The following is a 53,192-nucleotide window of genomic DNA, read 5'->3' as shown; positions in this document are numbered from 1 at the left end:
GCGGCCGTCGACGCCGCCAACGGCAAGGTGCTGTGGACGTGGCACACCATGGAGGACGCCAAGCCGCTGGGTCGCGCCAACAGCCAGGGCGCCGCCGCCTACGGCCCCTCGGGCGCGCCCGTGTGGTCGAGCCCGGCGGTGGACGTGAAACGCGGCGTCGTCTTCGCCTCCACGGGCGAGAACACCTCGCCGCCGGCGACCAAGACCTCGGACGCCATCGTCTCCATCGACCTGAAGAGCGGCCGCCAGAACTGGGTCTTCCAGGCGCTGGAGAACGACGTCTGGAACATGTCCTGCCCGGCCGGGCTGGACAGCGCACGGCCGCCCGGCCCCAACTGCTACTTCGCCAAGGAAGGCAGCGTCCTGCAGGACCACGACTTCGGCGCGGGGCCGGTGGTGTTTCGCGGCAAGGGCGGCAAGGACGTGATCCTCGGGGGCCAGAAGTCCGGCGATGTCTGGGCGCTCGATCCGGCCACCGGCAAGGTCCTGTGGCGCCAGCAGTTCGGCAAGGGCACGGCGCTCGGCGGCGTCCACTGGGGCATCGCCACCGACGGGGTGCGGGTGTTCGCGCCGATCAGCGACCCCAGCGTGCCCAAAGACCGCTCCGCGGCCGGGATGCACGCGGTCGATGTGAAGAGCGGCAAGGTCGCGTGGCAGTGGCGGGCCGAGCCCGACTGCACGGGGGAGCGGGCGAAGATCGCCATCTGCGGCAACCGCTACGGCCTCTCGGCCGCCCCGCTGGTGATCGACGGGGCGGTGGTGGCGGGGTCGCTGGACGGCAGGCTCTGGGTGTTCGACGCCGCCACCGGCAAGGTGCTGGCGAAGCACGACACCATCGTCGCGGCCTACAAGCCGGTGAACGGCGTGCCGGCCCAGGGCGGCTCCATCGACGCGGCGGGCGTGTTCGCCGGCGGCGGGCTGCTGTTCGTGAACTCGGGCTACGGCTCGTTCGGCCAGGCGCCCGGCAACCTGCTGGTGGCCTACCGGCCGAAACGCTGAAGCCTCAGCCGGCGCCGCGCTCGGAGAGGGGCGTGACGCCGGCGGTCAGCGCGAGGCGAACGGCGGCCGAGACGCTGCGGACGCCCAGCTTCTCCATCATCTTGCCGCGGTAGATTTCCACGGTGCGGACGCTGAGGTCCAGCTCGTAGGCGATCAGCTTCGACGGCAGGCCGGCCAGCAGGCCTTGCAGCACCTCCCGCTCGCGCGCCGACAGCGAGGCCACGCGGCCCAGGGCCTCGGCCCGGCGGGCGGACTCCTCGGAGGCGGCCTCCAGCTTCTGGAAGGCGTCGCCCAACACGGCCAGCAGGGCCTCGGCGTCGAAGGGCTTCTGGAGGAACTCGAAGGCGCCGTGCTTCATGGTCTCCACCGCCAGGCGCACTTCGTTGGCGGCGGTGAGCACGATCACCGGCCAGTCCAGGCCGCGGGCGGCGAAGGCCTGCTGCACTTCGAGGCCGCTCAGGCCCGGCATATGCATGTCCAGCAGGACGCACCCGGGTCGCTCCGGGTCCAGGCGGTCGAGGAAGGCCTCGCCGCTCGCGTGGGCCTCCACGGTGCAGCCTGCGGCGGCAAGGGTGGCTTCGATGGCCTCGCGAAGGAGCTCGTCGTCGTCGACAACATGGACCCGCCGCACGCCCGATACTCCAGCTCCGCACGCTTACTGCGGCAACTCTGCCGGGAAAGCGGGGGCCGCGCTACCGTCCTGACGGGTTTGTGAGCCGGACCCAGCGGAAGCCGTCCTCGCCGTCCGCCTGGCGGCTGCGCCAGGCGTAGGGGACCTCGTCCCAGCGGCGGACCTGGCCCGATAGGTTGTCGAGCACGAAGTCGCCGGCGCCGGTGGCGACCACCAGGACGGCGTGGTCCTCGCCCTGGGGCGTGGTGGCGATGGCTATGGCGAGCGCCCGGCGCGGCACGCCGGCGGCGATGAGGGCGCGCCGCTTCTCGAGCACGTAGTCCTCGCAGTCGCCGGCCGGGGCGCGACTCTCCGCGAGCGGCGCGGCCCAGAAGTCGGGGACGCCGTAGCTGACCGCGTCGAGCTGCGGGCGCAGCGCGCGGTTCACGTCGGCGTTCACCTGCACCAGCTTGCGCCAGAGCCCCGGGCCGAGCGCCGGCGGCGGGACCGCGTCGGCGGGCTGGGCGGCGGGCTCGGCGGCCGCGCCGGTCCTGCGAAACAGCACCGCGGTCCAGGCGGTCTTGGCGGCGACGGCGGCAGCCAGCACCTGCGCCGGGTCGTCGCCGCAGTCGCCGGGCCGACGCTCGCAGAAGGCGATGTAGGTGGCGGGCGTGGCGACCGCGGTCCCGAGGCTCATGCGCGAGGCCGCGTGGGCGGGGACAGCGAGCAGTGGCAGGAGGAGGACGGCCGCGAGCGCGCGGAACAGGAGGGACATCGCCGGGGCTCCGTGAGAGGAGCCGGCGAATTAGATGTGCCCGGGCGCGGACTTAATTCCGCAGAACTATCATCGTAGTTCTACGTACAGGCGCGCCTATCTTGCTAAGTGGGTGCTTAGGCGGGGAAGAAAATGCCCCGCCGGCCTCAAGCCGCGCCCGTGACGTCTTCCCAGAAGCGCTTGGCCTTGCCTAGGAAGCTGGCCTGCTTCGGGTGCTGCTGCTCGGAGCAGGCGCCGGCGAACTCGCGCAGCAGCTCCTTCTGGCGCGCGCTGAGCTTGACGGGGGTCTCCACGAACAGCTCCACCACCAGGTCCCCGCGCTCGCGCGTGCTCAGCGCCGGCATGCCGCGCCCCGTCAACCGCCCCGAACGGGCCCTCGTGGCGCGGGCGAACTGGCGCTGCTGCTCGTTGTGGCGCGCGCTGTGGTTGCGGGGGGTCACCACGACCAGCACCCCCACCCGGCCCCCGCGCTCGAGCGCCTGCAGCGACGGCATGCCGCGCCCCTTCACCCGCACGGTACGGCCCGTCTGGGCGCCTTCCGGCACCTTGACGATCAGCTTGCACTCGCCGTCGCAGGCCTCCCCGCCGAGCAGGCAGGGCGCTTCGATCTCGCCGCCCAGCGCCGCCACGGCCATGGACACGGGCACGGTGCAGAGCAGGTCCAGGCCGTCGCGCTCGAAGAGCTCGTGGGGCCGGACCGAGAGGAAGATGTAGAGGTCGCCGCGCGGCCCGCCGCGGGCGCCGGAGTCCCCTTCGCCGGCCAGGCGGATGCGCGCGCCGTCGTCCACGCCGGCCGGGATCCGCACCGCGAGCGTACGCTCGCGGCGCACCTGGCCCTGGCCGCGGCAGTCCGAGCAGGGGTCGAGGATGAGCTTGCCCGAGCCGCCGCAACGGGGGCAGGCGCGCTCGATGGAGAAGAAGCCCTGGGTGGCCCGCACCCGACCCGCGCCGCCGCAGGCGTTGCAGGTGGTGGGGCTGGTGCCCGGCTTGGCGCCCGAACCCTCGCAGGTCTCGCAGGTCATGGCGGCGGGGACGGTGATCTCGATCTCGGCGCCGGCGTAGGCCTGCTCGAGGGTGATCTCGAGGTCGTAGCGCAGGTCCTGGCCCCGGGCCGGGCCGCGGCTCTGCTGGCCGCCGCGCCCGCGACCGCCGAACATGTCGCCGAAGACGTCCCCGAACACCTCGTTGAAGATGTCGTGCACGTCGTGGAACTGCGCTCCGCCCGGGCCGCCGCCCGCGCCGTTCACGCCGGCGTGGCCGAAGCGGTCGTAGGCCGCCCGCTTCTGCGGATCGGACAGCACCGAATAGGCTTCGTTCAGCTCCTTGAACCGGGCCGCGGCTTCCTCGCACCCGCCGTTGCGGTCGGGGTGATGCTCCATGGCGAGCTTGCGGAAGGCGGACTTCAGGGCCGCCGCGTCGCAGCCGCGCTCGACGCCCAGGATCTCGTAATAGTCCCGCATCAGAGGCTCAGGCGCTCAATCGTCAAACTGTTGAATTTCAGGTGGGATGACCCCCGCCCGACTGCAAGGCTCGATACCGAGCGGGCGGGGGTCCCTAGTCGTGCTGCAGAAGCGGCGGCGACGTCCCCAATGACGAACCCTTCGCATCCGAGGCTCAGGGCCGCCATGGGGCGCGTTGTCACGCCGACTTCTTCTGGTCGTCGACTTCCTCGAACTCGGCGTCGACAACGTCGTCGCCGGATGCGTCCGAGGTCTGCTGCTGCGGGCCACCGGCGTCGCCGGTGTCCTGCTGGGCCTTGTACATGGCCTCGCCCAGCTTCATCGAAGCCTGGATCAGGGCCTGGGTCTTGGCCGCGATGTCCTCGGCGTCGTCGCCCTCCAGGGAGGACTTCAGCTCGTCGAGGGCCGTCTGGATGGCGGCGCGGTCGGCTTCGCCCACCTTGTCGCCGTGGTCCTTCAGGGCCTTCTCGGCGCTGTGCACCGCCGAGTCGCCCTGGTTCTTGGCGTCCACCACCGCCTTACGCTTCTCGTCGGCGGCGCGGTTGGCCTCGGCTTCCTTGACCATCGCGTCGATATCGGAGTCCGAGAGACCGCCGTTGGCCTGGATCCGGATCGACTGCTCCTTCGAGGTCGCCTTGTCCCGGGCCGACACGTTGACGATGCCGTTGGCGTCGATGTCGAAGGTGACCTCGATCTGCGGCACGCCGCGCGGCGCCGGCGGGATGCCCACCAGGTCGAACTGGCCCAGCATCTTGTTGTCCGCCGCCATCGGGCGCTCGCCCTGGAAGACCCGGATCGTCACGGCCGACTGGTTGTCGTCCGCGGTCGAGAAGGTCTGGGACCGCTTGGTCGGGATGGTGGTGTTGCGCTCGATCAGCGGGGTGAACACGCCGCCCAGGGTCTCGATGCCCAGGGTCAGCGGGGTCACGTCCAGCAGCAGCACGTCCTTGACGTCGCCCTGCAGCACGCCCGCCTGGACCGCGGCGCCCAGCGCCACGACCTCGTCGGGGTTCACGCCCTTGTGCGGCTCGCGGCCGAAGAACTCCTTCACCGCCTCGACGACCTTGGGCATGCGGCTCATGCCGCCGACCAGGATCACCTCGTCGATGTCGCTCTTCTTCAGGCCGGCGTCCTTGAGCGCCTGCTCGCAGGGGCCGATGGTCCGCTGGATCAGGTCCTCGACGAGGGCCTCGAGCTTGGCGCGAGACAGCTTGATGTTCAGGTGCAGCGGACCCGACGCGTTCATCGAGATGAAGGGCAGGTTCACCTCGTATTGGGTGACGCTGCTCAGCTCCTTCTTGGCCTTTTCGGCCTCTTCCTTCAGGCGCTGGAGGGCGAGCTTGTCCTTGCGGAGGTCGACGCCCTGCTCCTTCTTGAACTCGTCGGCCAGGTAGTCGACGATCCGCAGGTCGAAGTCCTCGCCGCCCAGGAAGGTGTCGCCGTTGGTGGACTTCACCTCGAACACGCCGTCGCCGATCTCCAGGATCGAGACGTCGAAGGTGCCGCCGCCGAGGTCGTAGACGGCGATCTTCTTGCCGTCGTTCTTCTCGAGGCCGTAGGCCAGCGCGGCCGCCGTCGGCTCGTTGATGATCCGCAGGACTTCGAGGCCCGCGATCTTGCCGGCGTCCTTGGTCGCCTGGCGCTGAGCGTCGTTGAAGTAGGCCGGGACGGTGATGACCGCCTTCTCGACCTTCTCACCGAGGTGCTGCTCGGCGGCTTCCTTCATCTTCTGCAGGATGAAGGCGGAGATCTGCTGCGGAGAATAGTCCTTGCCGTGGGCGCGCACCCAGGCGTCGCCCGTCGGGCCCTTCACGATCTCGTAGGGCACCATGCCCTTGTCCTTCTCGACCGTGGGGTCGTTGAAGGGGCGGCCGATCAGCCGCTTGATCGCGAACAGGGTGTTGGCCGGGTTCGTCACCGCCTGGCGCTTGGCCGGCTGGCCGACGAGCCGCTCGCCGTCCTCGAGGAAGGCCACCACCGAGGGGGTGGTCCGCGCGCCTTCGGCGTTCTCGATCACTTTCGGCGTCTTGCCGTCCATGATGGCGACGCACGAGTTCGTGGTGCCGAGGTCGATGCCGATGATCTTGCTCATTGAGAGTCTTGCTCGCTCCTAGTTGGCGGACGCCGCGGGTTGGCCTTCGAAAGAAGCGCCTCGTTTGCGACGCCCCCGGTCGATCAATCTCCGCGAGGTTTCCCAAAGCGGAACCCTCGCGTCGCCAGCCGATATGGGGAAAATCGCAAAGCCTGCAAGGGCGAATGTCCCTAATCCAGACAAGGACATGGCCTCACCCCCGCCGCCACGCGGCGTTCACGTTTGCATATAGCTCGGCCGGGAGCGGGGTGCGCGCGCCGCGCGAGGCCAGGAAGGCGTGCTGGACCACCATGGCCTGCTGCTCGATGTTCAGCCGGGCGAAGTCGGACAGGCCCGCCGCCTCGTAGGCGTAACTGGCCTCGCTGTCGCCGGCGCGCAGCTTGGCCAGCAGCAGCGTCACCCCGTTCTGCGCCTGCCAGACGTGGGTCAGCTCGTGGACGAACACGCCCTGGGCGGCCAGGCTCGCCTGGGCGAAGTCCATCGGCAGGTCTCGGGCCGGCCAGGCGATCAGCGAGGGGCCGGCGACGAAGGCCCGGTTCCACAGCGGGATGGCCCAGATCCGCACCCGGGCGGCGTCGAGGCCCGCGCCGAACATCTCGGCCGCCAGCGCCCGTTCCCCGGGCGTCAAGCTTCGGAAGCTGAGCGGTCTTGCGGCCATGAGCGCTCAACGCTTGTCGAGCCCATCGGGGGCGCCGCAGGATCGCCGCCGTCCAGGAACCGCCAGGAGGCTCATATGGTCACCCTCACCCGTCCCGACGGCACCCGGCCCGAGGACCTCCGCCTGTCGCGGCGCGGCCTGACCCTGGCCCTCACCGGGGGCTACGCGGTCGCGGCCTGGTCCGCGGGCGCCCAGCCGGTGCAGACCGACGAGCAGGGCCTGGTGACCGGCATGGTGGAACTGTCGGCCGCAGACCGGAAGGTGCCTGCCTACGTGGCCCGGCCGGCCGCCCGTGGCCGGCATCCCACGGTGATCCTGGTCTCTGAGATCTTCGGCCTGCACGAGTACATCCGAGACACCGCACGGCGGCTGGCGAAGGCCGGCTATGTGACGGTCGCGCCCGACTTCTTCGTCCGCTGGGGCGATCCTGCGCCCATGACCGACTTTCCCGCGATCCTGAAGATCGTCGCCAACGCCACCGACGGCTACGTCACCGCCGACCTGCGCGCGGCCGTCGCCTACCTGAAGGCCCAGCCCTACGCCGACGTCCGCCGGCTGGGGATCACCGGCTTCTGCTGGGGCGGCAACATCGTCTGGGAGGCCTGCGCGCGTCTGCCCGAGCTGAAGGCCGGCGTCGCCTGGTACGGCCGTCTGGCCGGCGGGCATGCGGCAAACGACACCGCCGGCAAGACACCCATCGAGCTGGCGGCCGAGCTGAAGGCCCCGGTGCTCGGGCTCTATGCGGAAAAGGACAGCGGCATCCCACTGGCCGACGTGGAGCGGATGAAGGCGGCGTTGAAGGCGGCCGGCAAGACCGGCAGCGACATCGTGGTCTACCCGGGCGCGCAGCACGGCTTCCACGCCGATTACCGGCCGAGCTACGACGCCGCGGCGGCCCGCGACGGCTGGGCGAAGATGCTGGCCTTCTTCAAGTCGAACGGGGTCTAGCCCCGACGGGTCAGAACGGCGGGTCTTCGGCCGGCGGGGGCGGCGGAGGGTTGGCCAGCAGGTCGCCGACGCGATCCGGCGGCGGGACCGGGCCGGGGGTGGCCGGGTCGAGCTTGGGCGCGGCGGCCTGCTCGGCGGCGAGCCGGGCGGCGGCCGCGGCCTCCTCGCGGGCCTTCTTCTCGGCCTCGAGCTTGGCCAGCTCCTCCGGGGTCGGCTCGGGCGGCGGCGGCGGGCCCTCGATGCGCTCCTGGCTCAGCGGCGTCGCCTCCACCGCCTGCACGGCGGTCGCCTGCCCGTCCGAGCGCTCGCCCGGCAGCCGGCCACGCGACGGCGCCGTGGCGACGCCGAGGCCGAAGGATCCGAGCGCGATCAGGCCGATGATGGCGGCGACGGCCCGCAGCACGGGACGGGGCATGGTCCAGTTCATGGCCGCGGACCCTAATCCGCCGCGCGGGCCGGCGGAAGCGCCATCGCGCCGCAACCCGCTCAGGGTAAACGCCCATTAACCCCCGTGGGGCCAAAGATGCCGCTCGATCCACGGAGATAGAGGAACGGCATGGCGCGGGCGGCGCGTAAGACGGGCATGGAGCTCTTCTGGCACATCGCCGGGCTCGCCTGGTCGCATCCCTCCACCGCGCGGCTGCGCGGGGGCCTGATCGCGGCGGCCGGCGTGGCCGCGGCGGTCGCCTTCGCCACCTACAACGCCGCCGACCCGAGCCTGAACGCGGCGGGCCCCGGCGCGCCGAAGAACGCCCTCGGCGGGGTCGGCGCGGTGATCGCCGACATCGGGATCCAGTCGCTGGGCCTCGCCTGTGCGCTGGCGGCGCTGCTGATGGTGGTGCTTGGCCTCTCCCGCGTCACCGCCGCAGAGCCGGACCAGACCCGCGGCCACATCCGGCTGCGCGCCGCCGTGGGCGCCCTGGGCGTCCTGACCCTCGCGGGCGCCCTGGCGCTGCCCGCCCCGCCGGCGGCCTGGCCCCTGGCCAAGGGCCTGGGCGGCTTCTGGGGCGACGGCCTGCTGCACGGCCTGTCTGGCCTGATCGCCTGGGCGCACGTGCCGCTCGCCGAGCCGATCGCCGGCCTGCTGCTGGGGCTGGGCGCGGTCGTGGCCCTGGGCTACGGCGTCGGCCTCTCCCGTCGCGACCTGCGTGGCGCCGGCGAGTGGCTCCACGCCGCCCTGCAGCCGCAGCCGAAGATCCAGCTCAAGGTCGCCAAGCCCGAAAAGGCGGAGAAGGCTCCCAAGGCCGCCAAACCGCCGAAGCGCGAGAAGCTCCGCGACGTGGGCATACCGGCCGCCGCCCTCGATCCGGCCCCCGCCGCGGCCGCCATCCCCGGCCGCGACGACTTCGACGACGAGGACGGGGACGAGGCGCTGCCCTCCCCCGCGCCGCAGCTCAAGGTGCGCGCGCCCAAGCCGGCGCCGAAGGAGAGCGTCCGCGAGCAGCGCGAGGCGCAGGCGACCTTCGACTTCGTCCAGCCGGGCGGTTTCCGCCTGCCCGAACTCTCCATGCTGGCCAAGCCCAAGCCGCGCGCCGCCCAGTTCGACGAGGGCGCGCTCCGCCAGAACGCCCAGCTCCTGGAGAACGTGCTGGCCGAGTTCGGCGTCCGCGGCAGCGTGGACCAGATCCGTCCGGGCCCGGTCGTCACCCTCTACGAACTGGTGCCGGCCGCCGGGGTGAAGTCGGCCCGGGTCGTGGCGCTGGCCGACGACATCGCCCGGTCGATGAGCGTGGCCGCCTGCCGCGTGTCGGTGGTGCCGGGCCGCAACGCCATCGGCATCGAGCTGCCCAACTCCAAGCGCGAGACCGTCTACCTGCGCGACCTGCTGGCCGCGCCGGAGTACGAGCGGGGCGGCCAGACCCTGCCCATGGCGCTGGGCGAGACGATCGGCGGCGAGCCCTACATCGCCGACCTCGCCAAGATGCCCCACCTGCTGATCGCCGGCACCACCGGCTCGGGCAAGTCGGTGGGCGTCAACGCCATGATCCTGTCGATCCTCTACAAGCTGCCGCCCGAGCAGTGCCGCATGATCATGATCGACCCGAAGATGCTGGAGCTCAGCGTCTATGACGGTATCCCGCACCTGCTCGCCCCGGTGGTCACCGAGCCGAAGAAGGCGATCGTGGCGCTGAAGTGGGCAGTCCGCGAGATGGAGGACCGCTATCGCCGGATGTCGAAGATCGGCGTCCGAAACGTCGCCTCCTACAACGAACGCGCCAAGGAGGCCCTGGCCAAGGGCGAGCACTTCGAGCGCACCGTCCAGACCGGCTTCGACGAGGCCGGCCGGCCCATGTACGAGAGCGAGAAGATCCTCCCCGAGCCGATGCCCTATCTGGTGGTCATCATCGACGAGGTGGCGGACCTGATGATGGTGGCCGGCAAGGACATCGAAGGCGCCGTCCAGCGCCTGGCGCAGATGGCCCGCGCCGCCGGCATCCACGTGATCATGGCCACCCAGCGCCCGTCGGTGGACGTCATCACCGGCACCATCAAGGCCAACTTCCCGACCCGCATCAGCTTCCAGGTCACGTCCAAGATCGACAGCCGCACCATCCTGGGCGAGCAGGGCGCCGAGCAGCTCCTGGGCCAGGGCGACCAGCTCTACATGGCCGGCGGCGGCCGCATCACCCGCCTGCACGGTCCGTTCGTCTCCGACGGCGAGGTGGAGGCCGTGGCCAAGTTCCTGCGCGAGCAGGGCCAGCCGCAGTACCTGGAGGAGGTCACCGCCGGCGGCGAGGAGGACGGCGACGAGGGCCCGAACCTCGGCTTCGGCGGCGACACGGGCGACGCCAACGACCTCTACGACCGGGCCGTGGCCATCGTCACCCGCGACGGCAAGGCGTCCACGTCCTACGTCCAGCGCCGCCTGCAGATCGGCTACAACCGCGCCGCCTCGCTCATCGAGCGGATGGAGCAGGAAGGCGTCGTCGGCCCCGCCAACCACGCCGGCAAGCGCGAGATTCTGGTCTCCGCGCCGCCCTGAGCCTCCGGCGGCCGGGCCTCAACCCTTCCGCCGACCGCCGGGCTTGTGGCCCTTGGTCATCGGGTCGGGCTTCTTCGGCAGCGGGCGGGCGCCTTCGCTGGCGTAGCGCTCCTGGCTGGAGCCCAGGCCCATGCGGCCGGGCCGCTGCTCCTGGATCGCGCTCTCGCCGCGCCGGATGCGCTCGATGGCGTCGCGCAGGAGGCCGGCGGTCTCGAAGTCCTCTTCCGCCACCGCCTGGGCCATCCGCGCCTCGAGATCCTCGATCATGCCCATGGGAACGGCCTTCCAAGCTTGGGCGTTGCCGCCCGACATGTTCGCGCCCTAATGACGCCCCGCGTCCGGGTTAGCCATATCCCATGCCGGAGCCCAAGATGAGCCTCACCCGCCGTTCGTTCGCCCTGGCGCTCGCCGCGAGCCCGTTCGCCGGCGCGGCGTCCGCCCAGGCCCTGCCGCCCGCCGACAAGGCGTTGGTCGACCGCGCCGTGGCCTATCTGGAATCCCTGACCGAGGCGAAGGCGCGTTTCGTGCAGACCGACGCCCGTGGCGCGCGCTCCACCGGCACGGTGTTCCTGAAGCGCCCGGGCAAGGCCCGCTTCGCGTACGACCCGCCCTCCGGCCTGCTGGTGGTCTCCGACGGCGGCAACGTGGCGGTGCAGGACAGCCGCCTGAAGACCTTCGACCGCTATCCGCTGCAGACGACGCCGCTGTCGCTGTTCCTGGCGCGCAACATCCGACTCGACCGCGGCGTCAGCGTCAGCCGCGTCTCGCGCATGGCCGGCGGGTTCTCGATCACCGCCCGCGACGCCAGCAAGAAGACCGCCGGTCAGATCACCCTCACCTTCTCCGACGCACCCCTGGCGCTGATCGGCTGGACGGTGACGGACGCCCAGGGCCGCGCCACCCGCGTCCAGCTCCAGGGCTTGCAGCGGGCCTCGGGCCTCGGCTCGGACCTGTTCATCCTGCGCAACCCCTACCGCGCCCGGGCGTGACCGGCGGGCCACACCCAAGCGTTAACATATGAGCGGTTGATTTTTCTCTGAGGCGTGGCCATAATGCCACTACGTCGGATGCGCGTCGCGCGCGTCCCGTACCGTGCCGGACCCTATCCCCTCCCGGCGGCGGCATGAGAGACCACTTCCAACGCCCGGGCCGTCTCCAGCGCCCGGGCGTTTCTTTTGCCGCGTTGGCCAGCCGGGGCGCCGCGGTCTATGGAGCGGCGATGCGCCTTCGGATCTGCACCTGGAACGTCAACTCCGTGCGCCTGCGCCACGAGCAGGTCGCCCGCTTCGTGCGCGAGCACCAGCCGGACGTGCTGTGCCTGCAGGAGATCAAGTGCCGCGAGGGCGAGTTCCCGCGCGAGGCCTTCGCCGAGATGGGCCTGCCGCACCTGAAGATCGCCGGCCAGAAGGGCTGGCACGGGGTCGCCATCGCCTCGCGGCTGCCGCTGGAGGCCGCGCCGCCGCTGGAGGTCTGCCGCGAGGGCCACGCCCGCTGCGTCGGCGGCACGGTGGCGGGCGTGGAGATCCACAATTTCTACATCCCCGCCGGCGGCGACGTGCCCGACCGCGCGCTGAACCCCAAGTTCGACCACAAGCTCGACTTCTACGAGAAGCTGACCGCCGAGCTGTCCAAGCGCGACCCCAAAGCGCCTCTGGCGATCGTCGGCGACCTGAACGTCGCGCCGGGCGAGTTCGACGTCTGGAACCACAAGTACATGTCGAAGATCGTCAGCCACACCCCGGTCGAGGTGGAAGCCTTCGGCAAGCTGAAGGCGTCGCTCAACTTCATCGACCTGCCGCGCGAGACGACGCCGGAGCCGGAGAAGATGGCGTCCTGGTGGAGCTATCGCGCCGCGGATTTCCGGGCGTCCAACCGCGGCCTGCGGCTGGACCACATCCTGGTGAGCCCCGGCCTGCGCGAGGCCGCCTTCCGGCTGGGGTCGGCCGCGAGCCGCGTGCACGACGACGTGCGCGCCTGGGAGCGCCCCAGCGACCACGCCCCGGTGACGGCCGACCTGGTGCTCTAGGCCCCTACGGCGCGAGCTTGTAGCCGCCGGCCTCGGTGAGCAGCAGCTTGGCGTTGGCCGGGTCCGGCTCGATCTTCTGGCGCAGCCGGTAGACGTGGGTCTCCAGCGTGTGGGTGGTGACGCCCGCGTTGTAGCCCCACACCTCGGCCAGCAGCTCCTCACGCGACACCGGCTTCTCGCCGGCCCGGTAGAGGTACTTCAGGATGTTGGTCTCCTTCTCGGTGAGCCGGATCTTCTTCTGGCTCTCGTCGATCAGGAGCTTGGCGGCCGGGCGGAACTCGTACCCGCCGAGGCGGAACACCGCGCCCTCGGAATGTTCGGCGCTGCGCAACTGGGCGCGGATACGGGCCAGCAGCACGGCGAACTTGTAGGGCTTGGTGACGTAGTCGTTGGCGCCGGCGTCGAGGCCCATGACGGTGTCCTCGTCGGCGGCTGCGGCGGTCAGCATGATCACCGGAGCGGCGACGCCCTGGGTGCGCATCTGGCGGCAGGCCTCGCGGCCGTCCATGTCGGGCAGGTCGACGTCCAGCAGGATCAGGTCGGGCCGCTTGTCGCCCGCCAGCCGCACGCCGTCGCCGGCGGTGTCGGCTTCGATGGTGATGAAGTCTTCGGCCTGGAGCTGTTCGGCGACCGCGCCGCGCAGGTCCGCGTCATCGTCGACGATGAGGAGGGTCTTGCGTTGAGGCATGGGCAAGACCATGCACCGTAAAACGGGGCGGGGGCAAAAACATTTGGGAGCCGACGTGATCTTCATCGCCACCCCGGACGGGTTCCTCGACCTGGGCGACGGACGACGCGTGCGCTGCGCGCTCGGCCGGTCCGGGGTGACCCCGGCCGCCGACAAGCGCGAGGGCGACGGCTTCTCCCCGGCGGGCGTCTGGCCGATCCGGCGCGTGCTCTACCGGCCTGACAAGGGCCCGGCGCCCGACACCGCCCTGCCCGCGGCCCCGATCCGCCCCGAGGACGGCTGGTGCGACGCCCCGGGCGACCCGGCCTACAACCGCCCGGTGACCTTCCCCTACCCGGCCAGCGCCGAGCGCATGTGGCGCGCGGAGGACGACGTCTACGACCTGGTGGTGGTGCTGGGGCACAACGACGACCCCGTCGTCGCCGGGATGGGCTCATGCATCTTCATGCACCTGCGCCGGCCGGGCTACCTGCCCACCGAGGGCTGCGTGGCCGTGGCCCCCGAGGACATGGCCGCGTTCCTGAAGGCGGCGAACCCCGGCGACGCCGTGGAGATCCGCCTCTAGGCGCTCCGCGCGCCGAACACCGCCGAGCCCACCCGCACAGAGGTGGCGCCGAAACGGATCGCCGTCTCGAAGTCGTCGCTCATGCCCATGGAGAGCCTCGACAGTCCGTTGCGGGCGGCGATCTTGCGCAGCAGGGCGAAGTGCGGCCCGGGTGGCTCGTCGGCCGGCGGGATGCACATCAGGCCTTCCACCGCGAGCCCGTAGGTCTCCCGGCAGACGGCGAGGAAGGCGTCGGCCTCGGCGGGCGCGATACCGGCCTTCTGCGGCTCCTCGCCGGTGTTCACCTGCACGTAGAGGCGCGGGCTGCGCCCCTGCTTTTGGGTCTCCTCTGCGAGCACCCGGGCGAGCTTCTCACGGTCCACCGTCTCGATCACGTCGAAGAAGGCGACGGCCTCCTTCGCCTTGTTGGTCTGCAGCGGCCCGATCAGATGGAGCTCCAGCCCCTGCGCCTTGCCCTCCCAGCGGGTCACGGCCTCCTGCACCCGGTTCTCGCCGAACACCCGCTGGCCGGCGGCCAGCACCGGCGCCACCGCCTCCCAGGGCTGCTGCTTGGAGACCGCCACCAGGGTGACGTCCGCGGGCGCGCGGCCACAGGCTTGCGCCGCGGCGGCGATCCGGGCCACCACGTCCAGGTACGACTGCGCGGGATCGGAAGGGGAAGCGGCCATTTCGGAGGGGTTCTGGACCTTGCGGCGGACTGCGGCGCTCTTAGGCCGTCGCGCGGCCGGGCGAAAGGCCCTGCCCCCGCTGCTGTTCTTCACCGACCCGGTGCGCACCCCCGACCCCGAGGCGGTGGCCGCCGCCCTACCGGCGGGCTCCGCCGTCGTCCTCAGGACCTTCGGGGCGCCGGACGCCGAGGCCCAGGCGCACCGGCTGCTGGCGATCGCGCGGGCCCGGCGCCTGAAGCTGCTGATCGGCGCCGACGCGGCGCTCGCCGCTCGGGTCGGCGCGCACGGCGTCCACCTGCCCCAGCGCCTGGCGTTCCGCGCCCGGCCGCTGAAGGCCGCCGACCCGCGCTGGACGGTGACGGCGGCGGCGCATTCGCTCCGGGCGGCGCGGGCGGCCTTGGCTTCCGGAGCGGACGCGGCGGTGGTCTCGGTGGCCTTCGCCAGCAACAGCCCTTCGGCCGGGCGCGCGATCGGGCCCGTGCGGCTGGCGCGCCTCGCTCGGGACGCGGGCGGGCCGGTCTACGCGCTGGGGGGGATCAACGACGCCACGGCGCGGCGCCTGGCCGATGCCGGCCTCGTGGGCCTCGCGGCCGTGGAAGGCCTCGCCGGCCTTAGAACTTGAAGTTGGTCTCGAGCCGCACGCGCGGCTGGCCGGTGGTGGCGTCCGGCTTCTTCGGGCCGGGCGCGAGCTGCTCTTCGCCCAGCGCCACGGCCCCGCCGACCCGCAGCGACGGCGTGATGCGGTAGTAGGCGCCGGCTTCCACGTCGTTCAGCGTCGACGGGCGGGCGGTGGGCTGCTCGAGATTCAGGGTTATGCCCCAGCGGCCCTTGCGGGCATCCCACTTCATGGTCTGGCCGGCGTTGGGCTGGATCGGCGAAGCGGCTTCCTGGCGGACGGTGAAATCCACCTTCTTCTCGGCGGCATGAGCCGCGCCCGCGCCCGCGCCGAGAAGCGCGGTCGTGGCGATCACCCCCATGATCCGACGAGCCGTCATACCCAACATATAGCCCCTGAGCCCCTCGTCCGCAGCCCCGGGTGGCGCCGCCGACGGTCGAGCCGATTAAAGAACCGCTTACGTTGGGGTCAATCTCAAGAGTGTGACAGAAGGTCCCTCCGGGTACGAATCCTTCGACTCGTGTGTCTGCGGGGCCACGCGATTTCGGTTTGGCGCCGCATTGGGCATTGTTATAGAGGGCGCGGCGCGGGGGCGGCGCCGTAGCGCTTTCCACGCGCACGGGATTCAATTGGAGCGGATGCATATGCCGTTTGTGCGCGGTTCTTGGGTGCGTGGCGTCTCGGCGGGCGTTCTGGCGCTGAGCCTGGTGGGGCTCTCCGCCTGCGGCACGCCGCGGATCTTCGGCCGCGGCCAGGAAGCCCAGGCCGCCCAGGCGCAGACGGGCATCGGGGTGAACGGCTACCTGTGGCGCGCCACCCTGGACACGCTCTCGTTCATGCCGCTGGCCTCGGCCGACCCGTACGGCGGCGTGATCATCACCGACTGGTACACCAACCCGGAAAAGCCGGACGAGCGGTTCAAGGCCACCGTCTACATCCTGGACGCGCGCCTGCGCGCCGACGGCCTGAACGTCGCCATCTTCAAGCAGAACCGCGACGCCGGCGGGAACTGGGTCGACGCGCCGCCGGCCACCCAGACCGAGACGGATATCGAGAACGCCATCCTGACCCGCGCGCGGCAGCTTCGGCTTTCGAATATCCGGGGCTGATCCCCGAACTCGAGAGTCGGCGGCGCGCGACGTGATCGGCCGTTGACCGGACCTCCACATCCAGTCCAAAGGCCCGCCTGTCATGGCCCGTTACAATCCCAAGGAAACCGAGCCCAAATGGCGTAAGGCCTGGGCCGACGCGGACTCGTTCCGCGCCGTCGTCGATCGTTCGAAGCCCAAGTACTACGTGCTGGAGATGTTCCCGTACCCGTCGGGACGCCTGCACATGGGTCACGTGCGCAACTACTCGCTGGGCGACGTCATCGCGCGGTTCAAGCGCGCCCGGGGCTTCTCCGTGCTGCATCCGATGGGCTGGGACGCCTTCGGCCTGCCGGCCGAGAACGCGGCGATGGAGCGCGGCGTCGATCCGAGGGGCTGGACTTACGACAACATCGCCCGGATGCGGGACGAGCTGAAGCAGCTCGGCCTCAGCATCGACTGGTCGCGCGAGTTCGCCACCTGCGACGTGGAATACTATGGCCAGCAGCAGGCCTGGTTCCTGGAGCTGTTCAAGCGCGGGCTGGTGTATCGCCGCGAAGCCACGGTGAACTGGGACCCGGTCGACCAGACCGTCCTCGCCAATGAGCAGGTCGTGGACGGCCGCGGCTGGCGCTCGGGCGCGGTGGTCGAGAAGCGCAAGCTGAACCAGTGGTTCCTGCGCATCACCGACTATGCCGACCAGTTGACCGACGACCTGGCGACCCTGGACCGCTGGCCCGAGAAGGTCCGGGTCATGCAGGAGAACTGGATCGGCCGGTCCAAGGGCCTGCGCATGACCTGGCGCTGGGCCAAGGGGCCGGAGGCCGGCTTCGAGGACGGGGTCGAGGTCTACACGACCCGGCCCGACACGCTCTACGGCGCCTCCTTCGTGGGCATCGCCCCCGACCACCCGCTGGCCGAGCAAATCGCCGCGAAGAGCGCCGAGGCGCGCGCCTTCGTCGAGGAGTGCAAGAAGGGCGGCGCGTCCCAGGCCGAGATCGACACCGCCGAGAAGAAGGGTTTCGACACCGGGCTGACGGTGAAGCACCCGTTCGACCCGAGCTGGGAGCTGCCGGTCTGGATCGCGAACTTCATCCTCATGGACTACGGCACGGGCGCGATCTTCGGCTGCCCGGCCCACGACCAGCGCGACCTGGACTTCGCCCGCAAGTACCGCCTGCCTGTGCGCGCCGTGGTGCTGCCGCCCAACGAGGACCCCGCCGCCTTCACCGCCCACATGGCCGATGAGGCGACCGAGGCGTACACGGGCCCCGGCGTGATCTTCAACTCGCAGTTCCTGGACGGACTCGACGTCGAGGCGGCCAAGTCCGCCGCCATCGACCGGATCGAGGCCCAGGGCGACGGCGAGGGGGCCACCGTGTTCCGCCTGCGCGACTGGGGCGTGGCCCGCCAGCGCGGCTGGGGCTGCCCGATCCCCGTGGTCCACTGCGAACAGCACGGCGTGGTCGCCGTCCCGCGCGACCAACTGCCGGTGGCCCTTCCGGCCGACCTGGAGTTCGGCAAGCCCGGCAACGCGCTCGACCGGCACCCCACCTGGAAGCACACCACGTGCCCGCAGTGCGGCGGCCCGGCGCTGCGCGAGACCGACACGCTGGACACGTTCGTCGACAGCTCCTGGTACTTCGCGCGCTTCGCCAACCCCGACGCGGCCGAGCCCATCGACAAGGACGCCTGCGACTACTGGCTGCCCGTCGACCAGTACATCGGCGGCATCGAACACGCGGTCCTGCACCTGCTCTACGCCCGCTTCGTCACCAAGGCGCTGGCCGACGAGGGCATGCTGAGTGTCCGCGAACCGTTCGCCGGCCTGTTCACCCAGGGCATGGTCACCCACGAGACCTACCGCCGTCAGAACGGCGAATGGGTCGAACCCGGGGACGTGGAGCTGGAGGCCGAGGGGAACACCCGCCGCGCCCGCATGGTGTCCACCGGTGAGCCACTGGTGATCGGCGACGTCGAGAAGATGTCGAAGTCCAAGCGCAACACCGTGGCGCCGGAAGAGATCTTCGACGTCTACGGCGTCGACGCCGCCCGGCTGTTCGTGCTGTCCGACAGCCCGCCCGAGCGGGACACCCAGTGGTCCACGTCCGGCGTCCAGGGCGCCTGGCGGTTCGTCAACCGGGTGTGGGACGAGTTCGACAGCCAGCCGGCGGTCCCGGCCGGCGCGCAGATCGCCGGCGACGCCGCCGCCGAGGCCCTGCGCGTCGCCACCCACAAGCTGGTGAAGCAGGTGACCGAGGCGATCGACACCTTCCGCTTCAACTCCGGCATCGCCAGGCTCTACGAGTTCCTGAACCTGCTGAAGGCCAACCCCGCCAAGGACGCCACGCCGGCCCTGCTGGCGGCCCGCCAGGAGGCGCTGTCCGCCTTCGCCCGGCTGATCGGCCCCTTCACGCCGCACCTGGCGGAGGAGTGCTGGACCCGCATCGGCGGCCAGGGAATGGTCGTCGAGGCCGAGTGGCCGACCTTCGACCCGGCGCTGACCGAGGACGCCGTGAAGGTCCTGCCGGTGCAGGTCAACGGCAAACGCCGGGGCGAGATCTCGGCCCCGGCCGGCGCCGAACCGGCCGAGGTGGAGAAGATCGTGCTTGACGATCCCGAGATCGCACGGCGCCTTGAGGGTCTGACGATCCGCAAGGTCATCGTGGTGAAGGACCGCATCGTCAACATCGTGGCCGCCTGATGCGCAAAGCCCTGAGCCTCGCCCTGATCCTCGCCGCCGGCGCCCTCTCCGGGTGCGCCGGGTTCCAGCCGCTCTACGGCGAGCCCGCCGTGGTCTCGAACCTGGCCGCCATCGAGGTGGTCGCGCCGGAGGGCCGGACGGGGTACCTGATCCGCCAGCACCTCGACGACGCCTTCGCCAAGAGCCACACGGCCACGCCGGTCTACCGGATGGACCTGGCGCTGAACGAGTCGCGCTACCCGCGCGGCGTGCGGATCGACAACGTCGCCACCCGCTACGAGTACGTGCTGACCGCCAACTACGCCCTGGTCAGCGTCGCTTCGGGCGTGGCGGAGAAGGCCGGCAGCGTGCGGGTCGAGCTCACCTACGACTCGGCCGACCAGCCCTACGCGTCCATCGCCGCCCAGCAGGACGCCCAGGACCGCGCCGCCGAGGAGGCCGCCCGCCGGATCCAGCTCGAGCTCGCCGTTTGGCTGGCCAACGGGGGCCGGTCGTAGGGGATCGGCCGTGATCCTCTCCAAGCGTCCCGATATCGAACGGTTCCTGAAGCAGCCCGATGCCGGCGTCCGGGCCGCGGTGATCTATGGCCGCGACATCGGCGTGGTGCGCGACCGCGGCCACCAGCTCGCCCGCAAGGTCGCCGACAATCCCGACGACCCGTTCGACGTGGCCCAGCTCACCGACGGCGACCTCGACGCCGACGCCGGCCGGCTGGAGGGCGAACTCGCCGCCCAGTCGCTGATGGGCGGCCGCCGGCTCGTGCGCCTTCGGCTGACCACCGACAAGGCCGGTCCGGACAAGCTTGCGGCGGAGGCGCTGGCCCGCCACGCGGCCGGCGAGCTCAATCCCGACGCCTTCTTGATCGTCGAGGCCGGTAACCTCGACCGCAACTCGGCGCTGCGGAAGGCCGCGGAGAAGGCGAACGGCGCGGTCGTCATCCCCTGCTACGAGGACGAGCCCGGCGACGTGGCCCGGCTGGTGCGCGAGACGCTCGCCCGGGACAACGTCAGCCTCAACCCCGACGCGCTCTCACTGTTCGTGGCGCGCCTGCCGAAGGAGCGAGGCGTCGCCCGGGCGGAGATCGAGCGCCTGGCTCTCTACCTCGGCCCCGGCAGCGGCGCGACCGCCACCCCGGCCGACCTGGAAGCCTTCCTGGGCGTGGAGCCCGAGGCCTCCTTGTTCGACGCCGCGGCGGACGCCTTCGGGGGACGCCTAGCCGAGGCCCAGGCCGGCCTGCGCCGGGCCGCGCAGGAGGGCGAGGCGGGCCCGGCCGCCGTGCGCGCCATTGGCCAGTACCTCGGCCGCCTGCGCCGCGCCCTCACCCTGCACAAGTCGGGCGCCGGCCTGCAGGAGGCTGCGAAGGCGTCCGGGGTGTTCTGGAAGCAGGAGCGGGAGTTCCTGCGGCAGGCTCGGAGCTGGACCCTGGACGAGCTTGATCGGCTCCAGCCCGAGGTCCTCGCCGCCGACAGGGCCTGCAAGACCGCCGGCTCCCCCGACCAGCTCATCGCCCAGCGCCTGGCGCTGACGATCGCCGGCCGCGCCCGGCGGCTCGGGCTGTGACCGCGTCCGTTCCTCCGCGCCGAGGGACGTGGCCGCATGGCCGGAGCGGGCCCGCCCAGACGGCGGCGCTGACCCCCTCAACCGCGTCGCGGGAGCTCCCGGAAGGGGAGCGGACCTAAATCCGCGTCAGCCGGCGGCAGACTTCGTCGAGCTGCTCGAGGGTCGCATAGCGGATGCGGATTTCGCCGGCGCCTCCGCGGTCCGAAATGTCGACGCTCATGCCGAGCACGTCCTCGAGGTCGGCCTCCAGGGCCGCGGTGTCGGTGTCCTTCGCCGGCTTGCGGGGACCTGACGCCTTCTTCGGCCCGGCCGCCTTGGCGCGCACCAGGGCCTCGGCGTCGCGCACCGAGAGGCCGCGGGAGACGATCTGCTCGGCGACGGCCTCCTGATCGTCGGAGGCAAGGATCGCCCGGGCGTGGCCGGCGGTCAGCCGGCCGTGCAGGACGTGGTCCTGGACGTTGGCGGGGAGCTGCAGCAGACGAAGCGTGTTGGCCACGTGGCTGCGGCTCTTGCCCACGGCGTTGGCCGCCTGCTCCTGGGTGTAGCCCATGCGGCCCATCAGGCTCTCGTAGGCCTTGGCCTCTTCCATCGCGTTGAGGTCCTCGCGCTGGACGTTTTCGACGATGGCGATCTCGTAGGCGACGTTGTCGTCGAGGGTGCGGATCAGGGCCGGGATCGTCCCGACGCCGGCCCGCTGCGACGCACGCCAGCGGCGTTCGCCGGCGACGATCTCGAACTCGCCGGGCTTGCTGGGCGAAGGCCGCACCAGGATCGGCTGCAGCACGCCCGAGGCGCGGATCGAGGTCTCCAGCTCGGCGAGCTCGGCCTCGGAGAAGTGCTGCCGGGGCTGGCTCGGGTTGCGGTGGATCAGCTCGATCGGGATCTCGCGCACGCCATTGGCGGCCGCTGGCGCGCCGGCGCCCGGCGCGGACCCCTCGCCGGTCAGCACCGCCTCGTCGGCCTCGCCCAGCAGCGCCGACAGGCCGCGCCCCAGCCCCCTGCGGTTTTCCGCCATGGTTCTCTTCCTCAAGCCGCCTTGGCGCGGCGTTCGCGTTCGCGCAGCACCACTTCGCGCGCGAGCTTCAGATAGGCCTGGCTGCCCGCGCACTTCAGATCATACACCAGCGCCGGCTTGCCGAAGGACGGCGCCTCGGAGACCCGCACGTTGCGCGGGATCACCGTCTGGTAGACCGCCTCTCCGAAGTGGCCGCGGACGTCGCTGGCCACCTGCTCCGACAGGCTGTTGCGCCGGTCGTACATGGTCAGCACGACGCCCTGGATCTCGAGGTTCGGGTTCAGGCTGCCCCGCACCAGGTCGACGGTCCGCATGAGCTGGGTCAGGCCCTCGAGCGCGAAGAACTCGCACTGCAGCGGCACCAGCACCGCGTCGGCCGCGGCCATGGCGTTCACCGTCAGCAGGTTCAGCGACGGCGGGCAGTCGATCAGCACATAGGTGTAGTCGCCGGACTGGCGGAGCGGATGCAGCGCGTCGCGCAGCTTGAACGAGCGCCGCGACTGCTGGCCGAGCTCCAGCTCCACCCCGGAGAGGTCCGGATCGGCGGGCACGAGGTCGAGCCCCGGCAGCGCGGTGCGCACCACGGCGTCGGCCACCGCCCGCTCGCCCATCAGCACGTCGTAGAGGGTGGTCTTCCGCTGCGCCCGGCCCACGCCCAGGCCGGTGGAGGCGTTGCCCTGCGGATCGGAGTCGATCAGCAGCACCTTCTCGCCGACGGCCGCGAGCGCGGTGCCGAGGTTGATGGCGGTGGTGGTCTTGCCCACGCCGCCCTTCTGATTGGCGATGACCAGCACGCGCAGGGGACGTTCGGCATTACCGGGCACGACCGAGCCTCCTCACCCGCACGATGCGGCCTCTCTCGTCACTGCGAGACGGCACGATGTCCGCCTCGAACTTCCAAGACCTTGTAGCTTCCTCAAGCTCAGACGCAACATCTTGTCCCTTGAGGAACAGGCCCGTGGCGCCGCCCTGCAGGTAGGGCCGGGCGTACCCGAGCAGGCGCGCAAGCGGCGCGCAAGCCCGGGCGGTGACGACATCCACAGCAAGCTTCAGGTTTTCCGCACGGTCGTTATGGACGGTGGCCGGGAGGGAAAGCTCGTCGACCACCTGCTGCAGGAACCGGCAGCGCTTGGCCATGCTCTCCACCAGGTGGACGTGGAACCCGTCCCGCCCCTTCCCCAGGATCGCGAGCACCAGGCCCGGGAAGCCGGCGCCGGCGCCGAGGTCGGCCCAGGCCTTCGCCTCAGGAGCGAGCTGCAGCAACTGGGCGGAGTCCCAGGCGTGGCGGTTCCAGAACTCCGGGAGGGTCTTCGGGCCCACAAGATTCATCACCGCGTTGCCGGCCGACAGCACCTCGAGGAATCGGGCGAGATCCCTGACCTGCTCCGGCGTCGCGCCGCTGGCCGCGGCGAAGCTGTCGGCGTCGGTGACGGTCACGGCGGGCGTGGGCTCAGGCCGCGCGGCGACGGACATGGGCGAGCAGGGCCGTGAGGGCGCCGGGGGTGACGCCTTCGATCCGGGCGGCCTGGCCGAGCGTCAGCGGGCGCACGGTCGCCAGCTTCTCGCGCACCTCGTTGGAGAGGCCGCCGACGGCCGTGTAGTCGAGGTCGGCCGGCAGCCGCAGGTCCTCGTCGCGGCGGAAGGCGGCGGCGTCTGCGGCCTGCCGATCCAGGTAGCCGGCGTAGGAGGCGTCGATCTCGATCTGCTCACGGACCTGCACGGACCAGTCGCGGAGCTCCGGCCAGATGCGCGCCAGGTCATCGAAGCCGATGGACGGGTAGGCCAGCAGTTGCACGAGGTCGCGGCGCTGGCCGTCGGCCTTCACCGGCAACCCCGCCTTCTGAGCTTCCGCCGGTGTGAGCCGGAGCTCGGCGGCGCGGGCTCGGGAAGCGGCGAGCGCGTCGCGCTTGGCGATCCAGGCCTCGGCCCGCGCCGTTCCGACGACGCCGAGGGCCATGCCCTTGTCGGTCAGGCGCTGGTCGGCGTTGTCGGCGCGAAGCGTCAGGCGGAACTCGGCCCGGCTGGTGAACATGCGATAGGGCTCGGTGACCCCGCGGGTGACCAGGTCGTCGATCAGCACGCCGATGTAGGCCTCGTCTCGGGCGAACTGCGCGGGTTCCTGGCCCGAGGCGGCGCGCGCGGCGTTCAGCCCGGCCACCAGCCCCTGGGCGCCGGCCTCTTCGTAGCCGGTCGTGCCGTTGATCTGACCGGCCAGGTAGAGGCCCGGCAGCGCCTTGACCTCGAGAGTCGGGTACAGCTCGCGCGGATCCACGTAGTCGTATTCGATGGCGTAGCCGTAGCGACGGACCTTTACGTTCTCCAGGCCCGGGATGGTCCGAAGGAACAGGTCCTGGGTCTCCTCGGACACCGAGGTGGAGATGCCATTCGGATAGACGGTGTCGTCGTCCAGGCCCTCGGGCTCGAGGAAGATCTGGTGGCTCGTCTTGTCGGCGAAGCGGACCACCTTGTCCTCGATGGACGGGCAGTAGCGGGGACCGCGGCCCGTGAGCTTGCCCCCGTACACGGCGGACTCGCCGAGGCGCTCGGCGATGATCCGGTGGGTCTCTTCCGTCGTGTAGGTGATGCCGCAGGCGATCTGCGGGACCTCGATCCGATCGGTCAGGAAGGAGAACGGCACGGGCTCGTCGTCGGCCTGCTGCATCTCGAGGCGATCCCAGGCGATGGTCGAGCCGTCGAGGCGGGCGGGCGTGCCGGTCTTCAGCCGGCCCATCCGCAGCCCGAGCGAATACAGCCGGTCCGACAGCCCGATGGCCGGCTGGTCGCCAACCCGGCCCGCGGGGATGCGTTCGTCGCCGCGGTGGATCACGCCCTTGAGGAAGGTGCCGGTGGTCAGCACCACCCGCCCGGCGCGGTAGACGGTCCCGTCGGCGCCCACGGCCCCGGCCACCCGGCCGTCCTCGACCAGCAGGTCCTCGACCGCCTCGGCGCGGAGCTGCAGGTTCGGCGTCGCGGCGAGCTCGGCCTGCATGGCCTCGCGGTAGAGGCGCCGGTCGATCTGCGAGCGGGGGCCGCGGACGGCGGCGCCCTTGGAGCGGTTCAGCATCCGGAACTGGATGCCGGCCTTGTCGGCCAGCCGCCCCATCAGGCCGTCGAGGGCGTCGATCTCGCGGACCAGGTGACCCTTGCCGAGGCCGCCGATGGCCGGGTTGCAGCTCATCTCGCCGATGGTCTCGAGCTTGTGGGTGAGCAGCAGGGTGCGCGCGCCGACGCGGGCGGCCGCGGCGGCCGCCTCGCATCCGGCGTGTCCGCCGCCGATGATGATCACGTCCCAGGTCAAGGTCGGCTCATGTCTTCGAAGCACACACGCCCCCGGAGTGTGCCGGGGGCGAGGGTCCTCATATAGCGCATGAGGGAGGCCGGTGCGAGGCGCCCTCCCTGCGCCGCAGGGTCGCCGCTGTTTCACGTGAAACACTTGCCGCGCTAAGCAGCCGCTACTTGCCGATGCAGAAGGTCGAGAAGATCTTCCCGAGCACCGCCTCGGGATCGATGCGGCCGGTGATGCGATCCAGCGCCCGCGCAGCGAGACGCACGTCCTCGGCCGCCAGTTCCAGCGCCTCGTCCTCGGCCAGCGCCTGGCGCAGGCGGTCGGCCGCCTCGCTGAGCAGTTCCTGGTGCCGAAGTCGCGTGGCGGCCGGCGGCTCCCCGCCGGACAGGGCGTCCACCACCCGCTCGCCGAGCGTCTGCAGCAGCCAGGTCAGGTCACTGTCGCCCTTGGCGGTGATCTCCGCCGCGGACAGGCCGAGCCGCTTGGCCTGCTGGGCGGCCCAGGCGCCCGCCGCGCCGCCCGCCTTGTCCCGCTTGGTGATCAGGCAGAGGTCGCCCGGCCGCAGCTCCATCGGCGCCCCGGGGGTCTCGTCCGAGGCGCCGTCCACCAGCCATAGACGCAGGTCCGCGCCGGCCGCCCAGGCCCGCGCCCGCCGCACGCCCTCGGCCTCGATCTCGTCGCCGGTCTCCCGCAGCCCGGCGGTGTCGGCGAGCAGCGCCTTATAGCCGGCCAGCACCATCGGCACCTCGATGATGTCCCGGGTGGTGCCCGGTGTGGCGGTGACGATCGCGGCGTCGCGGCCGGCCAGGGCGTTCAGCAGGGTGCTCTTGCCGGCGTTCGGCGCACCTATCAGGGCGATGCGGAACCCCTCGCGCACGCGCTCACCGCGCTCGGCGTCGGCCGCGGCGGCGTCGAGTTCGTCGATCAGCCGGACGAGGATCGGCTTGGCGCGCGCGGCGACGTCGGCCGGCACCTCCTCGTCCGGGAAGTCCACCGCCGCCTCGAACATGGCCAGGGCGTCTGTGAGGCCCTCGCGCCATCTGGCCTGGGCGTTGGAGAGCCGCCCCGAAAGCTGCTCGAGCGCCTGGCGACGCTGCTGCTCGGTCTCCGCGTCGATCAGGTCGGCGACCCCCTCCGCCTGGGCGAGGTCCAGATGACCGTTCTCGAACGCACGGCGGGTGAACTCGCCAGGCTCCGCGAGCCGCAGCCCGAGCGCCGCGAGCGCGTGCACAACGGCGTTGACCACCGCCGTTCCGCCGTGGACGTGGAACTCGGCGCAGTCCTCGCCCGTGTAGCTCCGCGGCCCCGGGAACCAGAGCACAAGCGCCTGGTCGAGCACCACGCCGGCGGCGTCGCGCAGGCGGCGCAGGGTGGCGCGACGGGGCTGGGGCACCTCCCCCGCCAGCGTCTTCACGGCGATGTCGGCGCGCGGGCCGGAGACCCGCACCACCGCGACCGCCGCCCGGCCGGCCGCCGTGGCCGGGGCGAAGATCGTGTCGTTCATCCCTTGGGCGGGGTCCCGCCCATGCCGGCTTCCATCAGCTTCCGGAACTGCTCCTGGGCGCCCGCGCCGAACGCCATCCAGTTCTTCATGAACTCCTCGGGCGACAGCAGGTTGATGTTGGCTTCGATCCGCTTGCCCATCTCCTCCACGAGCTTGTCGTTGAGCGCGGTCACGTCCGGCAGGCCCATGAAGCGCCGCGCCTCCTCCGGCGTGCAGTCCACCTCGATCGTCATCTTCATCGGCTAAGCGCCTTCTCGTCTGCGGGCGAAAGTTATGGCCCTGCGACAGGGCGCCGCGCTAGTAGCCGATCCACAAGGGCCCGTGAAAATGAGGAGAGCCGCCATGGGTGAGCGCATCACCATCACCACCGACGACGGATCGTTCGACGCCTACCTCGCCAAGCCCGCCACCACGCCCGCCGCGGCCGTCGTGGTGATCCAGGAGATCTTCGGCGTGAACCAGGTGATGCGCGACATCACCGACGGCCTCGCCGGCCAGGGCTACCTGGCGATCTGCCCCGACCTGTTCTGGCGGATCGAGCCCGGCATCGACATCACCGACCAGTCCGAGGCCGAATGGAAGCGCGCCTTCGAGCTGTTCAACGCCTTCGACGTGGACGCCGGCGTGCAGGACATCCAGGCGACCATCGACGCGGTGCGGCAGCGGCCGGACTGCACGGGCAAGGTCGGCGCCGTCGGCTTCTGCCTGGGGGGCCTGCTCGCCTTCCTCACCGCCACCCGCACGGACGCCGACGCGTCGGTCGCCTACTATGGCGTGGGGATCGAGAACCGAACGGCCGAGGCCGACAAGCTGACCCGCCCGGTGCTGCTGCACATCGCCGAGGAGGACCAGTTCGTGCCGAAGGAGGCCCAGGCAGCCATCCGGCAGGCGCTCGGCGCCCACCCGCTGGTGACGATCCACAGCTATCCGGGCCGCGACCACGCCTTCGCGCGGATGGGCGGCGCGCACTACGATGAGGCCGACGCCCGCGCGGCCGGCGAGCGCAGCCTCGCCTTCTTCAAGCAGAACCTGGGCTGACGGCGATGCGCGCGATCCGTTTCGAGGAGACCGGCGGGCCGGAGGTGCTCCAGCTCGTCGAGGTGGAGACCCCCGCCCCCGGCCCGGGCCAGATCCTGGTCCGGCACGAGGCCATCGGCGTCAACTTCATCGACACCTACCATCGGTCGGGCCTCTACCCGGTGAAGCTGCCGGCGGGCCTGGGCGGCGAAGGCGCCGGCGTGGTCGAGGCGGTCGGCGAAGGGGTGACCCGCTTCCGGTCCGGCGATCTGGCCGCCTACGCCGGCGGGGTGATGGGCGCCTATGCCGACTACGCCCTGGTGGCTGCGGATCGGGCCGTGAAGCCGCCGGCGGGGATCGACGCCCGCCTCGCGGCGGCGGCCCTGCTGAAGGGCATGACGGCCGAGTTCCTGGTCCGCCGCTGCGCGCCGCTGAAGGCGGGCCAGCCGGTGCTCATCCATGCGGCTGCGGGCGGCGTCGGGCAGATCCTCGTCCAGTGGGCGAAGGCGATCGGCGCGGAGGTGATCGCCACGGTGGGTTCGGAAGACAAGGCGGCCCGCGCCCGGGCGCTCGGGGCCGACCATGTCATCCTCTACCGCGACCAGGACGTGGCCGCCGAGGTGAAGCGGATCACCGGCGGCGCGGGCGTGCCGGTCGCCTATGACTCGGTGGGCCGATCGACGTTCGAAGGGACGCTGGCCAGCCTCGCGCGGCGGGGGATCTTCGTCAGCTTCGGCAACGCGTCGGGCCCCGCCCCGCCGGTGGACCCGATCCGGCTGATGCGCGGCGGGTCGCTGTTCTTCACCCGGCCGACCCTGTTCGACTATGTGGCGACCACCGAGGAGCTGGACGATAGCGCCGCGGCTCTCTTCGCGCTGATGGCCGACGGCCGTATCAAGGTGGAGGTCGGCCAGACGTTCCCGCTGGCGGAAGCCCGCCGCGCCCATGAGGCGCTCGAGGCTCGGGAGACGGTCGGCGCGAGCCTGCTGATCCCTTAGGCAGCGGCTAACCCGCCCCGCTTCGTGGCCACGGGCCGCAGCCGGGCCTGTGCTGACTCCCTCCGCCCCTTCGGGCCACCTCCCCCGGTGGGGGAGGAACGGGGTGGGGAGCGGCCGCGCAAAGGGGCTAAGGGGTCGCGACCGGGTTCTGAGCCGACCCATCTGCGGGCATACGCCGAGCGGCCGCGCACAACGCGTCAGACGCGGTAGTGTTTCACGTGAAACACTGCTTTTTGGGCTTTACTGAAAAGATTGAGAAAACCGGGCCTACCTGAGGTCCGCCCGGCCCTACCGCAAGCATTACCGAGCGCGTCTCTTCCTGCGGAAGCTGTCATTCGGTCGCAGGGCGCGGAAGCGGCTGCGCAGGAGCGCCGGTAGGCGCATACCGGCGGACCACGGTCGAAAGCGCTGAGCAACCTCCCCTCCCCTCGGAAGAAGCCCGCCGGAAGGCTGCAAGCCTAAGCTTGTTTCACGTGAAACGGCGTTCGGCGGAAATACAGTAATGGCCAAGAAAAAGCCGGCGGCGCTCTTTCGGGCGCCGCCGGCTGCTGTCGGCTGACTTGCGGCCGGCCCTAGGTGTTCATGGACTGGAAGAAGTCCTCGTTGTTCTTCGACTGCCGGAGCTTGTCGAGCAGGAACTCGATCGCGTCCTGGGCGCCCATGGGATTGAGGATCCGCCGCAGGATGTAGGTCTTCTGCAGGTGCTCCTTCGGCGTGATCAGCTCTTCCTTGCGGGTGCCGGACTTGAGCACGTCGATGGCCGGGAAGATCCGCTTGTCGGCGACCTTGCGGTCCAGGACCAGTTCGGAGTTACCCGTGCCCTTGAACTCTTCGAAGATGACTTCATCCATCCGGCTGCCGGTGTCGATCAGAGCCGTGGCGATGATCGTCAGCGAGCCGCCCTCCTCGATGTTCCGCGCGGCGCCGAAGAAGCGCTTCGGGCGCTGCAGGGCGTTGGCGTCCACACCGCCGGTCAGCACCTTGCCCGAGGACGGGACGACGGTGTTGTAGGCGCGGCCGAGACGGGTGACCGAGTCCAGCAGGATCACCACGTCGCGCTTGTGCTCGACCAGGCGCTTGGCCTTCTCGATGACCATCTCGGCCACCTGCACGTGCCGCGTCGCCGGCTCGTCGAAGGTCGAAGAGATCACCTCACCCTTCACCGTACGCTGCATGTCGGTGACTTCCTCGGGCCGCTCGTCGATCAGCAGCACGATCAGATAGCACTCGGGGTGGTTCTTCTCGATCGACTTGGCGATGTTCTGCAGCATCACCGTCTTGCCGACCCGCGGCGGGGCGACGATCAGGCAGCGCTGGCCCTTGCCGAGCGGGGCGACGATGTCGATCACCCGACCCGAGCGGTCCTTCAGGGTGGGATCGTCGATCTCCATCCGCAGGCGTTCGTCCGGATAGAGCGGCGTCAGGTTGTCGAACAGCACCTTGTGCCGCACGTTCTCCGGCGGCTCGAAGTTGATCTGGTCGACCTTCACCAGGGCGAAATAGCGCTCGCCCTCGCGGGGCGCGCGGATGCCGCCGTCGACCGAGTCGCCGGTCCGCAGGCCGAACTTCCGGATCTGGGAGGGGCTGACGTAAATGTCGTCGGGGCCCGGCAGGTAGTTGGCCTCGGGGCTGCGCAGGAAGCCGAAGCCGTCCTGCACGACTTCCAGGGTGCCCGAACCTGAGATCTCCACGCCTTCCTCGGCGAGGGTCTTCAGGATGCCGAACATCATGTCCTGCTTGCGCATGGAGTTCGCGTTCTCGATCTCCAGCGTCTCGGCGAGCGCCAGGAGGTCGGCGGGCGACTTGTCCTTCAGCTCCTGCAGGCTCATGCGGGTGAGGCCCATCGCGGCGATCGCCTGGGCGACCTCGGAGGGCTCGTCGGCGTCGGCCTCGCCGACCGCCTCGACCACAGCCTCCTCGGCCACCGCGTCGGCGGCGGGCGTCTCCATGACGTCGTCGGTGGGGATGTTGGTTTCGTCTTGCATCGGTCTACTCGTGTGCGCCGCGGCCGGACGGACTCCGGGCGCGGTCTTGAGGTCTTGTGGAGGCGCGGGGTCCGCGCCGATGTCGTTTCGTCTCGGGAGCCGTCCCGGGCGTTGTCGCTCGCGGGCCGGAAATAAGGCGGGGCGCGCCGGGTTGGCCGACGCGTGGGTTCAGCGGAACCACGGTTGGGGGTGGAGGTCAAGCGTGGCCGGGGCGCAACCCGGTTGCTCCCTCCCGCGCGAGCGGTCGACAACGTCGACTGAGGGGGCCGAATCGCCGTCCAGGGGCGCCCCCCGTCGGCCCTCCGGGCCACCTGCCCCGAAGGGAGGGGACGAAGAGCGCCAGGCCCTCAGATAATCTATCGCGAGCCGAATTCCAGGGTCACCGCCAGGACGGCGACGATGGCGAGCAGGAACGGGATCTCGTTGGTGGCCCGCCAGAACTTCGCGCTCTTCGACCGCTCGCCACGCGCGAACTTCTTCAGGGCGCCGGCAAGGAAGCCGTGCCAGCCGGAGAGGACGATGACGGCGGCGAGCTTCACCAGGACCCAAGGCTGAAGCAGGAAGCCCCAGCCGCGGCCGGCCGCGAACACGTGGAAAGCGATCAGGCTGAGGCCCAGGACCCAGGCGATGATCATGGCCGGATTGATGATGATCTTCAGGAGCTTGCGCTCCCAGACCTGGAAGTGGGCGTCGAACTCGGTGCCGGGGGGCGCCGTCTCGGTATGGTAGGCGTAGAGCCTCGGCAGGTAGAGCATCCCCGCCATCCAGGCGATGACCGCGATGATGTGCAGTCCCCGCAGCAGATCGTACCCGCTCATGCCGTCCCCCTCTCCCCGCCGCGGCAGGCGCAGCCGCTGAACCCGGCCGGGCACAGCCAGCCGCCCTCCGGCGCCACGGTCCCCTTCCCTAGCGCCTCACGCACCGCCCTGGCGAGGGTCTCGATGTAGCCGCCGCGCACGCCCGGCGTCGGCGCGCGCAGGTAGGGCAGCGCCAGCACCTCGCGGGCGAGCTGGTGGTATTCATGGTCGAGCTCGACCAGGGTCTCGACGTGCTCGGAGACGAAGGCGATGGGCGAGATCAGCACCCCCTTGCGCTCGGCGCCGGCGCGGCGGACCTCGTCGTCGGTGGACGGGCCCAGCCACTTCAGCGGCCCGACGCGACTCTGGTAGCAGACGGTCCAGTCCGGCAGCTCCGGCAGGCGGGCGGCGACCGCGGCGGCGGTGGCCCGCACCTGGGCCTCGTAGGGATCGCCGGCGTCGACCACCTTCTGCGGCAGCCCGTGGGCCGAGAACAGCAGGCGCACGTTCGGCGGCCGGCCCGCCCCTTCCCAGGTCTCCCGGATCGCCTCCGCATGGGCCTCGATCAGGCCGGGCGCGTTCGGATAGCAGCAGACCGTGTGGGTGCGGCCCGAGCCCTGGTAGGCGCGCCGCCAGTCCTTCAGCGAGCTCGCCGTGGTGGTGGTGGAGTACTGCGGATAGAGCGGCAGGAGCACCACCTGGTCGGGCGCGAAGGCGGCCACCTGCTTCGCCGTCTGGTGGGCGAACGGCTTCCAGTAGCGCATGGCGATGAAGCAGCGGGCGTCCACGCCCTCGGACTGAAGCTTCGCCTCGAGCGCGCGGGCCTGGGCCTCGGTTTCCGGCAGCAGCGGCGAGCGGCCGCCCATGATCGCGTAGTTGGCCTGGGCGGTCTTCTCCCGCCGGCGGGAGATCAGGCTGGCCAGCGGATAGCGGGCCACCGCCGGCAGGCCGATGATCGCCGGATCCCGGAACAGGTTGAACAGGAACGGCCGGACGGCGTCGGGCCCGTCCGGGCCGCCGAGGTTGAAGAGGACGACGGCCGTTTTCATCGGGCGTTCCTCCCCCCGCGGGGGTGGTGCCGCGAAGCGCCGGCGGGGTAGCGACCGAGAGCGTGACGACCGCTCACGCGTCCACCTTCTTCCCCGTCACGCGCTCCACCACGCGGGCGATGTGCGGGACCGGGGTGTCCGGCAGGATGCCGTGGCCGAGGTTGAAGATCCACGGACCCTGCCCCCACTGGGCGAGGAGCTGCTCCACCCGGGCGTCCAGCGCCGGCCCGCCTTCCCGCAGCAGCAGGTTGTCGAGCGCGCCCTGGATGGTCTTGCCCTGGGCCTGGAGGGTGCGCCCGAGCTGGGCGGTGGCCTGGGTGTCGAGGGCGACGCCCTCCACCGGCACGGCCTCGGCGTAGGTGTAGACCTGGGCGCCGGCCCCGCGCGGGAAACCGATGAACGGCGCGGTGACGCCGGCCGCCCTCACCTTCTCCACGATGGCGGCGTGCGGCCGGATGACGATCCGCTCGAACAGGTCCTCGGAGAGACCCTCCGCCCAGCTCTCGAACAGCTTCAGCGCCTGGGCGCCCGAATGGGCCTGCATGACCAGGTAGCGGGCGGTGGACTCCACCAGCACGTCCAGCAGGGCGTCGAGCTTGTCCGGATTGGCGTAGGCGAAGGCCCGCGCCGCCTCGCGGTTCGAGCCCTTCCCCTCGATCATGTAGGTGGCCACCGTCCAGGGCCCGCCGGCGAAGCCGATCAGCGCCCGCTCCGGCTCGAGCTCGGCGCGCACGCGCTGCAGGGTCTCGCCGATGTCGGCCAGCCGGCCCGTGGAGGCCTCCACCTGGTCGGCCAGGGCGGCGATCTCCGGCAAGGGCCCGAGCCTCGGCCCCTCGCCGGCCTCGAACCACACCTCCTGGCCGAGCGCCCGGGGGATCAGCAGGATGTCGGCGAAGACGATGGCCGCATCCAGCGGGAAGCGGCGCATGGGCTGGAGCGTCGCCTCGGCCGCCATCTCCGGATCATGGCAGAAGGCGATGAAGTCCTTCGCCCGCTGGCGGAGCTCCCGGTACTCGGGCAGCGAACGGCCGGCCTGGCGCATGAACCAGATGGGCGGACGCTCGAGGGTCTCGCCGGCGAGGGCGCGAAGCAGCCGGGGCGTTTCGGGGAAGCTCATGATCGCCTTGAACCCGAAAGGCCCGGTCGGCTCAAGCCCGGCTGCTCGCCCGTGAGGCCCGGCTTCCCTCCTTCAATCCTTAAGAGAAAGAAAATGGATTGGGGAAGAAGGCGATAGGGCCTGTCGAGGACGTGGATAACCCGGCGGCGCCTGCGACGTCCCGCAGCTTTTCCCCAGGCCGTACCCAGGCCCCGGTGGACGGCGCACAGGGGTGTGGATAGCGGGGACGCCGTCGAAAGCCCCCTGAAGTCATTAAACTTTCATTAAGGAACGTGGGGAGTAGGGCCGGGATGACCGCCGGTCATACCCGCCCTTGGGATGTCCGGGTGGTTTTTCAGGCCGGGACGGCGGTCCTGTTGGTTAAGAGGGCGTAAACGGCCCGATCCATACAGCCGATCCACCGCCACCCGCCGGCGAGGCCCGATCCACGCGATCTATCCCCATCGGCGCTCCCGTCCGCTAAGACGGGATCCACAGATTTCGTCCCCAAGTGCATTTTGACGCAGGGCCTCCCTTGCCGAACACCCAACCCCGGCTCGCCACCTACTTCCACGTCCATCTCGTCTCGGACTCCACGGGCGAGACGCTGAACGCCATGGCCCGCGCGGTCTGCGCCCGCTTCGACAACGTCCTGCCGATCGAGCACATCTATGCGCTGGTCCGCTCGCAGCGGCAGCTCGACCGGGCGCTCGGCGACATCGAGGAGGCGCCCGGCATCGTTCTCCACACCATCGTGGACCCGAACCTGCGCGAGGCGCTGGAGGAAGGCTGCCGAAGGCTCGACATGCCCTGCATCGCCGCGCTCGACCCGCTGGTCAGCGCGCTCAGCCGCTATCTGGGCGCCTCGACCACCAGCCGGGTGGGCGCGCACCTGCGGCTGGACAACGACTACTTCAACCGCATGGACGCGCTGAACTACGCCATCGGCCACGACGACGGGCAGGGCGGGCAGGACCTCGACCAGGCGGACGTGGTGCTGGTGGGGGTGTCGCGGACCTCGAAGACGCCCACCTGCATCTATCTCGCCCACCGCGGCATCCGGGCGGCCAACGTGCCGCTGGTGCCCGGCCGGCCGCTGCCCGAGCGGCTGTTCCAGCTCCGGAACGCCCTGGTGGTCGGCCTGACCATCGCGCCGGACCGGCTGATCTCGATCCGCCGCAACCGCCTGCTCAGCCTGAACGAGAACCGGGAGAGCACCTATATCGACACCGACACCGTGCGCGACGAGATCGTCCAGGCGCGGCGGCTGTACGAGAAGATGGGCTGGCCGGTGATCGACGTGACCCGCCGCTCGGTGGAGGAGACGGCCGCGGCGGTGCTGAACCTGCTGCACGGCGGCCACGGTCAGGTGGAGGTCCTGGGCTGATGGCCGAGCTGATCCTGGCCTCGAAGAGCGCCGCCCGCCGGGCGGTCCTGGAAGGCGCGGGCGTGCCGTTCGAGAGCGCGGTGGCCGGCGTCGACGAGGACGCGGTGAAGGCTTCGCTGCTGGCCGAGGGCGCAACCCCGCGCGACATCGCCGACGCGCTGGCCGAGCTGAAGGCCATACGCATCTCCCGCGCCCGGCCTCAGTTCGTGGTCGGCGCCGACCAGACCCTGGAGTTCGAGGGCCGGCTCTACGACAAGGCCGAGAACCTGGAGGAGGCGCGCGCCCGGCTGCAGGCGCTGCGCGGCAAGCCGCACAGGCTGCACTCGGCGGTGGTGGTGGCCAAGGACGGCGCGCCGATCTGGCGCGAGGTGGTGACCGCCACCCTGACCATGCGCGACTTCTCCGACGCCTTCCTCGACGACTATCTGCGGATCGAGGGCGAGGAGGCGCTGGGCTCGGTGGGCTGCTACCGGCTGGAGGGGCCCGGCGCCCAACTGTTCTCGCGGATCGAGGGCGACTATTTCGCCATCCTCGGCCTGCCGCTGCTGGGACTCCTCGACCTGCTGCGCCGCCACGGAGTGCTCCCCGCGTGATCACCGGTCGAACCGTCGTCGCGGGGGTGGCCGGCAACCCCGTCGCCCACTCGCTCAGCCCGCTGATCCATAATGCCTGGCTGCAGGCGGCCGGGATCGACGGGATCTACGTGCCGTTCGCGCCCGAGGCGGACCGGTTCGACCGGTTCGTGGACGGCCTGCGCGGAGGGGCGATCCGCGGGCTCAACGTCACCATCCCGTTCAAGGAGGTGGCGCTGTCGGTGGCCGACGAGGTGAGCGTGCGCGCCCGAGGGGCCGCGGCGGCCAACCTGCTGGTGTTCGACGCCGATGGGCGGGTGACGGCGGACAACACCGACGGCATCGGCCTGCTGGCCGCCTTCCGGGTCCAGGCGCCGGGCTTCGACCCCACCGCCGCGCCCGTGGCGATCCTGGGGGCGGGCGGCGCGGCGCGCGGCGCGGCCTCGGCCCTGCTGCTGGCCGGCTGCCCGGAGGTGCGGATCGTCAACCGGACGCTTGCCCGGGCCGAAGCCGTGGCCGGCGCCCTGCACGGGCAGGTGTTCGCCTATCCGATCGGCGCGGCGGGCGAGGCCTTCGCTGGCGTGGGCGCGGTGATCAACGCCACCTCGGCGGGGCTGTCGGGGCAGGGCGAGCTCGAGGCCCCGCTGGAGGCGACCCCGGAGACCGCGGTGGTCATGGACATGGTCTACAAGCCGCTGGAGACCCCGTTCCTGGCGCAGGGGCGGAAGCTCGGCCGGCGTACGGTGGACGGGCTGGAGATGCTGATCCGCCAGGCGATCCCGTCGTTCGAGACCTTCTTCGGCCGCACGCCGCCCGGCGAGGTGGACGTCCGCGCGCTGGCGCTGAAGACGCTGGAGGGCTGAGCCATGCTGCTGATCGGCCTGACCGGATCCATCGGCATGGGCAAGTCGACCACGGCGGCGATGTTCCGCGAGGCCGGAATCCCGGTCTACGACGCCGACGCGGCCGTGCACGACCTCTACGACCAGGGCGGGGCGGCGGTCGGGCCGGTGGGCGAAGCCTTCCCCGGCGTGGTCAAGGACGGCCGGATCGACCGCGAGGCCCTGCGCCAGCGGGTGCTCGGCCAGCCCGAGGCGCTGCAGCGGCTGAACGCCATCGTCCATCCGCTGGTCGGCCGGGATCGGATCGGCTTTTTCGAGCGGGCCCGGGCCGAGGGCGCCGACATGGTCGTGCTGGACATCCCCCTGCTGTTCGAGACCGGCGGCCACGCCAACGTCGACGCGGTGGTGGTGGTCAGCGCGCCGGCCGAGATGCAGCGCGAGCGGGTGCTGGCCAGGCCCGGCATGACGCCCGAGCGCCTCGACGCCATCCTCGCCCAGCAGATGCACGACGCCGAAAAGCGGGCCCGCGCCCACTTCGTGGTGGACACCGGCCGCGGCCTCGACGCCGCCCGCGAGCAGGTGGCCGAGATCATCGATGTGATGCGCGATCCACAACGAAGGCCGTCCCGCGACGCATCGCCGGGTTGAGCGCGGCGGGCGACGCAGGGCATTAGAGGGCCATGGCGCGCGAGATCGTCCTCGACACCGAAACCACGGGCTTCGATCCGCTGACCGGCGACCGGCTGGTGGAAATCGCCTGCCTGGAGATCGAGGACTTCATCCCGACCGGGCGCAGCTTCCACCGCTATATCGACCCCTGCCGCGACATGCCGGAAGAGGCCGAGAAGGTGCACGGCCTGTCCGCCGCCTTCCTGCGCGGCAAGCCGCGTTTCGAGCATCCCGAGGTGGTCGAGGAGTTCCTGGACTTCGTGGGCGACGCGCCGATCGTCGCCCACAACGCCGGCTTCGACCGCAACTTCGTGAACTACGAGCTGCAGCTCTGCCAGCGGGCGCACATCCACGAACACCGCTGGGTGGACACGCTCGCGCTCGCCAAGCAGCGCTTCCCGGGCATGCACAACTCGCTCGACGCGCTCTGCAAGCGCTTCAAGATCTCGCTCAGCGAGCGCGAGAAGCACGGGGCGCTGATCGACGCCAAGCTGCTGGCGGCGGTGTACCTGGAGCTGAAGGGCGGCCGCGAGCGCCGGCTCGAGCTGACCAGCGCCGCCATGGTCACGGCGGTCGCCGCGGCCAAGCAGAACGACTACGGCCAGCGGCCCCGCCCGCTCGCCCCGCGCTCCACCGACGCCGAGCGCGAGATCCACGCCAGCTTCATCCGCGACGTGGTGAAGTCCGACGAGCTCTGGAAGAAGTTCGGGATCTGAAAACCCCTCGCGCCCCCATCGGGGGAGCTCCCGCGGTGCGGGTGAGGGGGTCAGAACCACCGTCTGGGCGGACCCCCGCCGGCCCTTGGGGCCACCTCCCCCGGGCAGGGGAGGGACCAGAGTGCGTTACGCGTGGCCGACCTGCTGGTCGCCCTGCGCCTTGCGGGCGGCGTAGACGCCTGCGAAGTCGATCGGGTCGAGCAGGAAGGGCGGGTAGCCGCCTTCCGAGGTGACGTCGGCGATGATCCGCCGGGCGAACGGGAACAGGAAGCGCGGGCACTCGATGAGCAGCACCGGCTCCAGCTCCTCGGCCGGCACGCCGGCGATCTGGAACACGCCGCCGTAGAGCAGCTCGACCACGAACAGCGGGCCGTCCTCGCGGGTGGCGCGGGCGGAGAGCTTCAGGTCCACCTCGAACAGACCGTCCTCGCGGCCGCGGGCGTTCATCTCGACACCGAGATCGATCTGCGGCTGGGCCGCGCCGCCGCGCAGGGTCTCAGGCGCGCGCGGGTTCTCGAACGAGAAGTCGCGGACGAACTGGGCGAGGATGCGGATGCCCGGGCCTTCGGGAGCCTGCTCGGGCGCGCCTGCGCCGGCGTCGATATCGGTCATGGTTTCGGCGTAAATCCGTGGTGGGACGCGGACGGGTGTCGCGTCATTCGGGCCGAGCGGCTATCACGCGCCCTGCGGGGATGCAACGGCGCCCCTGACGGGGGCGTTCCCTCGTCCTATATTGACCGGTGAAGCCCGACCGGAACGACAGAAGGCCGCCTTGCAAGTCCTCGAGCTCATCATCTTCGCGGGTCTCGCCGCCATCGTGCTCTACCAGCTCTACTCGGTGCTGGGCCGGCGCGTCGGCCGCCAGCCGGAGGACAACGCCCAGGCCGACGCCGCCCGTCCGGCGGTCCGGGCCCCCGAACGGCCGGTCGAGCCCGTCGAGGACGGCGTCGCGCTGACCGGCCTTGCCGCCGTGAAGGCCAAGGATCCGAGCTTCGACGTCGCCCGCTTCCTGAACGGGGCGAAGGGCGCCTACGAGATGACGGTGAAGGCCTTCGCCGCCGGCGACCGCGCCACCCTGCGCAACCTTCTCGCCCCGCAGGTGATGGCGAGCTTCGACACGGCCATCGCCGCCCGCGAAGCCGAGGGCCGCACCGAGACGGTGGAGTTCCTGCACGCGCCCCGCGCCGACCTGGAGAAGGCCGACGTGGTGGGCGGCAGCGACCTGGCGCGGCTCACCGTCCGCTTCCTGGCCGAGTTCCGGAGCCGCACCAAGGGCCCTGAGGGCGAGGCGGTGGACGACCGACGCACTGCGGAGCTCTGGACCTTCGAGCGCAACCTGAAAAGCCGCGATCCCAACTGGACGCTGGTCCACGTCGACGCCGCCGAGGCGTGACCCCCATGACGCTGCGAGCCGCCGGGGCCCTCCTGCTGGCCCTCACCGTCGCCGCCTGCGCCACGCCCAGATACGCCCCCGGACCGCAGCCGGGGGTCCCGCCGTTTCCGCCGCCTGGCCGGCCTGAGCCCGCGGCGCCGCCGCTGCGGGTGATCGAGGTCTCGCAACTGCCCGGCTGGACCGGGGACAACCACGCCGAGGCCTTTGCCGCCTTCCGCGCCACCTGCCATGCGGCCAAGGACGCCGGCATGGCCCGGGCCTGCCGCGCCGCCCGCGCGGCCTCGCCGCTGTCGGCCCAGGAGGCCCGCCGGTTCTTCGAGGCCGAGTTCCAGGCCCTGGAGACCCCGGGGGAGGGGGTGCTCACCGCCTATTTTGCGCCCGAGTACGAGGCGCGGCGCGCGCCGGACGCGGTGTTCTCGGCGCCCGTGCGGCCGAAGCCCGCGGACCTGGTGAACGGCCAGGCCTACGCGCCGCGCGACGAGATCGAGGCGCGGCCGGCCGACGACGCCATCGCCTGGATGCGGCCCGAGGACCTGTTCTTCCTGCAGATCCAGGGATCCGGCGTGCTGACCTTCGAGGACGGCCGGCGGATGAAGGCGCTCTACGCCGCCAACAACGGCCTGCCGTTCGTCGGCGTGGCCAATCCCATGCGCGACCGGGGCCTGCTGGCGCGCGACAACACCTCGGGCGAGGCGATCCGTCGGTGGCTGGCCGACAACCGCGGCCCCGCCGCCGACGAGATCATGCGGCTCAACCCGCGGTACGCCTTCTTCCGGCTCGCGCCCGACGACGGGAAGCAGCCGGTGGGCTCGGCGGGCATCCCGCTGCCGCCCGGGCGCGCCATCGCCGTCGACCTCGCGCACCACGGCCACGGGGAGCTGCACTGGATCACCGCCGAGGCGCCGGTGCTGAGGGGCGCCTTCCCGAGCTACCGGCGGCTGGTCACGGCGCTGGACACCGGAGGGGCGATCAAGGGCGAGGTTCGCGCGGACCTGTACCTCGGCCTCGGGCCTGAGGCGGGAGCGGAAGCCGGCCGGGTGCGCCACACCCTTCGGATGTACCGGCTGATCCCGCGGGAGCGCCGGCCGTGAAGCGCCCGCTCCGGCCCGACGAGCTCCGGGTCTGGGGCTTGGTGGCCGGCACCGTCCACCCGCTTCCCGGCCGGGGCGCGCCGAAGCCGCCCGCCGAGCTGAAGGCGACCGAGGTGCCTGCCCGCATCCCGGTGGGCGACCTGACCCCCAAGGCACCGACGCGGCCGAAGGGGGAAGGCCGCGATCCCATTGAGCCGCGCCGCAAGCACCGCATCGCCAAGGAGCGAGAGCCGATCGGCGCCCGCCTCGACCTGCACGGTCTGGACCAGGACCGGGCGCGGCCGGCGCTGGAGTCCTTCCTGCAGCGCGCGTGGGACGAGGGCTACAGGGCGGTGCTGGTGATCACCGGCAAGGGCGTGCAGGGCGACGGCGTGCTCCGGCGCCGCACCCCCGAGTGGCTGGCCGCCCCGCACCTGGCGCACATGGTCGCCGGCATCTCGGAAGCCGCCCGCCACCACGGCGGGGCCGGCGCGCTCTACGTCGCGCTGAAGCGGAAGCCGCGAAGCTAGGGGCTAGGATTCCGCCGCCACCTCGTCCACGAGCATGATGGGCATCAGGTAGAAGCCCAGCGGAACCGCTTCCCTGTAGCTGTTACAGCAGGGCGGCGGCCGCGGCGTGTGGACGGCTCGGACCGCCCAGCCGTCCGCGCTCCGCAGTCCCGCCACGTTCGAGACGATCACGGGCTGGTTGAACGGCGCGCGGACCCAGCCGCAGATCCAGAGAGGCCGGTCCTCGCCGCGCACCTTGAGCGTGGGCGTGGCGCTCGCCTGCGCGGGCGCGCTGAAGCTTCGCGAGCCGGGAAGGCCGCTGATCCCCCAGGAGAGGTCGAGGCGCTTAGGGATATCGCGACAGAATGCCTTCTCCAGAACCGGCGTCTTCGGGTCGTCGCGGGAGAACGCCACCCGGGCGACGACGCCTTCCTGGTCGGAATACTCGCAGTAGGCGGCGTCGGAGGCGGGACTTCCGGCGAAGGGTCCGGCCGCGACGCCGCTCAGGACTACGCCGGCGGCCTTCGGCTTGCTCGGGCAACGGAAGCGGCTCAGCTTGTGAACGACGCCGTCGGGCGTTTGCTCGAACAGGGCCTGCGCCTCGGACGACGCCCTGGCCAGCACGGCCGACGGGGCAGGCGCCTCTGTCGCCCTGTGCATCTGCGCCGCGGCGGGCAGGGCCAGGAGGAGCGCGGCGAGAACGGGGAGAATGGTCTTCATGGGGCCGGCGAGATCGACCGGCGCGGCGGCGGATTCAAGGCGGGCGACTTGCGACCCATTGCCCCCAGCGGTGAGATGTCGGCGCAGACCGCCGAGGGGGTAGGGTCCGCGGTCCGAGCGGACCCCCTCCGGCGCTTCGCGCCACCCCCGGTGAGCGAGGGACTAGGACCGGGAGGCCTTTTCGGCGAGGCCGGATGTGCCTTCGCGCGCCTCGAGCTTGGCGGCGACCTCGTCGAGGCTGACGCCGGCGGCCGCGAGGACCACCAGCCAGTGGTAGATCAGGTCGGCGCTCTCGGCGGCGAGCGCGGTCTCGTCGGCCTGGGTGGCGGCGATCACCGTCTCGACGGCCTCTTCGCCGAGCTTCTTGGCGGCGCGGACGCGGTCGGCGAGGAGCTGGGCGGTGTAGGAGCCCGAGGCGTCGGCGTCGCGGCGGGCTTCGATCGTGGCGGCCAAGCGGTCGATGACGTCGGCGAAGCGGCTCATGCGGCGGCCTCCGTGATCCGGACCGGGAGGCCCTCGGCGGCCATGGCGCGCTTCACCTCGGCGACGGAGACCTCGCCGAAGTGGAAGATCGAGGCGGCAAGCACCGCGTCGGCCCCGCCGATCTTCACAGCGTCCACCATGTGCTGGGCGTTGCCCGCGCCGCCCGAGGCGATCACCGGCACGTGCACCGCCGAGGTGACCGCCTTCAGAAGCTCGAGGTCGTAGCCGGTCTTGGCGCCGTCGCGGTCCATGGAGGTCAACAGGATCTCGCCGGCCCCGTGCTTCACCACGTCGGCAGCGTAGTCGACGACGTCGAGGCCGGTGTCCTCGCGGCCGCCGTAGATGAACACCCGCCAGCGGTCGCCGACCTTCTTGGCGTCGATGGCCACGACGGTGGCCTGGCTGCCGAAGGCGTCGGCGCACCCGGAGACGAGCGTCCGGTCCTTCACGGCGGCGGTGTTGATGCTGATCTTGTCGGCCCCGGCCAGCAGCAGGCGCCGGGCGTCCTCCACCTGGCGGATGCCGCCGCCGACCGAGAGCGGCATGAAGCAGACCTCGGCTGTGCGGGCGACGACATCGAAGATGGTCCCGCGGTTCTCGTGGCTCGCGGTGATGTCGAGGAACATCAGCTCGTCGGCCCCGGCGGCGTCGTAGGCGCGGGCCTGTTCGACCGGATCGCCGGCGTCGCGCAGGGAGACGAACTGCACGCCCTTCACCACGCGCCCGTCCTTCACGTCCAGGCAGGGGATGACGCGCACATTGAGCATCAGGCGGCGACCTTCAGCGCTTCGGCGGGCGTGATGGCGCCGTTGTAGAGGGCGCGGCCGAGGACGGCGCCGTGGATCGGCGTGCCGGCGCGGGCCTTCAGCTTGACGATGTCGTCCACGCTGGCCAGCCCGCCGGCGGCGATCACCGGGATGGCCACCGCGTCGGCGATCGCGCCGAAGGCGTCGACGTTGAAGCCCATCACCGTGCCGTCCCGGTCGATGTCGGTGACGATGAGAGCCGAGACGCCCACGTCCTCGAAGCGCTTTGCGACCGTGACAGCGTCGAGATCGGAGCTCTCGGTCCAGCCCTGGGTGGCGACCTTGCCGGCGCGCACGTCGACGCTGACGGCGATCTGCTCGGGCCACGCCCGGGCCGCCTGGCGGACGATCTCCGGCTCGGTGACGGCGACCGTGCCCAGGATCACGCGGCTGACGCCGGCCTCGATCCAGCGTTCGATATCCGCCAGGGTGCGGATGCCGCCGCCGAGCTGGACCGGGATCGACACGGCCGAGAGGATCTGCTCCACCGCAGCCTCGTTGACGGCCCGGCCGGAGACGGCGCCGTTCAGGTCGACCACGTGGATCCAGTGGAAGCCGCCGTCGGCCCAGGCGCGGGCCTGGTCGGCGGGGCTGTTGTTGAAGACCGTGGCCGTGGACAGGTCGCCGTGCAGCACGCGCACGCACTGGCCGTCCTTCAGGTCGATGGCGGGATAGAGGATCACGGGCGCCACTCCAGGAAGTTGGCCATGAGGTTGAGCCCCGCGCCTTGCGACTTCTCGGGGTGGAACTGTACGCCGGCCATGTTGCCGCGCGCCACCGCGGCCGGGAACCGGCCGCCATGGTCGACCCAGGCGGCGACGTCGGCGAGATCCTCCGGCCAGATGGCGAAGGAGTGGGTGAAGTAGACGGCGCGGCCGTCCTTCAGGTCGGCGACCACCGGGTTGTCGGAGACGTCCAGCAACGCGTTCCAGCCCATGTGCGGCACCTTGGCCGCGGGATCGTTCGGCTCCAGGCGGCGGACCTCGCCGGGAATCCAGCCCAACCCTTCGGTGACGCCGAACTCCAGGCCGCGCGAGGCCATGAGCTGCATGCCGACGCAGACGCCGAGGAACGGTGCGCCGCGGGTGCGGACGGCCTCGTTCATCGCCTCGATGAGACCCGAGCGGGCGGAGAGCGCGTCCATGCAAGCGGCGAAGGCGCCGACGCCGGGCAGCACCACCCGGTCGGCGGCCGCGACGATCTCCGGATCGTGGGTGACCACGATCTCGTGCCGACCGTCCGCGGCGCGGACGAGAGCCTTTTCGGCCGAACGCAGGTTGCCCGACCCGTAGTCGATCAGGGCGACACGCTGCATGGGGGAATATCCTCTAATGTCGGACAGCCGGACGGAAAAGCGGTTCCCACCCTTCCTGGCCGCTCCTCCTACAGGACGCCCTTGGTGGAGGGGGCGTGGCCGTGGGTCTTGGGGTCCAGCTCGACGGCCTGGCGCAGCGCGCGGGCGAGCGCCTTGAAGCCGCTTTCGGCGATGTGGTGCGAGTTGTCGCCGTAGAGCGTCTCGAGGTGCACGCAGGCGCCCACGTTCATGGCGAAGGCGTGGTGGAATTCCTTGAACAGCTCGGTGTCGAAGTCGCCGATCTTCGGCGTCCGGAAGCTCGACTTCCAGATCAGGTACGGCCGGTTCGACAGGTCGATGGCGCAGCGGGTCAGCGTCTCGTCCATGGGGACGTAGGCGTGGCCGAAGCGGCGGATGCCCTTGAAGCCGTCCAGCGCCTGCTTGATCGCCTGGCCGAGCACGATGCCGGTGTCCTCGACGGTGTGGTGCATGTCGATGTGCAGGTCGCCCTTGGTGACGATCTCCACGTCGATGCCGCCGTGACGGGCGAAGCTCTCGAGCATGTGGTCGAAGAAGCCGATGCCGGTGGTGATCTGCGACGCACCGGTCCCGTCCAGGTCCACGCGCACGCGGATCTGGGTCTCCTTGGTGTCGCGGACCACTTCGCCGACGCGGCTCATGGCGTTCAGTATCCCTTCGAGGCGGCGAGGTCCGCGAGCCGGACCTGCGGCCGGGGGCCGTAGTGCGAGATCACCTCGGCGGCGGCGAGCGAGGCCAGCTTGCCGCACTGCTGCAGCGGACGCCCCCGCGCCAGGCCGAACATGAACCCGGCCGCGTATTGGTCGCCCGCGCCGGTCGTGTCCACGACTTTTTCCACAGGCTCGGCCGCCACCGTCAGCTTCTCGCCCTGGGAGAGGATCACCGAGCCCTTCTCCGAGCGGGTGACGGCGGCGAGCTTCACGTGGGGGCGGAGCGCCTCCAGCGCCTGGTCGAAGCTGTCGGTCTGAAAGAGGGAGGTGAGCTCGGCCTCGTTGGCGAACAGCAGGTCCACCTGACCCTCGATGAAGCCCATCAGCGCGCCGCGGTGCCGCTCGACCACGAAGCTGTCGGAGAGGGTGAGGGCGATCATCCGGCCGGCCCCGTGGGCCAGGGCGGCGGCCTTGGCGAAGGCGCGGCGGGCGGCCTCGGCGTCGAACAGGTAGCCTTCGAGGTAGACGATCTTCGCCGCCTCGACGGTGTCCTTCTCCACGTCCGCGTCGGTGAACTCCACCGAGGCGCCCAGGAAGGTGCACATGGTGCGCTGGCCGTCGGGGGTGACGTTGATCATCGAGACCGCCGTGGCCGGGCCGCCGGACAGGGGCGCGTTCTCGAAGCGGGCGCCCACGGCCCGCATGTCGTCCGCGAACAGCCGGCCGAGCTCGTCGTCGGCCACCTTGCCCATGAAGGCGCCCTTGCCGCCGAAGGAGGCGAGGCCGGCGATGGTGTTGGCCGCCGAGCCGCCCGACGCCTGGATCTCCGGGGTCATCCGCGCATAGAGCTGCTGCGAGCGCTGCTGGTCGACCAGCATCATGGCGCCCTTGTCCAGACCGTTCTCGGCGAGGAAGGCCTCCGGCACGGGGCCGATCACGTCGACGATGGCGTTGCCGATGGCGGCGACGTCGTAGAGGTCTGGCATCTATGGGCTTTCCGTCGGCAGAGAGCCGCCGCTTAGCCGAAATCGCCTCTCCGCGCTACCGGTCGCCGCCCGGCCTTGGAGCCCGCCGGCGGCGACGCCCGCTCAAAGCGTGAAGATCCAGCTCTGCGGCAGGGTGGCGAGCTGAACGTTCTGCAGCACGAGGCGGGCGCCGCCCGAAATATCGATCCAGATGTCCGCGCCCTGCTGGCTGGCGGCGTACTGGGCGCCGCCGTCGATCTGCACGCGGTCGCCCTCGAGCGCGTTGAAGTCGGTGACGGTGTCCAGGCCCGCGTCGCCCGAAGCATGGAACACGTCCGCGCCGGTGCCGCCGACGACCACGTCCGAGCCCCGATCGCCCGACAGCCAGTCGTCGCCGTCGCCGCCGTCGAGGCGGTCGTCGCCCTGGCCGCCGCGCATCGTGTCGCCGCCCTGGCCGCCGGTCAGGGTGTCGAGGCCGAGGTTGCCGTGAACGAAGTCGCCGCCGTTCTCGCCGAACAGCCGGTCGTTGTCCTTGCCGCCCAGCACCCAGTCGTCGCCGTCGCCGCCCATGACCAGGTCGTCGCCCGTATTGCCGTTGAGGTCGTCGAACGCCGCCCCGCCGGACAGGGTGTCGGCGCCGGCGAAGCCGCGCAGCACGTCGGAGCCCGAGGAGCCGATCCCCTGGTCGTCGCCCGAGAGGGCGGCGCCGAGCGCGGCCTGGGTGTTGTTGGTGAAGAACCACTGCAGCATCTGCGGCACCGGCAGCGAGGCGCCCGCCAGCTCGACGCTGCGACCGCCCGCCATGGTCCAGTTCAGCCCGGTGATCGTGCCGCCGGTGATCTGCTGGTTGGCGTCGTAGGTGAAGCCTTCGCCGCTGAGCACCACCCGCTCCACGCCCAGCGAGAGCGCCAGCCGCAGGGCCGTCGCCTCGTCGATGTTCATGCCGAGGATGCTGCCGACTTGCAGGGCGTCGATATTGACACCGCCCTGGAGCGTGTAGGTCGCCATGGTGAGAACCGTCCCTTCCGGTTGTGCGAACCCAACCTAAGCGAGTGTCGGTAGCTCCGACAACTGACGTTCTGTTACATGCCGACGAACAGATGCCGGCTCGGGCAGAGGTCGGCCACCGGGCACTCTTCGCACTTCGGACGGCGCGCCACGCAGGTGTAGCGGCCGTGCAGGATCAGCCAGTGATGGGCGCGGGTGAGCAGGGGCCCGGGGATCTTGCCCATCAGCTCCAGCTCCACGGCGTCCGGCGTCTTGCCGGTGGCGAGGCCCAGCCGGTGCGAGACGCGGAACACGTGGGTGTCGACGGCGATCGCCGGCTCGACCCCGAGCTCGTTCAGCACCACGGAGGCGGTCTTGCGGCCGACGCCGGGCAGGGCCTGGAGCTTCTCCCGCTCCAGCGGCGCCTCGCCGCCGTACTGGTCGACGAGGATGCGGGCCATGGCGATGACGTTCTTGGCCTTGGTGTTGTAGAGCCCGATGGAGGAGATGAACGGCTTCAGCCCCTCCTCGCCCAGCGCCAGCATCTTCTCCGGCGTGTCGGCGACCTCGAACAGCTTCGCGGTGGCCTTGTTCACCGAGACGTCGGTGGCCTGGGCCGACAGCGCCACGGCGACCACCAGGGTATAGGCGTCGCGGTAGTCGAGCTCGGTGCGGGGATCGCTCTCAAGGCTCTCGAAGCGGTGGAAGATCTCCGCGATCCGCGCCTGTTCGGCAGGCGTGAGGCGAGGTTTCTTCGGGACTTTCGCGGGCCGGGCCATGGGGCCGGGAAGATGGCCTGCGCCTGCCTCTTCGCCAAGGCGGTTTCCGGGCGTATCTTGCGGCCTCGCCATGGCCCGCCCGCTCTACATGGACGCCGTGATCACGCCGCACCGCTCGCTGTCCGAGCGGGGCTTCATCGTGCTCATCTCCATCGTCACCCTGGCGAACGTGGCGTCGGCGGCGGTGTTCATCGCGCTCGGCGCGACCCTTGTGCCGATCTTCCTCGGCGTGGACCTGCTGGCGGTGGTGATCGCCTTCCTGGTCAGCTTCCAGGCGGTGAAGAACGTCGAGCGGGTGCAGGTCACCGCCCGCGAGGTGCGGGTGGTGCGCGAGACGCCCAAGCAGTCGGTGGTGGTCTGGGAGAGCCCGACCGCCTTCACCCGCGTCTGGGTGGAAAAGGAGGAGGACCGGGCCCTGGAGCTGAAGCTGTCGCTCTCCGGCCGCGAGCTGCCGGTGGCCACGGCGCTCAGCCCCCGCGAGCGCGCCGAGTTCGCCCAGGCGCTGGAACGCGCCATCTGGGAAGCCCGCGCCGAGCGGATCTAGGCCGAGACCACCGCCCGCAGCTCGGTCAGGCGCCGCGCGTCGGCCGGGTGGGTGGAGAGGGCTTCCGGCGGCTTCGGCTGGTCAGCGGAGCGGGCGATCATGCGCTCCCAGAAGCTGACGGCGGCGCGCGGGTCCTGGCCGGCCTCGCGCATCAGTTCGACGCCGACGCGGTCGGCCTCCAGCTCGTGCTTGCGGGAGTAGGGCAGGATCACCCCGTACATCGCCCCCATGCCGAGCGCGGCGGCGATCTCGCCGGCGTACTGGCCGCCGTCCTCGCCATTGGAGAGCAGCACCTGGGCGAGGGTGACGCCAGCCTGGACCGCCAGCTCCTGGCTGACCCGCTCGGCTGGGTGGCGGGCGACGATGTGGCCGACCTCGTGGCCGAGCACCGATCCGATCTCGTCGTCCGAGCGGGCGAAGTCGAACAGGCCGCGGAAGAAACCGACCTTGCCGTTCGGCAGCACGAAGGCGTTGAACTCGGGGCTGTCGAGGACCACGAACTCCCAGGCGAGGTCGCGGCCCGAGGCCTGCGCCAGGGGCCGGCCGATCCGGGCCAGGCGCTGGTGGTAGGCCGGATCGCGGACGGGGCGGAACTGGGCGGTGACCTGGGCCCAGGCCTGGTCGGCCATGCCGGCCAGTTGTTCGTCGGAGACGAAGGCGAGCTGGCGGCGGCCGGTCTCGGCGTTCTGCGAACAGCCGGCCAGCGCCGCGGCGGCGCCCAGCGCCAGCAGGCTCCGGCGGGAGACGCAGATCCCGCACATGGCCTAAAGGATGAACCGCGAGAGGTCGGCGTTGTGCGACAGCTCGCCGATCCGGCCGGTGACGTAGGCCGCGTCGACGGTGACCGTCTCGCCGGTCTTGTCGGCGGCGGCGAAGGAGACCTCCTCCAGCACCTTCTCGAGCACGGTCTGCAGCCGGCGCGCGCCGATGTTCTCCACCGCGCCGTTCACCGTCACCGCGGCGTCGGCCAGGGCGTCGATGGCGTCCTGGGTGAAGGCCAGGGTGACGCCTTCAGTCGCCAGCAGCGCCTGCTGTTGGCGGATCAGGTTGGCCTCCGGCTCGGTGAGGATGCGGCGGAAGTCCTCGCGGGTCAGCGGCTTCAGCTCCACGCGGATCGGCAGCCGGCCCTGCAGCTCGGGCAGCAGGTCGGAGGGCTTGGCCACGTGGAAGGCGCCCGAGGCGATGAACAGGATGTGGTCGGTCTTCACCGGTCCGTACTTGGTGGAGACGGTGGTGCCCTCGATGAGGGGCAGCAGGTCGCGCTGCACGCCCTCGCGGGAGACGTCGGCGCCCTGGCGCTCGGCCCGGGAGGCGACCTTGTCGATCTCGTCCAGGAAGACGATTCCCTGGTTCTCGGCCAGCTCCAGCGCCTCCTGGGTGAGGGCCTCCTGGTCGAGCAGCTTGTCGCTCTCCTCGGCGATCAGCGGGGCCCAGGCGCCGGCGACGGTGGTCTTGTGGGTCTTGGTGCGGCCGCCGAACGCCTTGCCGAAGATGTCGCCGATGTTGAGCATGCCCATGGAGCCGCCGGGCTGGCCGGGCACGTCCATCATCGGGAGCTGCGGCCCGGTGTCGGCCACCTGCAGCTCGACCTCCTTGTCGTCCAGCTCCCCGGCGCGGAGCTTCCGCCGGAAGGCGTCCCGAGCGGCGGTGGAGCCCGGGCCTGTGAGGGCGTCGAGGATCCGCTCCTCGGCGGCGGCCTCGGCCCGGGCGCGGACGCCGGCGCGGCGCTTATCGCGGACCATCTGGATGGCGCTCTCCACGAGGTCGCGGACGATCTGGTCCACGTCGCGACCGACGTAGCCCACCTCGGTGAACTTGGTGGCCTCGACCTTGAGGAACGGCGCCTGGGCGAGCTTGGCCAGCCGGCGCGCGATCTCGGTCTTCCCGACGCCGGTGGGGCCGATCATCAGGATGTTCTTGGGCGTGACCTCGTCGCGCAGGTCGTCGGGCACCCGCTTCCGGCGCCAGCGGTTGCGCAGCGCCACGGCCACGGCGCGCTTCGCCTCGGGATGGCCCACGATGTAGCGGTCGAGCTCGGATACGATCTCGCGGGGAGAGAATTCGGTCATGTCCGCCAACAGATAGGGAAGGGGAGGGGCGGTTACGACGCCTTCGGCGGCGGCGCGACCAGGAGCTGGTCGTAGAGCAGCCGCCAGCCTTCGGAGTCGTAGCGCCAGATGCGCACGTAGTGGCCGCGGCCGGCCTGGCCGTCCCGGCTGGTCCAGGCCGCGTTCCCGTAGGTCCAGGCGAGGTCGCCGGCCGACGAGGCCTGGCCGCCCAGGGGCGAGAACAGGATGGTCTGCGGCCGGGTCTCGAGCTCGGACTCGATCCCGGCGCGGTCCGCAGGCGGCCTCGCCTTGGAGCCGACCACCCGGGCGTCCGTGGCGATGTGGGCGAGATAGGCGCCCTTCACGTCCTTGCGGGCCGCGGCGGCGAGCGCCGTCTCCGCCCGGGAGACCTCGGTCATGGCCTGGGACGGCGACCCGGCGCGGCGCGCCGACATCCGCGCGTAGGCGACGGGCGAGTCCTTCGGCGCGGCGCCGGTGGTGTCGCTGGGCGGGCCCCCGTCGAACAGCCACTTCCAGGAGCCGTCCGGCTGTTTCGCCCAGACCGTGAAGTACCAGGCCCCGGGCTTGCCCGCGAAGGTGTAGGGCCCGGTGGTGAAGCCCAGGTCGCCGGACTGGGCGATGCCCGCCCACAGGGGCCACCACACGAGGTCGGGGCCCTTCGGCTGCGGCGCGGCGAAGGCCGCCTTGGCCAGGGTCGGGTCGGGCGCGAGCACGATACCCTCGGGCGCGGAGTGCTTCAGGAAGCTGTCGCGGACGCCGAGCGCCAGGCCGTCCGCGGCGAAGGCCCGCTCGGCGGCGACCACCGGGGCGGGATCGACCTTCGGCTGGGCGGGGGCCGGGGCGGCGAGGAGCAGGGTGGCGGCGAGCGCCAGGCTAGAGCGCTTCAACCGTCAGGCTCCCGTTGGTGTAGACGCAGATCTCGGCGGCGATGGCCATGGCCTTGCGGGCCACCTGCTCGGCGTCGAGGTCGGTGTCCATCAGGGCACGGCCCGCGGCGAGCGCGAAGTTGCCGCCCGAACCGATGGCGGCCACGCCATGCTCCGGCTCCAGCACGTCGCCGACGCCGGTGACGGTGAAGATGCTGTCCTTGTCGGCCACCAGCAGCATGGCTTCGAGCTTGCGCAGGTAGCGGTCGGTCCGCCAGTCCTTGGCGAGGTCCACGCAGGCGCGGGCGAGTTGCTCGGGGTACTGCTCGAGCTTGGCCTCGAGCCGCTCGATGAGAGTGAAGGCGTCGGCGGTGGAGCCGGCGAAGCCCGCGATCACCCGCCCGCCAGCCAAGCGGCGCACCTTGCGCGCGGTGCCCTTGACCACCGTCTGGCCCATGGAGACCTGGCCGTCGCCGGCGATGACCGTCTTGCCGCCCTTGCGCACGGCGAGGATGGTGGTGCCGTGCCAATCGGGAAACGGCGCTGTATGGGTCGACATGGCCTGCGATGTGGCCAGCGGGCGGGGCGAGGTCAAGCGGGATGAGCTTCACCGACGAAGAGGTCGAGCGCTACGCGCGCCATCTCGTGCTGCGCGAGGTGGGCGGCCCCGGCCAGCAGCGGTTGAAGGGGGCGAGCTGCCTGATCGTGGGCGCCGGCGGCCTGGGATCGCCGGCCTCGCTCTACCTGGCCGCCGCCGGCGTGGGCTCGATCATCCTGGCCGACCCTGACACGGTGGACGTCTCGAACCTGCAGCGGCAGGTGATCTACACCGACGAGGACGTGGGCCTGCCGAAGACGGAGGCGGCCGCCGACCGGCTGCACGCGCTCAACCCGCACGTCTTCGTCGCCGGCTACAACGGTGCGTTCGACGAGGGCAGCGCCGACGAGCTGGTCTCCGGGGTCGACCTGGTGCTGGACGGCACCGACGACTTCGCCACCCGCTTCTGCGTCAACGCCGCGTGCGTCCGCCACGGCAAGCCGCTGGTGACCGGGGCCATCGGCCGCTGGACCGGCCAGGTGGGGGTTTTCCGCGGCCGCCCCTGCTACCGCTGCCTGGTGCCGGAGATCCCGCCGGACGCCGAGACCTGCGTCGCCGTGGGCGTGGTGGGCGCGCTGGCCGGAGTGATCGGCTCGATGATGGCGCTCGAGGCGGTGAAGCTGATCACCGGGGCCGGCGAGCCGCTGGTCGGCCGGCTGTCGATCTACGACGGCCTGGCCGGCGAGACGCGGACCGTGCGGGTGGCGGCCGACCCGGAGTGTCCGGTGTGCGCTTCGTCCTAGTTTCCCCCCCTGGGGGAGGAACTAGGACTACAGCATCTGGGGCAGCACCCGGTCGGGCGGGCGGTGGCCGTCCATCCAGGTCTTGATGTTGATGATCACCTTCTCGCCCATTTCGACCCGGGCCTCGACGGTGGCCGAGCCCAGGTGCGGCAGGAGGACCGCGTTCGGCAGGCCGAGCAGCTTGGGGTTCACCGTCGGCTCGTGCTCGAACACGTCGAGACCGGCGCCGGCGATGGCCCGGCTCTTCAGGAGGTCGGCGAGCGCGTCCTCGTCGATGATCTCGCCGCGGGCGGTGTTGATGACGATGGCGTGCGGCTGCAGCAGCTTCAGCCGCCTCGCGGACAGCAGGTGGTAGGTGGCCGGGGTGTGCGGCGAATGGACCGAGATGATGTCCATCCGGGCCAGCATCTGGTCGAGGCTCTCCCAGTAGGTGGCCTCCAGCTCCTCGGCGATCCGCGGGCTCACCGGCTTGCGGTTGTGGTAGTGGATCTGCATGCCGAAGGCGCGCGCCCGGCGGGCGACCGCCGTGCCGATCCGGCCCATGCCGATGATCCCCAGCCGTTTGCCGTTCACCCGCCGGCCCATCATCCAGGTGGGGGTCCACCCGGAAAACTCGCCCGCCTGGACGATGTTGGCGCCCTCCACGATCCGCCGCGACACCGACATCATCAGCGCCATCGTCAGGTCGGCGGTGTCCTCGGTGAGCACGCCCGGCGTGTTCGTCACCGTGACGCCGCGGGCGTTGGCCGCCGCCACGTCGATGTGATCCACGCCAGCGCCGAAGTTGGCGATCAGCTTCAGCCTCTCGCCCGCCCTCTCCAGCACGGCGGCGTCGATGCGGTCCGTGATGGTCGGCGCGAGCACGTCGGCGCGGCTCACTGCGTCGATCAGCGCCTCGCGCGTCATCGGCTGATCGGTCAGGTTCAGTTCGGTGTCGAACAGCTCCCGCATCCGGGTCTCGACCGAGTCCGGAAGTTTGCGCGTGACGATGACTTTCGGCTTGCGGGCGGGCATGTGCGAACTGAAAAGGGGACGTTTCCTGATGCGCCGCCTTCGGCGCCTCGTTGACGAAGACCTGTAGCAAAGGGTCCATGGGCGGCCAAGGCGAGGCGGTGCGAATGCTAGGGGCTGGGCGACAGGCGCCGAAATGGGCCGCGCTGGCGCTGGTCCTCGCCTGCGCGGCAGGCGGAAGCGCGCAGGCGGCCGACCGACCGACCCCATCCGGCCTGCCGGTGCCCCGCTGGGTGACGCTGAAGTTCTCCGAGGTGAACGCCCGCAAGGGCCCCGGCGACGACCACCGGCTG

Annotated in this window: 59 protein-coding genes (2 of these 59 running past the window's edge); 24 read left to right on the top strand and 35 right to left on the bottom strand. The window is 71.2% G+C overall.

Translation table 11 applies throughout. The annotated features are described in order from the left end of the window. Window positions 1-999, top strand: the 3' portion of a protein-coding gene (locus tag ACE3Q8_RS06730; protein WP_374469483.1) for a PQQ-binding-like beta-propeller repeat protein. 921 nt of this gene lie to the left of the window's left edge; only the last 999 of its 1,920 coding nucleotides appear in the window; its start codon lies beyond the left edge, outside the window; its stop codon occupies window positions 997-999. Window positions 1,000-1,003: 4 nt separating this feature from the next. Here the strand turns inward: ACE3Q8_RS06730 and ACE3Q8_RS06725 are convergent, their stop codons facing one another. The 5 genes from ACE3Q8_RS06725 to ACE3Q8_RS06705 form a co-directional block, all read right to left on the bottom strand. After that, window positions 1,004-1,630: a response regulator transcription factor gene (locus ACE3Q8_RS06725; protein WP_374469482.1), complete on the bottom strand. Its 627-nt coding sequence runs from the start codon at window positions 1,628-1,630 to the stop codon at window positions 1,004-1,006. 61 nt (window positions 1,631-1,691) lie between these two features. Further along, window positions 1,692-2,384, bottom strand: a complete 693-nt coding sequence (locus tag ACE3Q8_RS06720) for a transglutaminase-like cysteine peptidase (protein WP_374469481.1) — start codon at window positions 2,382-2,384, stop codon at window positions 1,692-1,694. Between the two features lie 146 nt (window positions 2,385-2,530). Beyond that, window positions 2,531-3,844, bottom strand: a complete 1,314-nt coding sequence (dnaJ, locus tag ACE3Q8_RS06715) for a molecular chaperone DnaJ (protein WP_374469480.1) — start codon at window positions 3,842-3,844, stop codon at window positions 2,531-2,533. Between the two features lie 178 nt (window positions 3,845-4,022). Next, complete coding sequence (gene dnaK, locus ACE3Q8_RS06710; protein WP_374469479.1) at window positions 4,023-5,936, bottom strand: molecular chaperone DnaK; 1,914 nt, start codon at window positions 5,934-5,936, stop codon at window positions 4,023-4,025. Window positions 5,937-6,129: 193 nt separating this feature from the next. Further along, the gene (locus ACE3Q8_RS06705; RefSeq protein WP_374469478.1) at window positions 6,130-6,594 is read right to left on the bottom strand and encodes a hypothetical protein; all 465 of its coding nucleotides are present in this window, start codon (window positions 6,592-6,594) and stop codon (window positions 6,130-6,132) included. Between the two features lie 75 nt (window positions 6,595-6,669). On the opposite strand from ACE3Q8_RS06705, the gene ACE3Q8_RS06700 reads away from it, so the two are divergent. Then, complete coding sequence (locus tag ACE3Q8_RS06700; protein WP_374469477.1) at window positions 6,670-7,542, top strand: dienelactone hydrolase family protein; 873 nt, start codon at window positions 6,670-6,672, stop codon at window positions 7,540-7,542. 10 nt (window positions 7,543-7,552) lie between these two features. Here the strand turns inward: ACE3Q8_RS06700 and ACE3Q8_RS06695 are convergent, their stop codons facing one another. Further along, window positions 7,553-7,957: a hypothetical protein gene (locus ACE3Q8_RS06695; protein WP_374469476.1), complete on the bottom strand. Its 405-nt coding sequence runs from the start codon at window positions 7,955-7,957 to the stop codon at window positions 7,553-7,555. 141 nt (window positions 7,958-8,098) lie between these two features. Between ACE3Q8_RS06695 and ACE3Q8_RS06690 the strand changes: the two genes are divergently transcribed. Next, a complete protein-coding gene (locus tag ACE3Q8_RS06690) occupies window positions 8,099-10,525 on the top strand; it encodes a DNA translocase FtsK (protein WP_374469475.1) in 2,427 nt (808 codons plus the stop codon). Window positions 10,526-10,543: 18 nt separating this feature from the next. Here ACE3Q8_RS06690 and ACE3Q8_RS06685 read toward each other — a convergent pair whose 3' ends face one another. Further along, window positions 10,544-10,798: a UvrB/UvrC motif-containing protein gene (locus tag ACE3Q8_RS06685; RefSeq protein ID WP_374469474.1), complete on the bottom strand. Its 255-nt coding sequence runs from the start codon at window positions 10,796-10,798 to the stop codon at window positions 10,544-10,546. Between the two features lie 98 nt (window positions 10,799-10,896). Between ACE3Q8_RS06685 and ACE3Q8_RS06680 the strand changes: the two genes are divergently transcribed. Further along, window positions 10,897-11,514 carry an outer membrane lipoprotein carrier protein LolA gene (locus tag ACE3Q8_RS06680; protein ID WP_374469473.1) on the top strand — a complete coding sequence of 206 codons (618 nt, stop codon included), beginning with the start codon at window positions 10,897-10,899 and terminating at the stop codon, window positions 11,512-11,514. 230 nt (window positions 11,515-11,744) lie between these two features. After that, window positions 11,745-12,551 carry an exodeoxyribonuclease III gene (gene xth, locus ACE3Q8_RS06675; protein ID WP_374469472.1) on the top strand — a complete coding sequence of 269 codons (807 nt, stop codon included), beginning with the start codon at window positions 11,745-11,747 and terminating at the stop codon, window positions 12,549-12,551. A 4-nt stretch (window positions 12,552-12,555) separates the two neighbouring features. Here the strand turns inward: xth and ACE3Q8_RS06670 are convergent, their stop codons facing one another. Beyond that, window positions 12,556-13,239, bottom strand: a complete 684-nt coding sequence (locus ACE3Q8_RS06670; RefSeq protein WP_374469471.1) for a response regulator transcription factor — start codon at window positions 13,237-13,239, stop codon at window positions 12,556-12,558. A 55-nt stretch (window positions 13,240-13,294) separates the two neighbouring features. Between ACE3Q8_RS06670 and ACE3Q8_RS06665 the strand changes: the two genes are divergently transcribed. Next, on the top strand, window positions 13,295-13,804 hold the full coding sequence (locus ACE3Q8_RS06665) for a L,D-transpeptidase (RefSeq protein WP_374469470.1): 510 nt from the start codon (window positions 13,295-13,297) through the stop codon (window positions 13,802-13,804). On the opposite strand, the gene ACE3Q8_RS06660 is transcribed toward ACE3Q8_RS06665, so the two are convergent. Beyond that, window positions 13,801-14,472 (bottom strand): YggS family pyridoxal phosphate-dependent enzyme, encoded by a 672-nt coding sequence (locus tag ACE3Q8_RS06660; RefSeq protein ID WP_374469469.1) that lies wholly within the window; start codon window positions 14,470-14,472, stop codon window positions 13,801-13,803. The genes ACE3Q8_RS06665 and ACE3Q8_RS06660 overlap by 4 nt on opposite strands. A 19-nt stretch (window positions 14,473-14,491) precedes the next feature. Here ACE3Q8_RS06660 and ACE3Q8_RS06655 point away from each other — a divergent pair, with 19 nt between their 5' ends. Further along, window positions 14,492-15,094, top strand: a complete 603-nt coding sequence (locus tag ACE3Q8_RS06655; RefSeq protein WP_374469468.1) for a thiamine phosphate synthase — start codon at window positions 14,492-14,494, stop codon at window positions 15,092-15,094. Here the strand turns inward: ACE3Q8_RS06655 and ACE3Q8_RS06650 are convergent. Continuing rightward, window positions 15,084-15,467, bottom strand: a complete 384-nt coding sequence (locus ACE3Q8_RS06650; protein ID WP_374469467.1) for an NtrZ family periplasmic regulatory protein — start codon at window positions 15,465-15,467, stop codon at window positions 15,084-15,086. The two genes, ACE3Q8_RS06655 and ACE3Q8_RS06650, sit on opposite strands and share 11 nt — an antisense overlap. Before the next feature lie 265 nt (window positions 15,468-15,732). Between ACE3Q8_RS06650 and ACE3Q8_RS06645 the strand changes: the two genes are divergently transcribed. The 4 genes from ACE3Q8_RS06645 (at window position 15,733) to holA (ending at window position 20,440) form a co-directional block, all read left to right on the top strand. Then, window positions 15,733-16,197, top strand: coding sequence for a DUF3576 domain-containing protein (locus tag ACE3Q8_RS06645; protein ID WP_374469530.1), 465 nt, complete (start codon window positions 15,733-15,735; stop codon window positions 16,195-16,197). A gap of 82 nt (window positions 16,198-16,279) precedes the next feature. Beyond that, the gene (gene leuS / locus ACE3Q8_RS06640; protein ID WP_374469466.1) at window positions 16,280-18,880 is read left to right on the top strand and encodes a leucine--tRNA ligase; all 2,601 of its coding nucleotides are present in this window, start codon (window positions 16,280-16,282) and stop codon (window positions 18,878-18,880) included. Then, the gene (lptE, locus tag ACE3Q8_RS06635; protein ID WP_374469465.1) at window positions 18,880-19,377 is read left to right on the top strand and encodes an LPS assembly lipoprotein LptE; all 498 of its coding nucleotides are present in this window, start codon (window positions 18,880-18,882) and stop codon (window positions 19,375-19,377) included. Before leuS ends, lptE begins: the two co-directional genes overlap by 1 nt. A 10-nt stretch (window positions 19,378-19,387) precedes the next feature. Then, the gene (gene holA, locus ACE3Q8_RS06630; RefSeq protein ID WP_374469464.1) at window positions 19,388-20,440 is read left to right on the top strand and encodes a DNA polymerase III subunit delta; all 1,053 of its coding nucleotides are present in this window, start codon (window positions 19,388-19,390) and stop codon (window positions 20,438-20,440) included. Between the two features lie 115 nt (window positions 20,441-20,555). On the opposite strand, the gene ACE3Q8_RS06625 is transcribed toward holA, so the two are convergent. From ACE3Q8_RS06625 to ACE3Q8_RS06600, 6 genes are all read right to left on the bottom strand, one after another. Further along, window positions 20,556-21,455, bottom strand: coding sequence for a ParB/RepB/Spo0J family partition protein (locus tag ACE3Q8_RS06625; protein ID WP_374469463.1), 900 nt, complete (start codon window positions 21,453-21,455; stop codon window positions 20,556-20,558). 11 nt (window positions 21,456-21,466) lie between these two features. Continuing rightward, window positions 21,467-22,279 carry a ParA family protein gene (locus ACE3Q8_RS06620; RefSeq protein ID WP_374469462.1) on the bottom strand — a complete coding sequence of 271 codons (813 nt, stop codon included), beginning with the start codon at window positions 22,277-22,279 and terminating at the stop codon, window positions 21,467-21,469. Continuing rightward, window positions 22,269-22,928 carry a 16S rRNA (guanine(527)-N(7))-methyltransferase RsmG gene (gene rsmG, locus ACE3Q8_RS06615; protein ID WP_374469461.1) on the bottom strand — a complete coding sequence of 220 codons (660 nt, stop codon included), beginning with the start codon at window positions 22,926-22,928 and terminating at the stop codon, window positions 22,269-22,271. The genes ACE3Q8_RS06620 and rsmG overlap by 11 nt, the downstream gene beginning before the upstream one ends. Beyond that, the gene (mnmG, locus tag ACE3Q8_RS06610) at window positions 22,906-24,753 is read right to left on the bottom strand and encodes a tRNA uridine-5-carboxymethylaminomethyl(34) synthesis enzyme MnmG (RefSeq protein WP_374469460.1); all 1,848 of its coding nucleotides are present in this window, start codon (window positions 24,751-24,753) and stop codon (window positions 22,906-22,908) included. The genes rsmG and mnmG overlap by 23 nt, the downstream gene beginning before the upstream one ends. Window positions 24,754-24,907: 154 nt before the next feature. Next, on the bottom strand, window positions 24,908-26,245 hold the full coding sequence (gene mnmE / locus ACE3Q8_RS06605) for a tRNA uridine-5-carboxymethylaminomethyl(34) synthesis GTPase MnmE (RefSeq protein ID WP_374469459.1): 1,338 nt from the start codon (window positions 26,243-26,245) through the stop codon (window positions 24,908-24,910). After that, complete coding sequence (locus tag ACE3Q8_RS06600; RefSeq protein ID WP_374469458.1) at window positions 26,242-26,484, bottom strand: DUF6489 family protein; 243 nt, start codon at window positions 26,482-26,484, stop codon at window positions 26,242-26,244. Before ACE3Q8_RS06600 ends, mnmE begins: the two co-directional genes overlap by 4 nt. A gap of 103 nt (window positions 26,485-26,587) precedes the next feature. On the opposite strand from ACE3Q8_RS06600, the gene ACE3Q8_RS06595 reads away from it, so the two are divergent. Together ACE3Q8_RS06595 and ACE3Q8_RS06590 are read left to right on the top strand one after the other, a co-directional pair. After that, window positions 26,588-27,283 carry a dienelactone hydrolase family protein gene (locus tag ACE3Q8_RS06595; protein ID WP_374469457.1) on the top strand — a complete coding sequence of 232 codons (696 nt, stop codon included), beginning with the start codon at window positions 26,588-26,590 and terminating at the stop codon, window positions 27,281-27,283. Window positions 27,284-27,288: 5 nt separating this feature from the next. Further along, the gene (locus tag ACE3Q8_RS06590) at window positions 27,289-28,260 is read left to right on the top strand and encodes a quinone oxidoreductase (protein WP_374469456.1); all 972 of its coding nucleotides are present in this window, start codon (window positions 27,289-27,291) and stop codon (window positions 28,258-28,260) included. A gap of 572 nt (window positions 28,261-28,832) precedes the next feature. Here ACE3Q8_RS06590 and rho read toward each other — a convergent pair. From rho to hemE, 4 genes are all read right to left on the bottom strand, one after another. Beyond that, a complete protein-coding gene (rho, locus tag ACE3Q8_RS06585; protein ID WP_374469529.1) occupies window positions 28,833-30,209 on the bottom strand; it encodes a transcription termination factor Rho in 1,377 nt (458 codons plus the stop codon). A gap of 392 nt (window positions 30,210-30,601) precedes the next feature. Next, a complete protein-coding gene (locus ACE3Q8_RS06580) occupies window positions 30,602-31,063 on the bottom strand; it encodes a CopD family protein (RefSeq protein ID WP_374469455.1) in 462 nt (153 codons plus the stop codon). Further along, complete coding sequence (hemH, locus tag ACE3Q8_RS06575; protein ID WP_374469454.1) at window positions 31,060-32,091, bottom strand: ferrochelatase; 1,032 nt, start codon at window positions 32,089-32,091, stop codon at window positions 31,060-31,062. Before hemH ends, ACE3Q8_RS06580 begins: the two co-directional genes overlap by 4 nt. Window positions 32,092-32,164: 73 nt before the next feature. Continuing rightward, complete coding sequence (gene hemE, locus ACE3Q8_RS06570) at window positions 32,165-33,208, bottom strand: uroporphyrinogen decarboxylase (RefSeq protein ID WP_374469453.1); 1,044 nt, start codon at window positions 33,206-33,208, stop codon at window positions 32,165-32,167. Between the two features lie 469 nt (window positions 33,209-33,677). Here hemE and ACE3Q8_RS06565 point away from each other — a divergent pair, with 469 nt between their 5' ends. The 5 genes from ACE3Q8_RS06565 to dnaQ are packed head-to-tail and all read left to right on the top strand — an operon-like array spanning window position 33,678 to window position 37,373. Further along, the gene (locus ACE3Q8_RS06565; RefSeq protein WP_374469528.1) at window positions 33,678-34,574 is read left to right on the top strand and encodes a pyruvate, water dikinase regulatory protein; all 897 of its coding nucleotides are present in this window, start codon (window positions 33,678-33,680) and stop codon (window positions 34,572-34,574) included. After that, window positions 34,574-35,167, top strand: a complete 594-nt coding sequence (locus tag ACE3Q8_RS06560; protein ID WP_374469452.1) for a nucleoside triphosphate pyrophosphatase — start codon at window positions 34,574-34,576, stop codon at window positions 35,165-35,167. Before ACE3Q8_RS06565 ends, ACE3Q8_RS06560 begins: the two co-directional genes overlap by 1 nt. Continuing rightward, window positions 35,164-36,009, top strand: coding sequence for a shikimate dehydrogenase (aroE, locus tag ACE3Q8_RS06555; protein WP_374469451.1), 846 nt, complete (start codon window positions 35,164-35,166; stop codon window positions 36,007-36,009). The genes ACE3Q8_RS06560 and aroE overlap by 4 nt, the downstream gene beginning before the upstream one ends. 3 nt (window positions 36,010-36,012) lie before the next feature. Then, window positions 36,013-36,636 carry a dephospho-CoA kinase gene (gene coaE, locus ACE3Q8_RS06550; RefSeq protein ID WP_374469450.1) on the top strand — a complete coding sequence of 208 codons (624 nt, stop codon included), beginning with the start codon at window positions 36,013-36,015 and terminating at the stop codon, window positions 36,634-36,636. Window positions 36,637-36,668: 32 nt separating this feature from the next. Beyond that, entirely contained in the window at window positions 36,669-37,373 is a 705-nt protein-coding gene (dnaQ, locus tag ACE3Q8_RS06545; RefSeq protein ID WP_374469449.1) for a DNA polymerase III subunit epsilon, read from the top strand. Between the two features lie 126 nt (window positions 37,374-37,499). On the opposite strand, the gene secB is transcribed toward dnaQ, so the two are convergent. Beyond that, entirely contained in the window at window positions 37,500-37,985 is a 486-nt protein-coding gene (gene secB / locus ACE3Q8_RS06540; protein ID WP_374469448.1) for a protein-export chaperone SecB, read from the bottom strand. Window positions 37,986-38,145: 160 nt separating this feature from the next. On the opposite strand from secB, the gene timA reads away from it, so the two are divergent. Genes timA through ACE3Q8_RS06525 form a run of 3 tightly spaced genes read left to right on the top strand, consistent with a single transcriptional unit; the run spans window position 38,146 to window position 40,366 of the window. Continuing rightward, window positions 38,146-38,766, top strand: coding sequence for a TIM44-related membrane protein TimA (timA, locus tag ACE3Q8_RS06535; protein ID WP_374469447.1), 621 nt, complete (start codon window positions 38,146-38,148; stop codon window positions 38,764-38,766). Window positions 38,767-38,771: 5 nt separating this feature from the next. Then, the gene (locus ACE3Q8_RS06530; protein ID WP_374469446.1) at window positions 38,772-39,857 is read left to right on the top strand and encodes an MltA domain-containing protein; all 1,086 of its coding nucleotides are present in this window, start codon (window positions 38,772-38,774) and stop codon (window positions 39,855-39,857) included. Further along, window positions 39,854-40,366, top strand: a complete 513-nt coding sequence (locus tag ACE3Q8_RS06525) for a Smr/MutS family protein (RefSeq protein WP_374469445.1) — start codon at window positions 39,854-39,856, stop codon at window positions 40,364-40,366. The genes ACE3Q8_RS06530 and ACE3Q8_RS06525 overlap by 4 nt, the downstream gene beginning before the upstream one ends. Before the next feature lie 3 nt (window positions 40,367-40,369). Here ACE3Q8_RS06525 and ACE3Q8_RS06520 read toward each other — a convergent pair whose 3' ends face one another. The 9 genes from ACE3Q8_RS06520 to nth form a co-directional block, all read right to left on the bottom strand. After that, a complete protein-coding gene (locus ACE3Q8_RS06520) occupies window positions 40,370-41,065 on the bottom strand; it encodes a hypothetical protein (protein ID WP_374469444.1) in 696 nt (231 codons plus the stop codon). A 162-nt stretch (window positions 41,066-41,227) separates the two neighbouring features. Then, a complete protein-coding gene (locus ACE3Q8_RS06515; protein ID WP_374469443.1) occupies window positions 41,228-41,548 on the bottom strand; it encodes a phosphoribosyl-ATP diphosphatase in 321 nt (106 codons plus the stop codon). Continuing rightward, the gene (gene hisF, locus ACE3Q8_RS06510) at window positions 41,545-42,315 is read right to left on the bottom strand and encodes an imidazole glycerol phosphate synthase subunit HisF (protein ID WP_374469442.1); all 771 of its coding nucleotides are present in this window, start codon (window positions 42,313-42,315) and stop codon (window positions 41,545-41,547) included. The genes ACE3Q8_RS06515 and hisF overlap by 4 nt, the downstream gene beginning before the upstream one ends. After that, window positions 42,315-43,037 (bottom strand): 1-(5-phosphoribosyl)-5-[(5-phosphoribosylamino)methylideneamino]imidazole-4-carboxamide isomerase, encoded by a 723-nt coding sequence (gene hisA / locus ACE3Q8_RS06505; protein WP_374469441.1) that lies wholly within the window; start codon window positions 43,035-43,037, stop codon window positions 42,315-42,317. Before hisA ends, hisF begins: the two co-directional genes overlap by 1 nt. After that, complete coding sequence (gene hisH / locus ACE3Q8_RS06500) at window positions 43,034-43,669, bottom strand: imidazole glycerol phosphate synthase subunit HisH (RefSeq protein WP_374469440.1); 636 nt, start codon at window positions 43,667-43,669, stop codon at window positions 43,034-43,036. Before hisH ends, hisA begins: the two co-directional genes overlap by 4 nt. Before the next feature lie 68 nt (window positions 43,670-43,737). Further along, window positions 43,738-44,328: an imidazoleglycerol-phosphate dehydratase HisB gene (hisB, locus tag ACE3Q8_RS06495; protein ID WP_374469439.1), complete on the bottom strand. Its 591-nt coding sequence runs from the start codon at window positions 44,326-44,328 to the stop codon at window positions 43,738-43,740. Between the two features lie 5 nt (window positions 44,329-44,333). After that, entirely contained in the window at window positions 44,334-45,323 is a 990-nt protein-coding gene (locus tag ACE3Q8_RS06490) for an adenosine kinase (RefSeq protein ID WP_374469438.1), read from the bottom strand. Window positions 45,324-45,425: 102 nt separating this feature from the next. Next, window positions 45,426-46,310 carry a calcium-binding protein gene (locus tag ACE3Q8_RS06485; protein WP_374469437.1) on the bottom strand — a complete coding sequence of 295 codons (885 nt, stop codon included), beginning with the start codon at window positions 46,308-46,310 and terminating at the stop codon, window positions 45,426-45,428. Between the two features lie 74 nt (window positions 46,311-46,384). Next, window positions 46,385-47,068 carry an endonuclease III gene (gene nth / locus ACE3Q8_RS06480; RefSeq protein WP_374469436.1) on the bottom strand — a complete coding sequence of 228 codons (684 nt, stop codon included), beginning with the start codon at window positions 47,066-47,068 and terminating at the stop codon, window positions 46,385-46,387. A gap of 70 nt (window positions 47,069-47,138) precedes the next feature. Here nth and ACE3Q8_RS06475 point away from each other — a divergent pair, with 70 nt between their 5' ends. Then, entirely contained in the window at window positions 47,139-47,612 is a 474-nt protein-coding gene (locus tag ACE3Q8_RS06475) for a DUF2244 domain-containing protein (protein WP_374469435.1), read from the top strand. Here the strand turns inward: ACE3Q8_RS06475 and ACE3Q8_RS06470 are convergent. The 4 genes from ACE3Q8_RS06470 to hslV are packed head-to-tail and all read right to left on the bottom strand — an operon-like array spanning window position 47,609 to window position 51,106. Further along, complete coding sequence (locus ACE3Q8_RS06470) at window positions 47,609-48,373, bottom strand: M48 family metallopeptidase (protein WP_374469434.1); 765 nt, start codon at window positions 48,371-48,373, stop codon at window positions 47,609-47,611. The two genes, ACE3Q8_RS06475 and ACE3Q8_RS06470, sit on opposite strands and share 4 nt — an antisense overlap. A gap of 3 nt (window positions 48,374-48,376) precedes the next feature. Further along, window positions 48,377-49,681, bottom strand: coding sequence for an ATP-dependent protease ATPase subunit HslU (gene hslU / locus ACE3Q8_RS06465; protein ID WP_374469433.1), 1,305 nt, complete (start codon window positions 49,679-49,681; stop codon window positions 48,377-48,379). Between the two features lie 32 nt (window positions 49,682-49,713). Then, complete coding sequence (locus ACE3Q8_RS06460) at window positions 49,714-50,568, bottom strand: DUF4440 domain-containing protein (protein ID WP_374469432.1); 855 nt, start codon at window positions 50,566-50,568, stop codon at window positions 49,714-49,716. After that, a complete protein-coding gene (hslV, locus tag ACE3Q8_RS06455; RefSeq protein WP_374469431.1) occupies window positions 50,555-51,106 on the bottom strand; it encodes an ATP-dependent protease subunit HslV in 552 nt (183 codons plus the stop codon). Before hslV ends, ACE3Q8_RS06460 begins: the two co-directional genes overlap by 14 nt. 41 nt (window positions 51,107-51,147) lie before the next feature. On the opposite strand from hslV, the gene ACE3Q8_RS06450 reads away from it, so the two are divergent. Continuing rightward, window positions 51,148-51,888 (top strand): ThiF family adenylyltransferase, encoded by a 741-nt coding sequence (locus ACE3Q8_RS06450; RefSeq protein ID WP_374469430.1) that lies wholly within the window; start codon window positions 51,148-51,150, stop codon window positions 51,886-51,888. 27 nt (window positions 51,889-51,915) lie between these two features. On the opposite strand, the gene ACE3Q8_RS06445 is transcribed toward ACE3Q8_RS06450, so the two are convergent. Then, a complete protein-coding gene (locus tag ACE3Q8_RS06445; protein ID WP_374469429.1) occupies window positions 51,916-52,902 on the bottom strand; it encodes a 2-hydroxyacid dehydrogenase in 987 nt (328 codons plus the stop codon). Between the two features lie 77 nt (window positions 52,903-52,979). Between ACE3Q8_RS06445 and ACE3Q8_RS06440 the strand changes: the two genes are divergently transcribed. Next, window positions 52,980-53,192, top strand: the 5' portion of a protein-coding gene (locus ACE3Q8_RS06440; RefSeq protein WP_374469428.1) for an SH3 domain-containing protein. Its footprint extends 333 nt past the window's final position; the window shows 213 of its 546 coding nt (coding positions 1-213); it begins with the start codon at window positions 52,980-52,982; the stop codon falls past the right edge of the window.

Origin of the sequence: Phenylobacterium sp. (assembly GCF_041913825.1) — a bacterium.
In the GTDB taxonomy this organism is placed as follows: Bacteria; Pseudomonadota; Alphaproteobacteria; order Caulobacterales; family Caulobacteraceae; genus Phenylobacterium.
Note: the sequence above shows the minus strand (reverse complement) of the source record. Positions and strands in the feature narration are given on the sequence as shown.

Bases quoted from the DNA above. Each gene is read 5' to 3' on its own strand.
- ACE3Q8_RS06720 (WP_374469481.1), bottom strand. From the start codon at position 2,384: ATGTCCCTCCTGTTCCGCGCGCTCGCGGCCGTCCTCCTCCTGCCACTG.
- ACE3Q8_RS06595 (WP_374469457.1), top strand. From the start codon at position 26,588: ATGGGTGAGCGCATCACCATCACCACCGACGACGGATCGTTCGACGCC.
- ACE3Q8_RS06700 (WP_374469477.1), top strand. From the start codon at position 6,670: ATGGTCACCCTCACCCGTCCCGACGGCACCCGGCCCGAGGACCTCCGC.
- ACE3Q8_RS06650 (WP_374469467.1), bottom strand. From the start codon at position 15,467: ATGACGGCTCGTCGGATCATGGGGGTGATCGCCACGACCGCGCTTCTC.
- ACE3Q8_RS06705 (WP_374469478.1), bottom strand. From the start codon at position 6,594: ATGGCCGCAAGACCGCTCAGCTTCCGAAGCTTGACGCCCGGGGAACGG.
- coaE (WP_374469450.1), top strand. From the start codon at position 36,013: ATGCTGCTGATCGGCCTGACCGGATCCATCGGCATGGGCAAGTCGACC.
- ACE3Q8_RS06515 (WP_374469443.1), bottom strand. From the start codon at position 41,548: ATGAGCCGCTTCGCCGACGTCATCGACCGCTTGGCCGCCACGATCGAA.
- hisF (WP_374469442.1), bottom strand. From the start codon at position 42,315: ATGCTCAATGTGCGCGTCATCCCCTGCCTGGACGTGAAGGACGGGCGC.
- hslV (WP_374469431.1), bottom strand. From the start codon at position 51,106: ATGTCGACCCATACAGCGCCGTTTCCCGATTGGCACGGCACCACCATC.
- ACE3Q8_RS06690 (WP_374469475.1), top strand. From the start codon at position 8,099: ATGGCGCGGGCGGCGCGTAAGACGGGCATGGAGCTCTTCTGGCACATC.
- ACE3Q8_RS06600 (WP_374469458.1), bottom strand. From the start codon at position 26,484: ATGAAGATGACGATCGAGGTGGACTGCACGCCGGAGGAGGCGCGGCGC.
- ACE3Q8_RS06645 (WP_374469530.1), top strand. From the start codon at position 15,733: ATGCCGTTTGTGCGCGGTTCTTGGGTGCGTGGCGTCTCGGCGGGCGTT.
- ACE3Q8_RS06530 (WP_374469446.1), top strand. From the start codon at position 38,772: ATGACGCTGCGAGCCGCCGGGGCCCTCCTGCTGGCCCTCACCGTCGCC.
- ACE3Q8_RS06685 (WP_374469474.1), bottom strand. From the start codon at position 10,798: ATGGGCATGATCGAGGATCTCGAGGCGCGGATGGCCCAGGCGGTGGCG.
- dnaK (WP_374469479.1), bottom strand. From the start codon at position 5,936: ATGAGCAAGATCATCGGCATCGACCTCGGCACCACGAACTCGTGCGTC.
- dnaJ (WP_374469480.1), bottom strand. From the start codon at position 3,844: ATGCGGGACTATTACGAGATCCTGGGCGTCGAGCGCGGCTGCGACGCG.
- dnaQ (WP_374469449.1), top strand. From the start codon at position 36,669: ATGGCGCGCGAGATCGTCCTCGACACCGAAACCACGGGCTTCGATCCG.
- hemH (WP_374469454.1), bottom strand. From the start codon at position 32,091: ATGAAAACGGCCGTCGTCCTCTTCAACCTCGGCGGCCCGGACGGGCCC.
- rsmG (WP_374469461.1), bottom strand. From the start codon at position 22,928: ATGTCCGTCGCCGCGCGGCCTGAGCCCACGCCCGCCGTGACCGTCACC.
- ACE3Q8_RS06475 (WP_374469435.1), top strand. From the start codon at position 47,139: ATGGCCCGCCCGCTCTACATGGACGCCGTGATCACGCCGCACCGCTCG.
- ACE3Q8_RS06490 (WP_374469438.1), bottom strand. From the start codon at position 45,323: ATGCCAGACCTCTACGACGTCGCCGCCATCGGCAACGCCATCGTCGAC.
- hisH (WP_374469440.1), bottom strand. From the start codon at position 43,669: ATGCAGCGTGTCGCCCTGATCGACTACGGGTCGGGCAACCTGCGTTCG.
- ACE3Q8_RS06590 (WP_374469456.1), top strand. From the start codon at position 27,289: ATGCGCGCGATCCGTTTCGAGGAGACCGGCGGGCCGGAGGTGCTCCAG.
- ACE3Q8_RS06450 (WP_374469430.1), top strand. From the start codon at position 51,148: ATGAGCTTCACCGACGAAGAGGTCGAGCGCTACGCGCGCCATCTCGTG.
- rho (WP_374469529.1), bottom strand. From the start codon at position 30,209: ATGGAGACGCCCGCCGCCGACGCGGTGGCCGAGGAGGCTGTGGTCGAG.
- ACE3Q8_RS06445 (WP_374469429.1), bottom strand. From the start codon at position 52,902: ATGCCCGCCCGCAAGCCGAAAGTCATCGTCACGCGCAAACTTCCGGAC.
- secB (WP_374469448.1), bottom strand. From the start codon at position 37,985: ATGACCGATATCGACGCCGGCGCAGGCGCGCCCGAGCAGGCTCCCGAA.
- ACE3Q8_RS06670 (WP_374469471.1), bottom strand. From the start codon at position 13,239: ATGCCTCAACGCAAGACCCTCCTCATCGTCGACGATGACGCGGACCTG.
- ACE3Q8_RS06560 (WP_374469452.1), top strand. From the start codon at position 34,574: ATGGCCGAGCTGATCCTGGCCTCGAAGAGCGCCGCCCGCCGGGCGGTC.
- ACE3Q8_RS06660 (WP_374469469.1), bottom strand. From the start codon at position 14,472: ATGGCCGCTTCCCCTTCCGATCCCGCGCAGTCGTACCTGGACGTGGTG.
- ACE3Q8_RS06470 (WP_374469434.1), bottom strand. From the start codon at position 48,373: ATGTGCGGGATCTGCGTCTCCCGCCGGAGCCTGCTGGCGCTGGGCGCC.
- ACE3Q8_RS06695 (WP_374469476.1), bottom strand. From the start codon at position 7,957: ATGCCCCGTCCCGTGCTGCGGGCCGTCGCCGCCATCATCGGCCTGATC.
- mnmE (WP_374469459.1), bottom strand. From the start codon at position 26,245: ATGAACGACACGATCTTCGCCCCGGCCACGGCGGCCGGCCGGGCGGCG.
- hemE (WP_374469453.1), bottom strand. From the start codon at position 33,208: ATGAGCTTCCCCGAAACGCCCCGGCTGCTTCGCGCCCTCGCCGGCGAG.
- xth (WP_374469472.1), top strand. From the start codon at position 11,745: ATGCGCCTTCGGATCTGCACCTGGAACGTCAACTCCGTGCGCCTGCGC.
- leuS (WP_374469466.1), top strand. From the start codon at position 16,280: ATGGCCCGTTACAATCCCAAGGAAACCGAGCCCAAATGGCGTAAGGCC.
- hslU (WP_374469433.1), bottom strand. From the start codon at position 49,681: ATGACCGAATTCTCTCCCCGCGAGATCGTATCCGAGCTCGACCGCTAC.
- lptE (WP_374469465.1), top strand. From the start codon at position 18,880: ATGCGCAAAGCCCTGAGCCTCGCCCTGATCCTCGCCGCCGGCGCCCTC.
- ACE3Q8_RS06625 (WP_374469463.1), bottom strand. From the start codon at position 21,455: ATGGCGGAAAACCGCAGGGGGCTGGGGCGCGGCCTGTCGGCGCTGCTG.
- ACE3Q8_RS06580 (WP_374469455.1), bottom strand. From the start codon at position 31,063: ATGAGCGGGTACGATCTGCTGCGGGGACTGCACATCATCGCGGTCATC.
- nth (WP_374469436.1), bottom strand. From the start codon at position 47,068: ATGGCCCGGCCCGCGAAAGTCCCGAAGAAACCTCGCCTCACGCCTGCC.
- ACE3Q8_RS06680 (WP_374469473.1), top strand. From the start codon at position 10,897: ATGAGCCTCACCCGCCGTTCGTTCGCCCTGGCGCTCGCCGCGAGCCCG.
- hisB (WP_374469439.1), bottom strand. From the start codon at position 44,328: ATGAGCCGCGTCGGCGAAGTGGTCCGCGACACCAAGGAGACCCAGATC.
- ACE3Q8_RS06485 (WP_374469437.1), bottom strand. From the start codon at position 46,310: ATGGCGACCTACACGCTCCAGGGCGGTGTCAATATCGACGCCCTGCAA.
- ACE3Q8_RS06520 (WP_374469444.1), bottom strand. From the start codon at position 41,065: ATGAAGACCATTCTCCCCGTTCTCGCCGCGCTCCTCCTGGCCCTGCCC.